We start from the raw sequence: 57,671 nt of genomic DNA on the forward strand, positions 1-57,671 counted from the left end.
ACGAAAGTAACGATCGAGTTCGGGCTAATCGCCATAGCTCACAACTTCCTCAAACAAGTGGAAAAGAACCGCTCGTTTGAGGAAGAAAATCTAAAAAATAACAAAACCCACGGAGAAAATAAATTTTCTCCGTGGGTTTTAGTTATTTAAAGGGGCTTTTGGGACAGCCCCTTTTTTTTGATGAAAAAAATGTTTCCCTTTCATTTTGCATAGGGCGGCACCACGTTATTCGCAAGAAATGTGAAAAGTACATATAAATCAATTTTGTGATATTGTTAAAAAATTCTAAAAAATCCTTCCTTTTTAATTTTTATGTTATATAATATAAACATAAAAATTAAAACTGTTATAAAACAGTTTGCGAAAGGGAGAGGCTAATATGTCGACGCAAACTTCGCGGGTTACGCTCGTTGGAGAAGTATTACCGGCGTATTTGGAGATTTTGACACCAGAAGCACTCACATTCATAAAAGAGTTGCATGAGAATTTTAACGGACGCCGAAAAGAATTACTACAGAAACGAGTAGAAAAACAAAAGAGAATTGATGCAGGAGAGTTGTTACATTTTTTAGAGGAAACTGCAAATGTTCGGGCTGATGATTGGGCGATTGCACCGCTTCCGAATGACTTACAAGATCGGCGCGTAGAAATTACAGGACCGGTTGATCGTAAGATGGTTATTAATGCTCTCAATTCAGGAGCGCATGTCTTTATGGCAGACTTTGAAGATTCCAATGCACCGACATGGCAAAATGCAATGGAAGGACAAATAAATTTACGAGATGCAGTTAAGGGAACGATTTCGTATACCAATGAAAATGGTAAGGAATATCATCTCAATGAAAAAACAGCTGTATTAATGGTACGGCCTCGTGGCTGGCATTTACAAGAAAAGCATGTGTTAGTAGATGGTGAAGAAATATCGGGCAGTTTATTAGATTTTGGATTGTTCTTTTTTCATAATGCAAAAGCGTTAATGAAAAAGGGGAGCGGTCCATACTTTTACTTACCGAAAATGGAAAGTTACTTAGAAGCAAGATTATGGAATGATGTGTTCGTATTTGCACAAAAATACATTGGCATTTCACATGGAACAATTAAAGCAACAGCACTGTTGGAGACAATCCACGCTTCATTTGAGATGGATGAAATTTTATATGAGTTACGGGACCATTCAGCAGGGTTAAATTGCGGACGTTGGGATTATATTTTTAGTTTCTTAAAAACGTTCCGCAATCATGAACAGTTTTTACTTCCGGACCGGGCACAGGTGACAATGAGCGTTCCGTTTATGCGCGCGTATTGTTTGCGCGTCATTCAAACGTGCCATCGCCGGGGTGCACCAGCAATTGGAGGAATGGCAGCGCAAATTCCAATTAAGAACGACCCAAAAGCGAATGAAGCAGCATTTGAGAAAGTGCGCGCTGATAAAGAGCGCGAGGCGTGTGAAGGACATGATGGGACTTGGGTTGCCCACCCGGGACTTGTGCCTGTAGCGATGGAAGTATTTGATCGCATCATGACAACGCCAAACCAAATATATCGAAAACGAGAAGAAATTTGTATCACTGAACAAAATTTATTAGAAGTTCCAGTGGGAACGATTACAGAAGCTGGTTTTCGTACAAATATTAGTGTTGGCATTCAATATATTGCATCTTGGTTAAGCGGCAAAGGAGCAGCACCAATTTATAATTTGATGGAAGATGCGGCAACTGCAGAAATTTCACGTGCACAAGTGTGGCAATGGATTCGTCACGAAGAAGGGAAACTCGAGGATGGACGTAAGATTACGTTTGCATTAGTAGAACAGTTTAAAGCAGAAGAGTTAGCAAAAATAGAACAAGAGATTGGTAGTGATCGCTTTGAAAAAGGCCGATTTGTCGAAGCTACGAAACTATTTACAAATCTTGTTCGAAATGATGAATTTGTATCGTTTTTAACGTTACCGGGGTATGAGATTTTATAAAGTGAAACTTCCATCAGTGGGGAGCTTTATCCCCACTAATGGTTAGATGAACCAATCGGGCTTTTATGGGCAGTTATCCCCACCTATCTTCTTTGCTTCTCTCTCAATCTTGAGGTGGGGTTTTACTGCCCGTTAATGCGGGATAAATGAGGAAAAGGGGATAGAAGAAATGAGAAATGAAAGAGTAGAACAATTACAAGAGAACTGGGAGCTTGATAAACGCTGGAAAGGAGTTACACGTCCATATTCTGCAGAAGATGTCATTCGCCTTCGCGGGTCGATTGATATTGATTATACGCTAGCACGCCGCGGTGCAGAAAAGCTTTGGAATTCTCTTCATAGCGAAGACTACATTCATGCGTTAGGGGCTTTAACTGGGAATCAAGCAATGCAACAAGTAAAGGCGGGTTTAAAGGCAATTTATTTAAGCGGCTGGCAAGTAGCGGCCGATGCAAATTTATCAGGTCATATGTATCCAGACCAAAGTTTGTATCCGGCAAATAGTGTGCCAGCGGTTGTAAAACGTATTAATCAAACGCTGCAGCGTGCGGATCAAGTTCAGCATATGGAAGGAAGTGGTGATATTGATTACTTCGTGCCAATTGTTGCTGATGCAGAGGCAGGGTTTGGCGGACAACTAAATGTATTTGAACTGATGAAAGGAATGATCGAGGCAGGAGCATCTGGTGTTCATTTTGAAGACCAACTTTCTTCTGAAAAGAAATGCGGCCATTTAGGCGGAAAGGTATTATTACCAACACAAACGGCAGTGCGAAATTTAGTATCAGCACGTCTTGCGGCAGATGTAATGGGAGTACCAACGCTCATTATTGCCAGAACAGATGCAGATGCAGCTGATTTAATTACAAGTGATATTGATCCTGTTGATCAACCGTTTATTACAGGAGAAAGAACACCAGAAGGATTCTTCCGGACGAAAGCTGGGCTTGATCAAGCAATTGCGCGTGGCTTAGCATATGCACCGTATGCAGACCTTGTATGGTGCGAAACATCTGAACCGAATTTAGAAGATGCAAAACGCTTTGCAGAAGCGATTCATGAAAAATTCCCTGGAAAACTATTAGCTTACAACTGTTCACCGTCCTTTAACTGGAAGAAAAAATTAGACGATCAAACAATTGCCAACTTCCAAAAAGAAATCGCATCTTACGGATATAAATTCCAATTCGTAACACTAGCTGGCTTCCATGCTTTAAACTACGGCATGTTTGAGCTAGCACGCGGATATAAAGAACACGGTATGGCTGCATACTCAGAGTTGCAGCAAGCGGAATTTGCAGCAGAGCAGTACGGTTACTCAGCAACGCGTCATCAACGCGAAGTTGGTACGGGATATTTTGATGAAGTAGCACAAGTTATTACAGGTGGAACTTCATCAACGACAGCGTTGAAAGGATCTACAGAAGTAGAACAGTTTACGAAATGATAAAAGAGAGGGGTAGCTTTCGGAGGCCACTCAAAAAATCCATGAAAAGAGAAAAGAAGATAACTCCTATTGTATATAGGGGATTATCTTCTTTTTGATTTCTGTATATTGATAAAGCAGGGGATTTTTCAACTAATACTACAGATCCAATCGGTAATTTTACATGTGTACTTTCACTATAGAACCAAACCAATGAAAGACTTTTGTAACATTTATGAAAGGGAAATGAAAGGTATTTAAACTAAAATGAATGTATCGGAATTGATTTGAGTTTAAATTACATGCGACTTTGCATAAAGAAGAATAAAAACGCTGTATGAGGCAAAGAGCACTGTCAAAAGCCATTGCTTTTTTATTTTCACTAAATTATAATGGCACTTATGAATACCATTCCACATTTCGATACTGGACGATAGTAAGAATATGTAGATATCATTCTAGTAATTTTAGTCGCTGCAGGAAAACGAAGAATGCTAAAGAAGAATAAAAACGCTGTATGAGGCAAAGGGCACTGTCAGAAGGCATTGCTTTTTTAATTTTATTATTATCGAAATATAAGGAGATAACGAATAATGAATAAAAATATCGTAGACATATCAAAATACAATGACAATATTAATTGGGACGTAGCTGCCCCAAATCTTGATTTAGCAATCTGTCGTGTGCAATATGGTTCAAATAAAGTAGATGTTCTATATAAACAGCATGTGGAAAATTTAGAAGCACGTGGCATTCCTCACGCTGCTTATGCATATGGTTGCTATGTATCTGTGGAAGATGCAATTGTAGAAGCAAAAGACTTTATGGCTCGCGTTAGTCCGAACGCTAAATTTCTAGTACTAGATGTTGAAGATGACACTTTAGCTAGTTGCGGTCCTACTAATCTAGCAAAAGCGTCACAAGCATTCATCGATACTTGTAAAGCTGCAGGATGGAAAGTAGGTTTCTATGTATCTCATCATATGTACAACTCATATGGATTGCAAAATGTAAAAGCTGACTTCCTTTGGATTCCTCGTTATGGAGCAAAACCTGCATATGCATGTGATTTATGGCAATATGCTGATAATGCAACAGGTGGTTATGTTGAAGGAATTGGGAATTGTGATGTAAACCGTTTAAATGGAGACAAGCCTCTAGAGTGGTTTACTGGTAAGGGAAGTAACAACGGTGCCGGAAATAATGAAGATGTTGTTTTACCTCCAGATTGGCAAACAAACAACTTGGGCGGTATCACTGTAACAGTAGATATTGCGAATGTACGAGAAAATCCATCTGCTGATGCAAAAGTTATGCGTCAAGTACAAAAGGGAAGCGGTCATGTTTACCTTGATTGGCATTACGATGGCTCTTATTTCTGGTACAAAATCGCGAATCATAACTGGCTACGTGCTGATGTTTGTAAAATCAATAAAGACGGAAAAAATAAAGGTGTCGTTTGGGTAAATGGTACTGATATTAACCTTAGAAAAGGTGCAAGTACTGGTGATGGTGTTGTTGAACAGATTCATAATGCTGGAGCATATGACGTACACTATCGCTATGAAAATTGGATTTTCGTAAATGGTGGTGGATTGAAAACTGGCGGTTGGATGTATTTTGATGAGTCTTATGTAAATTGGATTAGATAAATGAAGAAAGCCGCTCATTTTTAGTTGGGCGGCTTGTTCTTTAATTCTATTAAAATGTTATGCTTGTGGTAAAGGAAAATCAGCATGACCATAAGAAGGAGAACCACCGTGATCTCCTACTGATTTATTACTTATAATACCGCCACCGTCACCTATGTTGTAAGCTAAAGCAGGTCTTTGCGGAGAAGGTAGATCACCTTTGTTTAGTGGCATAACATTAAAAGCCATAATTCCTCCAGTTAACACTAATCCTGCAATCGTCATTTCAAGCTTTTTCATCATTTTAACGCTCCTTTTACTAATGATTTTTTTCTTGTTTTAAAGCATTAATTTGTTCCTCAATCTCTTGTTTTAAATTAGTTGCTTTTATATTTTGTTGCTGTAACATAGCGTGATACCAATCATTTAACAACTTTGTAATCTGCTCATTCCCCTTCATTGATACGTTCATAATATCTTCTTTATCCAGATAATTGCCGGTTAAATATTAACATAATTTGGATAATAAAATAGGGAGATTGATTATTTTTCAACAAAGGACAGAATATTCAGTTTTTATTTAGTTGAATAAAAAGCACGAATAGTAATATCCATGCCTTTCTAAAAAATATTGTGTACTCTTAATTAATCACTCGTCCTCAAACTCATATAAGCTATCGAGTAATTCTGTAAAAGAAGAACAAACAAATGTCCTCTTTCATCAATTCTACTTCGTTGATCCCAAAATACAACAGTTGGTGATTGAGAGTCATTTCAATAATCAAAACAGAAGAAATTTCCAACGGGTCTCTAGCGAAAGGATAGACTTTATCCCGCTATTCGTGGGCAGTAATACTCCCGCCTCAAAATTCAGCGGAAGCATTGTCCAGCTTTAGCGGCTAGAATCTCCGGCCGTTTCGCCCCCTCGGACGAGGCAAAGAGCGCCTCTCTGTCGGGTGCTCCAACGTCCTGCGATTCTGAGCGAGCCGCTTCCGCTTTTCTTAAGAAGTTAGGCGGGAGATAAACTGTCCGTAAAAGCCCGATTGGTGAGGGCTGATAATCAGTGGGGGATGAAGAAAACCCCCACTGATTAAAGTTTCACTTTATCTACCAATCTATCTCAATACTATCTTTATGAGTTAAGTCTTTAGGCTAGATGTTTTTTAATGTAGTAATTAAGTCAGCTTTCGAGCTGGCTCTCTCTTTTATTACAAATATTTCAAAATGAAAAATTTAAAATTATATATAAAATAATTTTATTTTTTATAGGAAGAGTAGGTAGTTTAATTCTGTTATTCATACAGACGTATAAAAGAAAATTTTAATTTATTACTAAGAAATTGTAAAAAAATTGAAAATATAAGTTATTTTTTGTATAAAATGCTACAATTATCCATGTAGATAATTTCATAAAATTATCCAAAAATGACAAAGGAGAGAAAAAAATGACTAGTAAAGTCGAAAAGTACACGCCGCAGTACATTGTGAATTCAAAGACGGTCGCATTGCTTCCAATTGTTTTAAATGACAAGCGAATTGTAACACGTGTGATCGAAGAAAATGATGAATTTTTTGTGTACCAAAAGCCACTTGAGATTGTGGAACAAAGTTGTCGTCAATATGGCGCTAGCTTTGGCGGGCGAAAAGATGGTACGAAAGAATACACAGGCTTTACGCATAAAGCACCGATTGCAATTAGTCCTACAGATTATATTTATTTTTTTCCTACATTTTCTTATTCTCGCAAAGAATGTGCCTGGTTGTCGCATTTTCATATTGAAAATGTAACAAAACTTCCGCATGGAAATATTCTAATTGAATTCATAAATAGTCAGACAATTAAGTTGGAAGTATCTAAAAACAGCTTTGAAAATCAGAGAAACCGAACTGCGCAGCTTCGGGCAGAATTTGAAGATAGGAAAAGAAAACAAGCGGCGACAAAATTTTTACTAGTGAATCAAAATGAGGTTTTAGAACTAAAACCAGCATATGAGAAAATGTATCTTTTTAAAAAAGAAGATTGATGATATGGAATAAGAAGAGGGACATATCCTTCTTCTTATTCCTATATAGGAAGCGTAACTATTGTATAAATCCGTTTTAATTTTTCAACATACAAGTCGTTGGCTGCTATGCAGAATACAACATAACCGCTACTTGCTTTCTCCTTTTGTTTTAAACTTTGCATGTGGCTGACCGTTTCTATGCGCGGCTAGATGCTCTCGCCAACCTAAAAAGAAAGGGATTTTTAGGTCGTTTTCCTTTATTAGCAGAACTTTTTATCTGTTTTAAACAGCAATTATGTGAGATAATTTAAATACATATAAATCCATTTTAATTTTTCGACATATAAATCGCTGCCAGACCTGTACGCACTTTTCTCCTTTGGGTAGGAAATTTTATGCGTGGCTAAGTGTCCCGCCCATCTAAAAAGAAAGAATGTTTTTATGTCATTTTTTAATTTGTATTTATATAGGTAAGTCCCCCGAGTATATCTATTATCAAATAGTGCACGTTTCTACTATTTCTCAATCCTCCCAATAAAGGTTGACTGGGGCTTTTTTAGTTATTTTTTCTACATAAATCAAATAAGGTTTTTTGAAGGTGATGAAAAATGAAAACTATTAAACTACTATGCTCTGTAACTGTAGCATCTATTGCGTTATTAACCTCGGTTAATAGTGCGTTTGCTGATAGTACACTTGTTATTCCGGATTTACCTAAGGAACCATATCGCAATGGTGTAGGTAAGTACGAAGGGGTTGTGGCGCATTCAACTGCTACTCCTGAGGTTTCGGCAGCTAACATTCAACGTTATCAGTCTCGTACATGGTCAACAGCTTTTGTTCATTATGTTGTTGATTGGGATGAAACGATTCAGACTGCGAGTACAAAATATCGTTCGTGGGGGGCAGGCCCAACTGCGAATGAGAGATTTGTTCAAGTTGAATTAAGTGAGACGAAAAATCCAGTAAAGTTTAAACGGTCTTACGAACGTTATGTAAAGTTGCTAGCGGAGATTTTACGTAGCCGCAATATTCATCCATCTAAAGGGTTGTGGACTCACAAAGACGTTACGTATAAGTTTGGTGGTACTGATCACGAAGATCCATTAGCTTATTTAGCCAGCCATGGCGTATCGGAAGCGAAATTTCGTGCGGATGTACTAAAAGCATATAATGGAAATGCGATTTCAAACGGGGCAAAAGTGCAGCAATCTAATAAGGAACACGGCGTGATCCATATTAATAAAAATAATGTTAATCTACGTTCCGGCCCGGCAACGAGTAATCGTATTATTCGTAAAGTGCAAAAAGGAGAAGTGTACAAAGTGTGGGGTGAATCAGGAAACTGGTTAAATATAGGTAAGAATCAGTGGATTTACAATGATGCATCGTACATTCGTTACACTAAAAAATAATGATTATTTAGTTCGTAACCAGTAAACCTATTTGTACTCTTTTTTCATTATATACGTTTCAAAAACAAAAGAACCGACGCTCAATACGCATCGGTTCTTTTGTTTTAAACAGATAAGCAGTGATTTATCCCGCTATTCGTGGGCAGTAAGACCCCCACCTCAAGGTTGAGAGAGAATCGAAGAAGATAGGTGGGGGATAACTGCCCGTAAAAGCCCGATTGGTTCAACTAACCATCAGTGGGGGATGGAAAAACCCCCACTGATGGAAGTTTCACTTTATATGTTTAACATGAAAATGAATTTACATAGGTTCTATCCATTTTTTTATTTTTTGTTTTCATAAATTATGTTGTACATTCTTTTTTCAATATGGTATAGTTAATGTATAGTTGAATACTCTTAAATCAAGCAATCCATATATTATCAAGTGCCGTGAAGCTAGCGAGAAAAATTATGTATGTGTTCTGTTTCGCATTTGATAATGTGTGGATTCTTTTTTTATGCTGTGAAAACTAAAAAATATGTTTATTTTTCAGGAGGAAGTTATTATGAAAACAGGTCAAGTAAAATGGTTTAACAACGAAAAAGGTTTCGGTTTCATCGAAGTTCCAGGCGAAAACGATGTATTCGTACATTTCTCTGCTATTACAACTGAAGGTTTCAAATCTTTAGAAGAAGGCGAAAAAGTTAGCTTTGAAGTAGAAGAAGGTAACCGTGGACCTCAAGCTAAAAACGTTGTAAAACTATAATCTGATAGATCATAGTGTGAAAAAGGATGGCATTTGCCATCCTTTTTTGTTATTTTAAAAGGATTTTTCTTTGGAATATGGAAAATAAATATATATTTAGTTGTCAGATGTATCATTTCCCCTTATTGCGGAGTAATGGTAAAGTAATAACAGGAAAATGAAAACTTCAGTTAAGAAATGTTCTTCTCATGGGGTTGTACGAATCAGGCTCTTAAAGTAAGGGGAATATCCTCTTCATTCAGAAAAAAGTTACAATTCGTTAGAGCAAGGTAAAGGGGTACATAGTAGAATGGATTTTCAAACAATTAAAGAATATTTCACAATAGAAAATATGGAACATTTGTTAAAGAGCTATCAGGCATTTGGTCCGTTAATTGGTATTGGACTTCCGATGATTGAAGCGTTTATTCCAGCTTTGCCACTCTTTTTATTTGTGATGGCAAATGCAGTTGCCTTTGGACTATGGCTTGGCTTTTTCTATTCATGGCTCGGTTCATGTATAGGGGCATTGCTTGTGTTTTTTATCATTCGTCGTTTTGGAAGAAGCCGTTTTTTTGCTTTTGTAAATAGACATCCGCGAGTTCGCAGTGCGATGACATGGATTGAACGAAAAGGATTTGCACCGATTTTCCTGTTATTTTGTTTTCCGTTTACACCGTCAGCGCTTATTAATGTGGTAGCAGGTTTGTCGCGTATTAGTAAGCGGCAGTTTGCTTTAGCACTTTCACTTGGTAAGCTTGTGATGATTTTCGTGTTAAGTTACGTTGGTTATGATCTCGCATCTTTTATGCATAAGCCAGTAAAAACAGCCATTGTAGTAGGTGTCATTTTTATTTTATGGTATGTTGGAAAGAAAATTGAAGTAAAGCTTGAACTAAGCAAAGACTAAACTTCGTAAGTGAGCGCACCCCTGTTATAGAAATGAGAAAGGGATGTGGCATAATGAAGCGAAAGTGGAGAAAAGAAAGCGTAGAGTGGATGAGAACGGTTTTTATAGGTGTTTTATTAGCTGTATTTTTCCGCGCTTTTTTCTTTGCAACGTATGTTGTGGAAGGAAAATCGATGATGCCTACACTTCAAGATGGTAACATGCTGATTGTGAACAAAATTGGCTATCAATTAGGTGAATTGAACCGCTTTGATGTTGTTGTCTTTCATGCAAATAAACAGGAAGATTATGTGAAAAGAATTATCGGACTTCCAGGCGACAAAATTGCGTACAAACATGATAAACTATATATTAACGGACAATTTATTGAAGAGCCGTATTTAGATGTATACAAAAAGCAAATTCATGGAAGACAGTTAACAGGAGATTTTACCCTAGAAGAGTTAACAGATGAAAAGGTTGTTCCGCAAGGGTTTATCTTTGTAATTGGAGATAATCGTTTAGGAAGCTGGGATAGTCGTCACTTCGGATTTGTAAAAATAGAACAAGTTGTTGGAAAAGTTGATTTGCGCTATTGGCCAATCAATGAAGTACAAACAAATTTCTCTAAAGGGTAATTCGAAATTTCGAATTACCTTCTTTTTCGGATAGATCTTAATTGATCGAAGTTCACTTATAGAAAGGCGGGTTTACATGTCACTTCGATTTATAATAGGACGAGCTGGAAGTGGGAAAAGTACGATGTGTTTGCAAGAAGTACAGCAAGAACTGCAGCATCGTCCAAGAGGTGAAACGATTTTATATCTTGTGCCAGAACAAATGACATTTCAAACGCAGCAAGCATTAATTAATGGGGATGTAAGCGGCTCTATTCGTGCACAAGTGTTTAGTTTTTCGCGTTTAGCGTGGAAAGTGCTTCAAGAAGTAGGCGGAGCAAGCCGCCTTCATATTGATGAATCCGGTGTGCATATGTTGCTCCGTAAAATTGTAGAGGCGCGTAAAGAAGAATTATACGTTTTTCAGAAAGCAGCAGAGCAAAACGGATTTTTTGAACAACTTGGCAGTATGATTACGGAATTTAAACGCTACAATTTAACGCCGTCAAATGTGTATGCGATGTGGCAAGAATTAGAGGCTCATAGCAATGGAAATGAACAGAAACTGTTAGCGAATAAAATGTATGATTTACAGCTTCTATATGATGATTTTGAACGAGCGTTAATTGGAAAATATTTAGATTCTGAAGATTATATGAAGCTTTTATTTGAAAAGCTTCCCTATTCAGAGTATGTGAAGGATAGCATTATTTATATTGATGGATTTCATACATTTTCACCGCAAGAGTTAGAGATTGTAAGGCAACTATTACGATGCGGAGCAAAAATGACAATTGCATTAACGCTTGATGAACAGACGTTATCACAGCCAGTGAGTGAACTGGATTTATTTTATCAAACGCTGATCACGTATGAAAAAGTCAAACAGGTAGCAAGTGAAGAGAAGATTGTTATTGAGAATACGATTGTCATGCGAGAAGGGCCACGTTTTACGTCACCAACACTTGCGCATTTAGAGGCACATTATGATTCTCGTCCATATGCAGAGTTTCAAGGTGAGTCACACATTGCACTATATGCTGCGGCTAATTTACGGGCAGAAGTAGAAGGTGTTGCGCGTGAAATTCGCAGATTAGTAGCGGAAGAAGGGTATCGTTATCGTGATATTGCGGTGCTTCTTCGCAATGGTGAAAGCTATTACGATATGATGAGGACGTTGTTTGTTGATTATAATATCCCATTCTTCATTGATGAAAAACGCCCAATGCTTCATCATCCATTAATTGAGTTCATTCGCTCTGCGTTAGAAGTCATTAGTGGGAATTGGCGTTATGATGCGGTATTTCGCTGCATAAAAACCGAACTGTTGTACCCGCTTGATGGAAATAAAGCGAGAATACGTGATGAAATGGACGAATTTGAAAATTACTGTTTAGCGTATGGCGTCCAAGGGAAACGATGGACTTCGGAAGAGCCGTGGACATATCGTCGCTACCGTTCATTAGATGGTGTACATGGCGGTCAAACAGATAGCGAACGAGAAATGGAAGAAAAGATTAATCGTCTTCGCGAGATTGTTCGTACACCTATTATTCGTTTGCAAAAGCGATTAAAACGAGCAAGGGCGACCGTGAGTATGTGTGAAGCAGTTTACTTGTTTTTAGAAGAGCTAGACGTTCCGAAAAAATTAGAAGAGTTACGCCTGCAAGCAGAGGAAGAAGGAAATTTCTTATTTGCAAATGATCATGATCAAGTATGGGAACAAGTCATCACGCTACTAGATACGTGCGTGGAAATGCTTGGAGAAGAAAAAATGTCTCTGTCTATGTTTGTAAATGTGATGACGACAGGATTAGAGTCACTCCAGTTCGCGAATATTCCGCCGTCTTTAGATCAAGTGTTAATTGCAAATATTGACCGTTCTCGTCTTTCTAATATTCGGGCGGCATTTGTAATTGGAGCAAATGAAGGGATTATTCCAACGGCACCGTCAGATGATGGTGTATTATCTGATGAAGAACGAGAAGTACTTGTGTCAGCAGGAATCGAACTTGCACCAACAGCGCGGCAAAAGTTATTAGATGAACAATTTGTCATTTATCAAGCGGTTACTAGAGCATCGGAGAAGTTATATATTTCTTGTCCGCTAGCAGATGAAGAAGGGAAAACGTTGTTAGCATCTAGCTTCATAAAGAGGATTAAAAGAATGTTTCCTTCTGCCGGCGAAATATTTTTAACGAATGATGTAAACGATCTGTCATATAGTGAGCAAATTTCATATGTGGCAACGCCAGAAGTGACACTTTCGTATTTAACGCAGCAATTGCAAAACTGGAAACGCTACGGTTTTGAAGGGAATCTTTCTTTTTGGTGGGATGTATACAACTTTTATGTTACAACGCCAGAGTGGAAACAGAAGAGTAGCCGTGTGTTATCCAGTTTGTTTTATCGAAACAGGGCGCGTAAATTAAGTAATGCTGTAAGCAAAGAGTTATATGGTGACAAAATTAGAGGCAGCGTATCACGTATGGAACTCTTTAATCGCTGCTCGTATGCTCATTTTGCGCAGCATGGATTATCTTTGAAAGAACGTGATATTTTCAAATTAGATGCGCCAGATATCGGGGAATTGTTCCATGCAGCTTTGAAAAAGATTGCTGATAAATTATTGAAAGAAAAGCGGACTTGGGCTGATTTAACAGTGAAAGAGTGTGAATATCTTTCTGTTACAGTGATTGAAGAGTTAGCACCGCTTCTGCAGCGTCAAATTTTATTAAGTTCGAATCGTCATCATTATTTAAAACATAAATTGCAGCAAATTATTTTCCGCACTTCACTTGTGTTAAGAGATCATGCAAAGTCGAGCGGATTTGTACCTGTTGATTTAGAAGTCGGATTTGGTATGAGTGGAACAAATTCATTGCCACCTATGAATTTTGAACTACCAAATGGTGTGAAAATGGAAGTAGTTGGGCGGATTGACCGCGTTGATAAAGCAGAAGATGAAACGGGAACGTTTTTACGTATTATTGATTATAAATCAAGCGCGAAAAAACTAGATTTAACGGAAGTATATTACGGTTTAGCACTGCAGATGCTGACGTATTTAGATGTTGTGACGACAAACGCAAGCAAATGGATGAAGCAAGGTGGAACTGCAAATCCTGCGGGAGTACTTTATTTCCATATTCATAACCCAATCGTTGAAATGAAAGGTGACGTGTCAGAGGCTGAAATTGAACAAGAAATTTTAAAGAAATTTAAAATGAAGGGGCTTGTTCTTGGAGACGCTGATGTCGTTCGCTTAATGGATAACACATTAACGACAGGAAGCTCGAATATTATTTCGGCTGGGCTGAAAAAAGATGGCAGTTTTAGCGCACGTTCTGATATTGCGAGTGAGCAAGAGTTTCATGTATTGCAGCAATACGTACATCGTACATTTGAAAACATCGGGACGGATATTACAGAAGGTGTAATCGATATTGCACCGTATAAAATGGGAAATAAAACGGCATGTACGTTTTGTAATTTCCGCTCTGTTTGTCAATTTGATGAGTCGTTAGAAGATAACAAATACAGGGCACTGCAAGATATGAAAGATAGTGAAGCGTTAGAGAAAATGAGAGAGGAGACCCAGTCATGACGATACAAACTTGGCCAGCGAAACCAGAAGGAAGTCAGTGGACCGATGATCAGTGGAAAGCAATCGTTGCGGATGGCCGTGATATTTTAGTAGCAGCTGCAGCTGGGTCAGGAAAAACAGCGGTACTTGTTGAACGCATTATTCGTAAAATGATTCGAGAGGATAATCCAGTTGATGTCGATCAATTGCTTGTTGTGACGTTTACAAATGCAGCGGCGCAAGAGATGAAAAATCGAATCGGAGAAGCGTTAGAAAAAGTATTAATCGATGATCCGGCTTCGCCGCACATTCGAAAACAGCTCAGTCTTCTGAACCGCGCATCGATTTCGACAATCCATTCTTTCTGTTTACAAGTGATTCGAACGTATTATTATATGCTCGATGTGGATCCGCGTTTTCGCATTGCGAATGAGACGGAGAATGAATTATTAAAAGAAGAAGTACTCGACGATATATTAGAAGCAGAGTATGGCATGGAGAATAATGAATTGTTTTTTGAACTTGTTGATCGTTATACGAGCGACCGTAGTGATGATGATTTGCAGCGGATGATTTTGGCGCTCCATACTGAGTCAAGAGCGCATCCGGACCCAAACGGTTGGCTTGATCAATTAGTTGAAGCATATAACGTAGAAGGAAAAACAATTGAAGATTTAATGTATGCTTCGTATTTATTAGAGGATGTAAAGGTGCAGCTGCAAACAGCGAAGCAATATGTAGAAAAAGCAAGCGAACTTGCGATGTTACCAGATGGTCCAGCACCGCGCGTTGAAACGCTGCAAGCGGATCTTTTGTTACTTCAGAATTTGTCCGAAGCAGCTTGTCAATCTTGGACAAGCACATATGAAGCGATGCAAACTGCTTCTTGGCAAACGTTAAAGCGCGTTAAAAAGAGTGATTATAATGAAGAGATTGTGAAACAAGTCGATTCCCTGCGGAATAAAGCGAAGGATGGAGTAAAGAAACTGCACGAAGAATTATTTAGCCGCAGTCCAGAAAGTTTTTTACGCGATTTTCAAGATATGCACCCTGTATTGCAAAAGCTTGTTAATCTTGTAAAAGTATTTACAGAACAGTTCCAAGCGATTAAGCGCGATAAAGGAATGGTTGATTTTACAGATTTAGAGCATTTTTGCTTGCAAATTTTAAGCGGGCGTACGGATGAGGGAGAAATGCGCCCATCACCAGTTGCGTGGCAATATCGCAATAAATTTACAGAAGTGCTTGTTGATGAATATCAGGACACGAACTTTGTACAAGAATCAATTATTAAGCTTGTAACGAAAGATTCGGAGCAAGACGGTAATCTATTTATGGTGGGCGATGTAAAACAATCAATATATCGCTTCCGTTTAGCAGAACCAGGGCTATTTTTAGGGAAATATAAACGTTTTACATCTGAAGGTATAGATGGCGGTATGAAAATTGATTTAGCAAAAAATTTCCGCAGTCGTCATGAAGTGCTAGCAGGGACAAACTTTATTTTTAAACAAATTATGGGTGAAGCTGTCGGAGAAATTGATTATGATGAAGACGCTGAATTGAAGCTTGGAGCGAGTTATCCAGAAGGAGCGGACCCATCAGCAGAATTGTTATTTATTCATCAATCTGATAGCACAGCATTGGACGAAGAGGAAGGTATGGAATTAGAAAAGGCGCAATTAGAAGCACGCCTCATTGCGCAAAGAATAAAATCAATGGTCGATTCTGGTTATGAAGTATATGACAGAAAAACAAACGGCATGCGCCCCGTTACGTATCGTGATTTTGTTATTTTATTGCGTTCTATGCCATGGGCGCCGCAAATTATGGAAGAGTTAAAACAACAAGGTATTCCTGTTTATGCAGAGCTTGCGACTGGTTACTTTGAAGCGACAGAAGTAAATGTAATGATGAACCTATTTCGCGTAATTGATAATCCAGCGCAAGATATTCCGTTAGCAGCTGTGCTCCGTTCGCCAATTGTTGGATTAATAGACGAAGAGCTTGCGACGCTGCGTGCTCACGGAAAAAAGGGATCCTTTTATGAAGTAATGCGCTCTTTCTTGCAAGGCGCACCGCTTCAGGGAGAGAAAGAATTGCATGAGAAAATATCATGGTTTTACGAGCATTTACAAGAGTGGCGTGAATTTGCGCGTCAGCAGTCGCTTTCGGATTTAATTTGGAAAGTGTATCGTGAAACGGGTTATTATGATTTTGTAGGTGGTCTTCCTACTGGTAAGCAGCGTCAGGCAAACCTTCGTGTATTATATGATCGTGCTCGTCAATATGAATCGACTTCATTTCGTGGTTTATTCCGCTTCTTGCGTTTTATTGAGCGGATATTAGAACGCGGTGAAGATATGGGAACAGCACGTGCGCTTGGCGAACAAGAAGATGTTGTGCGTATTATGACAATTCATAAAAGTAAGGGACTGGAGTTTCCGGTTGTATTTGTAGCAGGGCTTGGCAGACGTTTTAACACACAAGATTTAATGAAGCGTTTCTTGTTGCATAAAGATTTCGGATTTGGCTCACAGTTTATTGATCCGAAAAAACGCATTAAATATACGACATTATCGCAGCTCGCGATTAAGCGCAAAATGAAAATGGAGCTGATTGCCGAAGAAATGCGCGTCTTATATGTAGCTTTAACACGTGCGAAGGAAAAGCTCATTTTAATTGGAACCGTAAAAGATAAAGAAAAAGAAATACAGAAATGGCAAGGTGCAAGTGAGCATTCCGATTGGTTATTGCCGGACTATGTACGTGCCGGGGCAACTTGTTATTTAGATTGGATTGTACCATCATTATGCAGACATAAAGATAGTGACATGCTTTTTGAGATGGGACAAGGAAATATTCCAGCAGACATATATGAATATGATGCAAACTGGAAAGTAGAAGCAGTTGACGGAGCAGAGTTGCAAGCACCAGAGCCAATGAAAGAAGAAAAGCAAGAGTTGCTAGAGGCGCTCAGGGAGCAAAAATCAATTTCTCTATGCAGTGAGCAAAAAGATGAAGTGTATAAAAGGTTAACATGGCAGTATGGATTCGGCGATGCGGCAATGCACCGCGCAAAGCAATCTGTTACGGAAATTAAACGAAACTACCAAGCGCAAGAAGGTAGTGATACGGCGTTTATAAAACGAGTTCGTACACCAATTGAAACGCGTCCGCGTTTTATGGAGAAAAAAGGACTTACGTATGCAGAACGCGGAACGGCTGTTCATACTGTTATGCAGCATGTAAACGTAGCGAGAGCAATAACAGTTGAAGTGATTCGAGAACAAATTGCTGAAATGGTAAATAAAGAGCTCTTAACATTTGAACAAGCAGAAGAAATAGCACCGGAAAAGATTGTTGCATTTTTTGAAACCGAACTCGGAAAACGAATGTTAGCTGCAAAGCATGTAGAGCGCGAAGTGCCGTTTACGATGATGTTATCAGCAGACGAAGCATATCAGGATTGGACAGATGAACAAGACGAATCCATCCTTGTTCAAGGAGTTATTGATTGTATAATCGAAGAAGAGGATGGCATCGTTTTAATTGATTTTAAAACAGATACAATTGAGGGCCGTTTCCCAGGTGGTTTTGAACAAGCGCGACCAATATTAGAAGAACGATACAAAATACAGCTTACACTTTATCGCAGGGCGCTAGAGAAAAGTTTACATCAATCCGTAAAAGCAACATATTTATACTTTTTTGATGGTAGTCACGTATTGCAAATAGATTGATAAAGAACGAAAAAACGGAGGGATTCCCTCCGTTTTTTTTATCATCCTCCGCTGATAGAAGCTTCACTTTATGCTGTTCCGATTTGATCTTGATCGGCTACATCAGAATCAAATGTATTTGTACCACTTACACCGTTAAATGTATTAAGAACAAAGGCAACATTTGATGAACCAGATCCGTTATAAGCTTTCGTATTTTCTTTCGGAGATACATTATAGAAATCCCCTAAGTTAAAAGAACCGTTACTATTTTGAACGACTAAGTTTCCGACAACAGACGGCATATTTTCACCTACTTCAAATTCCTTTTATGCTACTATATGATTTATTTGCAAGAAGGTTCTTCTGTAACAAATTGGCGAATTTGTAACAGGCGTGAGTTTGAAAATACATAATCAACAGAGCCAATTTGAAGACAAGAAGAGTTGAGCATACTTTGAATCGTAATGCAATCTACTTCGATAAAGGGATTTTGATTCACGACAGTCATGTTTACTTCGTTTATGCGAGTTGGAATTGTAATTTCGTTGTCGACAAATATTTTATATGCTTCAAAGTCTCCTTCTTGAGAAAAAAAGTAAGGAATTTCGCGATGAACGATAATGGCTCTGTACTTTAATTCCATATGGTTCGTATCACCAACTTGAAAAACGGAACTGAGTCCTAGCGTGATGACAGTGGGCTGATGAACAACGGAAATATGTCGAAACAAAACGAGCCCTCCTTATCTAGGAGTGGTAGGTACAGCAGTTACGAGTGGTACAAATGGCCCTCCTGTAACCGATTCAAACGGTGTATCTAAAATAGAAGATGAAATAATAAGGTTTGCATCGCCGACTAAGAATAAAGCAGACGAAGATACCCCAAGTGATCTAATGTTTCCGACTTTGATTTCATGATTAATCACAGTAAAATTCATATGCAGTTACTCCTTTCGGAAGTTACGCGGTATATGCTGAATAAAGGAAAGAAATGCTTTATCAATATCTTGTTTCATTGCTTGAATAATGACATCTTTCATATACTGCGGATTAGATGTAATTTCGGGATGCGGCTGTACTTGAGATAAATAGTACGGGAGACGATGTTCCATTTGTTGCTTTATATCATCAATCATCATTTGACGGTACATATCGTCAAGAGGTGTTCGTTCTTGCTGTTCAAAGTGAAGAATACGACTATATGCTTCTTCTTCTAGATAACGATGCATTTCTTGAATGATGTCTTGATAAAAATCGGGATTTACTTGAGTTTCAGGGTTTACTTTTAATGTTTCAGTATCCACATTAAAGTCCTCAATCATTCCGCCTTTGCTCGTAAAGGGATTTAAACCAATATTTAATGTACCACTTAAAGTTTCGACTTTTAGTTGATCAAATTTATATTCGACTTTCCCAATTGAAGAGGATGGGCGCTGTTTCAGTTCTTCTACTTGCTCTGTTAGCTGCGCTAGTTTTGTTTCTAAAGCATTTATTTTTTCTTGTTGTTGCTGGATGAATTGTTGTAGCTGCTGTAAATAAGTATATAAATCTTGATTCACTGCTAGAAGCCTCCTTTTCGATCTGGAGGATATATTGGTATATGTCTATGATAGTAATCCATTAAGAAGAACTAGGAGGAGGTGGGGAAATAGAAATAATTTGTCCTTGATCTGTTAGCGGCGGAGTTGGTTGTGTAAATCCACCTGTATTAGAGAACTTTGACAATGTTTTAATACTGCCTGCACTTCCAATTTGAAAGACGGCTGAAGTTGTAAGATTCTCTATTCTTATTTTGTTAATGATAATACTTTGGTGTACAAATAGTTTCAATTTTTATTTCCCCCCTTTTAATAAGTAGCAGTTATTGGCTGATCGATTATGTCATTATCATTTACATTTGTTATGTTTTCGTAATTATATATGGATATATTTTCTCCAACATTAAAAGAACCCGCTCCTGCAAATGCACGGGAATAACTAATAGGACGAATAGCAAATACATCACCAATGTGAAATACACCGCTGGATCCGACATTAACAATATTAACGTGTCCAACCATTGCAGGCATAGAAAACACCTTTCATGTGAAAAATTTTTGTGTTTGTTCCTTTTTTAATCCGAATGTCTATGATGGGAGTTTTACTCTATTATTGTATGGGCGTTTGTGCAAATATGTGTCTGTTATTTTAAAAATAAAAGACGTACACTCAGTGGGAGCGTACGTTTGTATGTTGAGTTGGCACATTATCTATTTGTATGAGTAATATAACATTTAAGAGCTTGTCCAGCTCTTGACTACAACTAACAGTTTTTTGAGATGTTATTCCATACCGTTTGGCCAAGTATTTCATTTTTTCGCGTTTTTTTTCAATTGCTTGCTCAAACATAGAATCGGCTCCGTCTCCTTATAGATTTTAAGAGTGTCTGTAGTACATATTATACAAACTTTCCATAAAAAAGAAACATATTCGCTAAAAGAAGAAGGGATTCTACATATTTTGGCAAAAAAATGTTTTGATTATGCGAGTAATAGGTAGAATATTGTAAATTAAAAATATTTTCAGGAGGATTTTTGTTAGTAGGTGCGAATACAATTACAGTATGAATTTGAAGATGGGATGTGGAAATGTGCGGTTTGTGACGGCAAAAACAGATGAAAAAGTGTTTGTTGGTGTTGTAGATGATACATCACAAACAGTGTTGCATGTAAGAGAAGCACAGAGGAAAAAAGGCGAAAAAGTTACGATTCCCATTACAATGTTAGAGTGTATTGAACAGGGAGAACCTTTTATTACGAAAGTAATTGAGATTGTCGAATGGGCGAAAGAACATGGCGAGGATGCTTATTATCCATTATCGGAAGTTAAGTTATTGGCTCCCATTCCAAGGCCAAGAAAAAATATTCTTTGTGTTGGGAAAAATTATCGTGAGCATGCAATTGAAATGGATGGAGCAGAAGCGGTTCCGGAAAATATTATTATTTTTACAAAGTCTCCAACAACTGTAATTGGTGATGGGGATAAAATTTATAGTCATCCGCATGCGACAAGTGAACTTGATTATGAAGGAGAGCTTGCAATTGTAATCGGAAAGCGTGGAAAGGGAATTCCGAAAGAAGAAGCCTTGCATCACGTGTTTGGTTATACGATTGTAAATGATGTTACAGCCAGGGATATTCAAAAGAAGCATAAGCAATTTTTTCTTGGGAAAAGTTTTGATACATTTTGTCCAATGGGGCCATCTATCGTACACCACTCAATGATTCATAATCCGAATGCGCTTCATATTGAAACGAGGGTGAACGGGGAAGTACGTCAATCTTCTACAACGGCAAATATGATGTTTTCGATTGAAGAAATTATATCAATTGTAAGTAAAGGAATGACGTTAGAGCCAGGCGATATTATTGCGACTGGAACACCAGCTGGAGTTGGAAAAGGATTTCAACCACCTCGATTTTTACATGCTGGTGATGAGATTGTTATAACTGTAGAAAATGTTGGAACGCTCCGTAATGGTGTCAAATAATACGCTGCGCTCTCCTTATTTCTGGCTCATCCCGATTATTTTTGCTTTGCAGGGTGCAGAAGAGTATTACTTTTTTCCAGAAATAAAATATGTACAGCCCATTCAGATGGAAAAGAATATGCTGCAATTCAAGCATTTTTTCATAGCATTACTTATATTAACTGTTTTTGTGTGCGCGATTGTGATGATACACAATTTGTTTTTGAAGAAGATAACGTTATATATGGTACTGTTTACACAGGCCATGATTTTTATGAACGGGATTGTTCATCTTGTCGGGGCAATTTTGAAGAGAGGATACGTGCCTGGGCTTTGTACAGCTTTCTTTTTAGTCATTCCTTTTTCGGTGTTTTTGTTTTGGAGAGGAAGTGTATGCGGTTGGTGGAAATGGAAGCATGTGTGGACATCATGTATTATCGGTATATTACTCATGTTTCCTATTTTAGCTGGTCTGTTGTATATAGTGAGAATCATTGCATAGCAAAAAGAAGGTTGCCTTTTAACGGGCAACCTTCTTCGATATTAAGATAATACTTCTTTAAGTTTTTCGAATGCCCATTGTAAATCTTCTTCAGAAATAACAAGAGGCGGAGCAATGCGGATTACATTGTCATGTGTTTCTTTACATAGTAAACCAACTGCTTTTAATTGTTCACAGTAAGGGCGTGCAGATTCATTTAATTCGATACCGATAAACAATCCTCTTCCACGCACGTCTGTAATCATTGGATTGTCAATTTCACGTAATTGATTTACCAACTTTTCTCCTAATTGTAAAGAGCGTTCTGTTAATTTTTCTTCTAATAATACATCTAGAGAAGCAAGAGAAACTGCACAAGCTAGTGGATTACCGCCGAATGTAGAACCGTGAGAGCCAGGCTCAAATACTTCTAAAATGTCACGATTTGCAGCAACGCAAGAAATTGGGAATACACCGCCGCCTAACGCTTTTCCAAGGATGTACATATCAGGAATGACATTGTCCCAATCGCATGCGAATAATTTTCCTGTACGGCCTAAGCCTGTTTGAATTTCATCTGCGATAAATAATACATTTTCTTCTTTACATACATTGTATACTTCTGTTAAGAAACCTGCTGGTGGAATGTTAATACCAGCTTCACCTTGGATTGGCTCTAAAATAAATGCAGCTGTATTTGGTGTAATCGCTGCTTTTAACGCTTCGATGTCGCCGTAAGGAATGACAACAATACCTGGAAGCATTGGTCCAAATCCGCGTTTATATTCCTCATTAGATGACATGGATACTGCACCCATTGTTCGGCCATGGAAGTTGTCCACACATACAATAATCTCTGCTTTGTTATCTTCTACTTTTTTCACATCATATGCCCAGCGTCTAGCCGCTTTGATAGCGGTTTCAACTGCTTCCGCACCTGTATTCATTGGTAATATCATTTCTTTATTAGTTAATTTTGCAACTTTTTCATACCAAGGGCCTAATTGATCGCTATGGAATGCACGTGATGTTAATGTTACACGCCCTGCTTGGTCGATAAGCGCTTGAATAATTTTTGGATGGCGATGACCTTGGTTTACTGCAGAATATGCACTGAGCATGTCCATATAACGGTTGCCTTCTGGATCTTCTACCCAAACACCTTCAGCTTTCGCAATTACAATTGGAAGTGGATGATAGTTATTTGCTCCGTATGTTTCTGTTAATTCAATAATGTCTTTTGTTTGAATCATGCTAGTTCCCCCTTTGTTTTTACAAGAAGTTTGTAAATACTCTAAATATTATATCATTTAAGTGTGGAAAAAGCGAAATATTTCCTGAAAAGAAATGGACGTGGTATCATGTAAAGTGAAAAAGTTTGGGAAAAGAGGAGGAAGGGATTACATGACAACACATATGCATATTACTGCGTGGGCATTAGGTTTAATTTTATTCTTCGTTGCGTATTCCATGTACACAGCGGGGAAAAAAGCAACAGGTGTACATATGGTACTTCGTTTGATGTACATCATTATTATTGTAACGGGCGTTTTATTGTACATGGGTATTACAAAAACGGCTACAGCACAAGCACACATGTTGTATGGTATCAAAATGCTTGGTGGTGTATGGGTAATTGCTGCGATGGAAATGATTCTTGTGAAAATAAGTAAACGGAAAACAACAGGGGCGTTTTGGGCTCAATTTGTTATTGCGTTTTTAGTTGTGTTATATCTTGGTTTACGATTACCACTAGGATTTGCGCCATTTGCGTAATATAAAGTGAAACTTTAATCAGTGGGGTTTTCTTCATCCCCCACTGATTATCATCCCTCACCAATCGGGCTTTTACGGGCAGTTTATCTCCCGCCTAACTTCTTAAGAAAAGCGGAAACGGCCGGAGATTCTAGCCGCTAGAGCTGGACAATGCTTTTGCTGAATTTTGAGGCGGGAGTATTACTGCCCACGAATAGCGGGATAAAAAATGAGGATGCTTTCAAAAGTGGATATTCTATCCCTTTTGTAACATCCTCATTTTTATTATCATGTCAATTGTGAAAATGCAATTCATCCCCATCTACTTTTGTAATTTTAAATAGATCCTTATTGTTTGTAGAATAGCGGACATAATGGTGATGGAGGGCGCAAATCATTTCTTCATTATCAAATAAGAGAATATTAACGCCTTCGCATAAATAGTCTTTTGGCTGGAATGATAAAAAATTGTGAGCATAGATGCAGTCGTATAAAGAGTAGCCTAGTGATTGTAATGTTTCCGTGACAAGTGAAAATGATGAATCTGAAAGCTCTTCTATCCACTCATAATAGCTTGTAAGCAACTTTTTTCGAATGCGAATTGTTTCACCGTTTTGCAGCGGATGATGTTCATTTGCTACTTGCAAAATATTATGTTCATAAAAACGAGCAGGTAACCAATTATTGTTATATAAAATCTCAAATCCATCTTCAATCATCTCTTCTAGCAAAAAAGCTTCATCGCTTTCTTCGTCAAAAAATACCCATTCTTCGTTTATGTATTCAACATTTCCAATTGTATGAGCACGCGGTTGACTATACAAAATATGTTTACGCTGTTTCATTCGTGTTCGCTCCTTTATATAGAAGTTTCTGTTCTTGTTATAGACAGTTCAGTCTTTCTTTATAACAAAGAACAAAGGAACATAGAATCAAAATTGGGCATAGAATAAAAACAGACTGCGGATATGAGATGAGAAAGGGTGATTGCAATGTGTGGCATTACAGGGTGGGTTGATTATACAAAAGTGTTATTACAAGAAAAAGAAGCAGTAACGAAGATGGCAGAAACGCTCGCGAAAAGAGGTCCGGATGACACGAACGTTTGGCTTCGGAATCATGTTGCTTTTGGGCATAAACGGTTAATAGTTGTCGATCCAGGAGGCGGTAGACAACCGATGGTGCGGGAAAAAAAAGAAGAACGTTACGCCATTTGCTATAACGGCGAACTATATAATACAGAAGAGATTCGGAAAGAATTACTGCAAAGAGGTTATACGTTTAAGGGGCATTCTGATACAGAAGTGTTGCTCGCTTCTTATATGGAATGGAAAGAACAGTGTGTGAATCATTTAAATGGTATTTATGCATTTGCTGTATGGGATGAACAGGAAGAAAAAGTTTTTATTGCGCGTGATCGATTAGGAGTCAAGCCGCTATTTTATAAACATGATGCTGGGCAATTATTGTTTGGTTCAGAATTAAAAGCGATTTTAGCTCATCCTGATGTGAAGACGGAGATTACGACAGAGGGATTAGCAGAAGTATTTGGATTAGGTCCGTCTCGAACTCCAGGGCATGGCATATTTGCTGGAATCGATGAATTACGCCCAGGTCATGCACTGACATTTTCAAAAGATGGCTTAAAAGTTTGGCGCTATTGGAATGTTGTGAGTGAAGAACACACACATAATTTTGAAGAAACAGTCGAGCGAGTTCGGTTTCTACTGCAAGATGCGATTACAAGGCAGTTAGTATCGGATGTTCCGCTCTGTACATTTTTATCAGGCGGCGTCGATTCTAGCGCGATCACCGCATTTGCAGCGATGGCATATGAGCGAGAAGGGAAAGGGAAGCTTCATACGTATTCGATTGATTATGAAGATAACGAAAAGTATTTCAAATCAAATGCATTTCAGCCGAATTCAGATGCTCCGTTTATTACGTTAATGACAAATACATTTGATACGATCCATCATCGCTGTGTGATTTCTAACGAAAATTTAGCGGAACATTTAACGGAAGCCGTAATTGTTCGTGACTTACCAGGGATGGCGGATATTGATTCTTCATTACTATGGTTTTGCCGAGAAATTAAACAAGATTTTGTCGTAAGTTTATCAGGTGAATGCGCTGATGAAATTTTTGGTGGTTATCCGTGGTTTTACCGCGAGGATGATTTACAATCCAGTGCGTTTCCATGGATGCGATCAACAGAAGCGCGTGAACAATTGTTAAAAAAAGAATGGCGTAAAAAACTAAATTTACAAGAGTATGTTCAGTATCGCTATGAAGAATCAGTACGTGAAACCCCGGTGTTAGAAGGAGAAAGCATACTTGATGCAAAAAGAAGACAACTATTTTATTTAAATATGATTTGGTTTATGACAACACTTCTTGATCGAAAAGACCGGATGAGTATGGGAGCTAGCTTGGAAGTGCGTGTGCCGTTTGCTGATCATCGCCTTGTCGAATATGCGTGGAATATTCCTTGGGAAATGAAAATGTATAAAAATCGCGAAAAAGGTCTATTGCGCAAGGCGTTAGAAGGTGTCTTGCCAAATGATGTGTTGTATAGAAAGAAAAGTCCGTATCCGAAAACTCATAATCCGTATTATACGAAGGCTGTCACTTCATGGCTACAAGAGCTATTGACAGATAAACAGTCCATTCTCCATGAATTATTTGATCACGAGCAGTTGCACGGATTAATTGAAACAGGCGGCAGTGCATTTCAAACGCCATGGTTTGGGCAACTTATGACAGGGCCGCAACTGCTGGCGCATTTAGGGCAGATTCATGTTTGGTTTAAAGAGTACGGGATTGATATTAAAGAATGAAGTGGGACGTAAAGAAAAATAAGTATTTAATATTAAAATGAAAAAGCTCAGAGTTTTTTGCTCTGAGCTTTTTGGTTTCATTTTTGTTCAAACATAATCTACCTCGGTGAATTGTAACCCCCTTTGTGGTCTAACTTCCCATCAAACATATCTCCAAGTGATTCAATTTGCTCATATGCCCTTTCGCCGTGAAGGGAAAGATCGAGTCCTATTGTCTCTTCATGTTCATGTGCACGAACTGGGAGGAATAAACTGATCCCTTTAATGATTGCATATGTCACTACAGCTGTGAATGTATAGGTCGTTCCAATTGCAAGAAGTTGTTTCCAAAGAAGTGCAGCATTTCCGTAAAATAGTCCGTCTGCGCCTGTGCTGTTAACGGATGTTGTAGCGAAAAGTCCTGTTGCAATGCCGCCCCAAGTTCCGCCAATACCGTGACAACCGAACGCATCAAGCGCATCGTCGTAACCGAGCTTATGTTTTAAGAAATAGACTGCCAAAAAGCAAAGCGCACCGCCGATTGCACCGATAATAAGAGCAGATAGTGGTGTTACAAAACCACAAGCTGGTGTAATTGCGACGAGACCAGAAATAGCTCCGCAAGCGGCACCTAGTACAGTTGGTTTTGTTTGGAAGAACCATTCCGCTAACATCCATGTGAGCGCAGAAGCTGCAGCTGCAGTATTTGTATTAATAAAAGCGGCGAGGGCAACGTCATTTAACGTTAAAGTACTGCCGACGTTAAAACCGAACCAGCCAAACCATAATAACCCTGCTCCTAGAATTGTAAATGGTAAATGATGCGGTGACGAGTCGTGAACATCTTTTCGTTTTCCGAGGAAAATAGCTAATACGAGACCAGCTACGCCGGATGTAATATGAACGACATTTCCCCCAGCGAAGTCGAGTGCACCGAGTTCGCGAAGCCATCCACCGATCCCCCAAACCCAATGAGCAACAGGATCGTATACAATTGTCGTCCAAAGTAAGATGAAGATAAGAAAAGCGGAAAAACGCATTCGTTCTGCGAATGCACCGGAAATTAAGGCGGGAGTTAAAATTGCGAACATAAGTTGAAACATCATAAATAAGTTATGTGGAATTGTCGCGCTATAGGCTTCATTTGGTGTGAAAGTAACATGTTGTAGACCGAACCAATCAAAATTACCGATAAGCCCATTCCAATCAGGTCCGAATGCTAAAGAATAACCGATGAAAATCCATTGAATAGACACGATTGCCATTGCGCTATAACTGTGCATCGTTGTACTAAGTACATTTTTACTGCGAACCATTCCCCCGTAAAATAAAGCAAGCCCAGGTGTCATAATCATCACCATGACGGTGGCTAAAAAAAGAAATACTGTATCCTCCATATGCATTGTTTTCCCTCCTATAATGTAATATAAGTTAACGTTGAATGATATATTTAGTATCATATTCAACATTTAATAATAAATCAACAGATTTTTATGAAAAATTAATCATTTCATGTGAATAAATATAACATGACTGTTTTTACTTTATGCTTTTCAAGGAATATAAGAAAAATCACTTGTGAATAATGACTATTTAAGATATAGAATCTATTAGAGAACATTGTTGATAAATGAGTATAAGCGTGTAGGAGGGAATGATTTTGACTCCCACTGATGGAAGTTTCACTTTATCATATCTGGCGAGAAGATCCCTACCTCAAGCGTGTAAGAAGTGCAACGGTAGGTGGGGGTAGTTCAATAAATTTAGAGAATTGGCATGCGAGATAGAAGGATAATTGTTATACTTTTCATATAATTACAAAAAGTTGGGGGGAGCGATGTGAAGAGGGAGTTAGGGAAATATTTTTTATGTTTCATATGTTTATTGTTTGTGTTTCAATTACCCATTCCTGTGTCGGCAAGGGAAACGAGGCAGTGGCAAGATGAAATTGTGTATTCTATTATGATCGACCGTTTTAATAATGGTGATTCTAGAAATGATAATGGAATTGATACGAATCGATTAGAAGCATATCAAGGGGGAGATGTGCAAGGAATTATAAAACGGCTTGATTATATAAAAGAGATGGGCTTTACTGCTATATTGCTGTCTCCGCCCACTGCAAGTAGTAGTTATGATGGGTATCATCCAACTGATATAACAAAAATGAATGAACATTTTGGAACGATGAAGGACATGCAACAACTCGTCCAAGAAGCGCACAAGCGAGATATGAAAGTTATGTTTGAATTTGTAGTGGATAATGAAAATAAAACGAGTACGATTGAGTGTGCGAAACAATGGATTAAGGAGACGGAGATAGACGGTTATCATTTGATACATAACGAGAATATTCCGAAGGCATTTTTGAATGAAGTGATTGCAGCTGTGCAGAGTGTGAAACAAGATTTTTTTGTAATAGCGGATACGCAAATGGAAGGAGCAAAAGGAGTATTTAATCAGGCTTATCAGCAGCGCATGACAGACGTGTTTGCAAAGCCCAATCTTTCTGTAAAGCCGTTGTATGATGTGACGAAAAGCAGCGGTAATACTCTAGAGGGGACGTTTGTAGATAATAGCCAAACGGAGCGTTTTGTTAGAATTGCAAAAGAAAATAAATATTTTCCACCGGCTCGTTTGAAATTAGCGCTTGCCTATTTATATACATCACCCGGCATTCCGTTTATATACTATGGTACTGAAATCGCATTAGATGGAGGGAAGATACCTGAGAATCGCCGTTTAATGGATTTTAAAGCAGATGAGAAGTTTTTGCAGTATATAGGGAAATTAGGCGAACTTCGCAAAGCATTACCATCCCTTCGTTACGGAACACTTGAATTATTATATGATAAAGGTGGTATGAGCATAATAAAGCGCAAGTATAAAGATGAAACAACGCTTATCGCGATTAATAACAGGGCAGAAACACAAAAGGTGGAACTTGCTGCAAATGAATTTGGGAAAGACCATGAGCTGCGCGGATTGTTAGAAGATGATAGGGTGCGAGAAGAGGACGGAAAATATTACATTGTGCTGAAAAGAGAAACTGCGAATGTATATGCGCTTGCAGGAAAATCAGGGTGGAACTGGTCGTTTATTGCCGCTTTAGTAGGTGTGAATGTGTTATTTATCATCTTTCTTGTACTGATAAAGAAACGAAAAGGAACTGAATCATCTTGAAAAATAAAAGAAACTGACCAAAAAGTGAATTTTGGTCAGTTCTTTTTATCCCGCATTAACGGGCAGTAATACTCCCACCTCAAAATTCAGCGAAAGCGTTGTCCAGCTCTAGCGGCTAGAATCTCCGGTCGTTTCGCCCCCTCGGACGAGGCAGAAAGCGCCTCTCTGTCGGGTGCGTGGGCGTCCTGCGATTCTGAGCGAGCCGCTTCCGCTTTTCTTAAGAAGTAAGGTGGGAGATAAACTGCTGGCATGCGCCCGATTGGTGAGGGCTGATAATCAGTGGGGGATGAAGAAAACCCCCCACTGATTAAAGTTTCACTTTATGTATGACTATCGGTAGTTGATAAATTGTACGTCGATTGATAAATCAGCTCCGCGTACAGCTGTGATAACTGCTTGTAGGTCATCTCGGCTTTTTCCTGTTACACGAACTTGATCATCTTGTACTTGTGTTTTTACTTTTAATTTTAATTCTTTAATAATGTTATTAATTTTTTTCGCATTTTCTTTATCAATGCCCTGTTGTAATTTTGCACGTTGGCGTACTGTACCGCCAGAAGCGCTTTCGACTTTTCCGTAATCTAAGTTTTTAATCGGAACTTCACGCTTAATTAATTTTGAAATCAAAACATCTTTTACTTGGTCAAGTTTATACTCATCATCAGAAGTTAAAACGATTTCCTCTTTTTCTAATTTAATATCACTTTTGCTTCCTTTAAAGTCATAACGATTTTGAATTTCTTTTAATGCGATGTTAATAGCGTTTGTTACTTCTGGAAACTCTACTTTTGAAACGATATCAAAAGAACTATCTTTTGCCATAATAAGCACCTCCAAATTAAATTCCATTTCTACCCCGTCTTAACGGGCTGTAATATCCCGCTTAAAGTATAGCGGAAAATACATTCGTTGGAAAGGCGGGATAAACAGCCCATAAAGGCCCGATTGGTTCGACTAATAATCATTGAAGAAGACCACCTCAATGATTAAAGTCTCACTTTATTATAGAGAATTTTAGCGAGTTGGACAAATAAAGGGAAAAACGTGTATAATGAAACTTTGTTTGGAATGATAAAAAAATATAATAAAGCTGTTATCGGTGCGGATGTTTTTACATTAAGAAACAATGAAGATATCACCCGTTAGAATAAGATAAATTACATATAGAAGGGAAGTAAAAATATGAAGTTACAACCAGGAGCGATTGAAGAAGTAACGGTTTTACGTGAAACAGAAATTGGATATATGGTCGGTTACGAAGAAGATGAAGTGTTTTTACATAAAAATGAAGTCGCTGGAGAAATTGAAGAAGGTGACACGATTGATGTGTTTTTATATCATGATCATCAAGAACGTTTAGCAGCAACGATGAAAACGCCGCTTATTACAACGGAAAACTGGAATTGGGTGAAAGTTGTGGAAGTGAAGCCTCGTTTAGGGGTGTTTGTTGATATCGGTGTTTCGAAAGATATATTAATTCCAGCTGATGAGTTTCCTATTTATACACCAGTATGGCCAGAAGAAGGCGATGAGTTATATTGTACATTAAAATTAACAAATCGTGGCCGTTTGATTGGTCTTCCGGCAAGAGATGCGGATATGCAAGAAATTGTCGTAGAAGCGACGCCATCTATGCGCAATAAAAATGTAAATGGTCGTGTGTACCGTTCATTGCAAGTTGGATCGTTTGTTTTAACGGATGAACATTTTCGTGCTTTCTTGCACTGTTCTGAACGTAAAGAGCAAGTGCGTATTGGAGAACGAGTAACAGGACGTATTATCGATGTGAAAGAAGATGGAACAATTAATATTTCTCTTCTTCCTCGTAAAGAAGAAGGAATGGAAGATGATGCAGCGGTTATTTGTGAGTATATGGAAAGCCGCGGCGGTGTAATGCCATTTTGGGATAAGAGCCATCCAGAAGATATTGGGGAGCGTTTTCAGATGAGTAAAGCAGCTTTCAAGCGTGCTCTTGGTAAACTGATGAAAGAAGGAAAAGTTTATCAAGAAGAAGGTTGGACGTATTTTAAAAAGTAATATAAAAACAGCCGAACAAGTGTAATTTGTTCGGCTATTTTTGTGATTCTTGAAAACGTGTAAACGTATCTTTTAAGTCGCTGTCTTCTACTTTAATATTCTCTTTCTTTAATTCTTCTATTAATACTTTTTGACGCCACGTATTATCTTGTATACGCTCAGTCTCAAGCGTTTTGCGAATGGAATCTTTTACTTTGTCGTATGGCTTTAAATCTTTTTTGTCTGTTAATTTTATAATATGGTAGCCTTTTGTTGATTTTACAGGTTCACTTATTTCACCGACATGTAATTTATAAGCAGCATCTTCAAATTCAGGTACCATTTTTCCGGGGCCGAAGTAACCTAAATCTCCACCATTTTCTTTTGAAATAGTATCTTCGGAATATTTTTTTGCTAAATCTTCAAATGATACACCACTATTCAGTTGTCTTTTTATATCGTTAGCCGTTTGCTCATCGTTTACTAAAATTTGGCTAGCTTTAATTTCTGGTTTATATCGGGCTTTTACGTCTTTTTCAGTTATCGTTTGTTTGATCGCTTTATCGATGGCTAAGCTCGAACGAATTTGTTTTTTTAAATCGTCTTCGTTTTTCATTCGGTTACTTTCGAGGAACATTTTAAAATTATCGCCTGCTTGTTCTTTTGTTTTGTTAAATTCCTTATCAACTTCATCATCGGACACTTTAAATTTTTTAATCATAATATCTTGTGCCATCATTTCATAGAGCATATCTTTTCCGAAGCGTTCTTTTAACGCCTTATCAAATTCGCCTTTTGTTATCGTACTAGTAGTAGAGGTTGCGATTGGATCGGAACTTCCTTTTGGATCACAGGCAGCTAACATTAACGTACCGAGCGTCGCTGCTGCAATAAATAATTGTTTTCGTTTCATGTAAACACCTCATCCGAAAATTGTTATTTCTATTGTAGAAAAATGAAGTGAACATGATGTGAATTCGAGATGACTTTTGTAGAATTAAAAAAGTACATCAACGAAAATGTCGATGTACGAGGAGGGCTTGTTCGCATGAAATAGAGGATCCAAGTTATAGATTATAAGTAAGAAAATGGTTTACTATAGATGATCCGTCTTTTTGGAGTAAGCGCGTTTTCCTTGCGCGATATTTTTTTGCTGTTCTTCATTTTTTTGCGTGCGTTTTGCGTTGTTATCACGCGCTTTTTTGTCGTTGTCACTTGTATGAGGCATATGGTTCAACTCCCTTCATAACGGTTGTACGTTTATCATTTCCGTTTTCGTTAAGACTATGTATAATGTATACGATGGAATTTATATAAAGGTGGACTGGGAGATATGGACTTAAAACTGAACTATGCTGAGCTTACAAAAAAATTAGTCGTTGTTATCATTGCCGGTTTGTTAAATGCGATTGGAATGAACTTATTTTTAACACCAGCGAAAGTGTACGCTAGCGGTTTTGCTGGATTGTCGCAATTGCTTTCGCAAGTGTTAGGAGATTTTCTGTCAATACATATTTCAACGGGAGTTCTTTTTAGCTTGTTTAATATTCCGGTTGTTATTTTAGCTTGGAAAAAAGTAGGGAAGTCATTCACATTCTTTAGTTTTTTAAGCGTTGCATTTATGACATTATTTTTAGAAATAGTGCCAGTAAAAGCGGTATCTCATGATATTATTTTAAACGCCATTTTTGGAGGGTTAATTTCTGCGGTAGGAGTAGGACTTGCTTTGAAGTGGGGAGCCTCAACAGGTGGTTTAGATATCATTGCCATGATTTTATCTAGAGTGAAAGATAAGCCGGTCGGAACGTATTTCTTCTTGTTTAATGCGATTATTATTATAGCGGCTGGTTATTTATATGGCTGGGAAAAGGCGCTTTATACGTTAGTGACATTATATGTATCTTCACGTATTATTGATGCCATACATACGCGTCATGTGAAAATTACGGCATTCATTGTAACGAAAAATGGAGCAGAGGTACGAAAGGCAATTCATGAACGATTAGTTCGAGGGATTACTACAGTTCCGGCAACAGGTGCGTTTACGAATGAAAATAAAGAAATGTTAATGATCGTCATCACTCGTTACGAGTTATATGAGTTAGAAAGAATTGTAAAAAAAGTAGATCCAGGTGCGTTCACAAACGTTCTCGAAACAGTTGGGGTGTTTGGATTGTTCCGTAAAGATTAATAAAAGAGGACCGTGTTTGGTCCTCTTTTTATTTGTTTCTCTAGTCACAGTTACTCAGTTGTTGAAATGCTTTGCAGTTGTTCTTGCATTTCGTGCAATTGTACTTTTTCGGCAGTAGAAGAATTCGTATAAGCGGACAACAATGCATTTTTAGCTTGATTAACAAGTGCTTGCTGCTCGCTATCATTTGAACAAGATACAGCTTGTGAGACGGCATCTCGTGCTTGTTGGAATAGTAAATTACCCATTAGAACCCTCCGAGAGAAGAGTTTTTTCGTTCTTTTTCTGCTTCAGCTAACGTACCACGGTATGGGAATCTTGCGTCGTGTTTCATAACAGAATCTGACCCTTGTTGTACGAAACGTTTTGATTTATTCTTTTTACCCATTCGTAATGCCCCCCTTTTAGCAGAAAAGCATGGACACATTTGCTGTGTCTCCTATAGTATGTGCGCTTGGCGTCATACTATAAGCAGGGAATTTTCACCTTACAATCCAAGTGCCTCCTCTAAATAAAGAGCAATTCCATCTTCTTCATTTGATAATGTTACGTGGTTTGCTAATGATTTTAGTTCTGGAATGGCGTTTCCCATGGCGATTCCATGTCCGGCAAATTCAATCATTTCAAAATCATTATCTTCATCACCAAACGCGATGATATGTTCTTTTGGGATATTGTAGTAACTTGAAATTTTTTGTAAGCCAATTGCTTTATTTAACCCGCTTTTCACAATTTCAATAATCGGCCAAGGAGCGCCCCATTTGCGGTGATCGATTACCTCTGCATGCATATCTGTTAAATGTTGACGAATAGAATTTGATTTTGACTCATGTGCATCAATTAATAAACAGGTTGGATGATCTTGTAAAATGTTGAGTAAATCACCTGTGAAAATTTTAGGTGAGCCGAACTCGAAAATATGTTTTTTGTCTTCATCAAGTTGTTTCACGTATACATCATCAATCACTTCTGCGTAAATATTTTCTACTCCAAATTCCATACATGCACGAACGATTTCTTGTGCGGTATTAAGTTCAAGTGGAGAGTGATGCGTTCCCCACTTCGTATCAAGTGGATGATGGACGTATGCACCGTTAAAATTTACAATCGGTGTATTTAGACCAAGTTCTTTATAATATGCATGACTCGCACGAAATGGACGGCCCGTTGAGATAACAACGATATGGCCTTGTTCTTTTGCTTTTGCAATGGTCTGCTTTGTACGAGCTGAAATCATTTTTTGATCTGTAAGTAAAGTACCGTCTAAATCTAATGCAATTAAATGTTGTTTTTTCATGCGTCTCACACCTTTTATAAAAAGTTTTGTGTATATTCATCTTAATTCCTACATGATTAAATTGTCTACTATTTGTCATTAGTAATGGGAAAAGTCAAGTCTTTTTCTGGAAGTTCGAATAATGTTTCTTTCCTTTTGTACAATTTGTGAAAGGGGTTACAATATGGAGATTATCGTGTTTATAATGAGAATGTAATCTTCTCGTATAAGTTGTTTGACTCTCCTTTGATACTGGTCTTTATGGCCAGTTTTTTTTGTTTCTACATATACTGATGTATCTCCTGCTAAAATGTGTAATTTCATTATATGAGCATGGTTTCCTAAACATAACAGAAAAGGTTTTTTAAAATGGGACATACTAAAGATGTAAGAATGGAATGGAAGGAGAATGAATATGGGACAAAGTCATCGATTCCGAGCTGGTCAAAAAGCACCGAATGACGGCATCTATGTTGAAATTGGTGAAACAGGGAGTATGGTTAAGGATCCAAAAATGGTGAAGCTCTCTGCTGGTGATAAATTTCCGGGAGTTACAAACCAAAATAGACAATGGACATATAAACGAAAACCATAACAAATCCCGCAGTTGTAAACTGCGGGATTTATTGTTGTGAATAAATAAAAAAAAGATAACAACTCAGTCACTCTATGAAAAACCGACAGAAAAGCACTTTTTTTAATGGTCGAGAGGGACTGGCTATGTATAAGAGCGGTCAGGGCCTTTTCCTGCCACGCGCAAAGTTTCAAAACAAAGAAAGGCAGCGAGGTGTAGGTCCATTTTTACCCCGCTATTCGTGAGCAATAAGCCCCCCACCTCAGGATTGGGAGAGAAGCGAAGAAGATAGGGGGGTAACTGCCCGTAAAAGCCCGGTTGGTTCAACTGACCATCAGTGAGAAAAGCGTCACTGATGGAAGTTTTACTTTATCTTCATGGCAGCATTCTATATGCTGAAAAATGAAAATAACTTTCTATAGGTAATAAGGAGCGTATTTTCGCTGGAATCATACTTCTTACCAAACTTCTAAATGAAATGTATGGCTAAGTAGTTACAAAAAAATAAGGTTGTCATAAAGTCCTCTTTGTTGAATAAAATAGGTAACTTGTCGTATAATCAAATCAAAGGTCAAAAAAAGTCAAACTTTAAAGGAGCTGTAGCAGCGATGGACTTAAATCGAATGACGACAAAAACACAAGAAGCGATTATGGATGCACAATCAATTGCTACGAAGCATCATCATCAAGAAATTGATATTGTACATCTTTTAGTCTCGCTTCTTCAGCAACAAGATGGATTAGCAATTCGTATTTTCCAAAAGATGAATGTAAATATAGATCAGTTCGTGCAAGGGGCAGAACGCTTGTTAAAGCGAAAGCCATCGGTTACAGGAGGCGGCGCAGAAGCAGGAAAAGTTTATATTACAAGTGCGCTTCAGGGGCTGCTTGTAAGGGCTGAAGAAGAAGCAAGGCATTTGCGAGATGAGTATATTTCAGTGGAACATATTCTTCTTGCGTTATGTGATGAAAAGAAAACGAATGATATACGTGAATTATTTACGTCGCTTCGTATTACGAAAGAAGCGTTATTGCAAGCATTAACAGAAGTTCGGGGGAATCAAAGAGTGACGAGTCAAAATCCAGAAGTAACATACGAAGCTTTAGAGAAATATGGTCGTGATTTAGTGGCGGAAGTAAGGCAAGGAAAAATTGATCCAGTCATTGGGCGTGATAGTGAAATCAGACGTGTGATTCGCATTTTATCGCGTAAAACAAAAAATAATCCTGTGTTAATTGGTGAACCTGGTGTTGGGAAAACAGCAATCGTTGAGGGATTAGCACAGCGTATTGTTCGCAAAGATGTACCGGAAGGATTAAAAGATAAAACGATTTTTGCGCTTGATATGAGCGCGCTTGTTGCAGGGGCGAAATTTCGCGGTGAATTTGAAGAGCGTCTGCAAGCGGTCTTAAATGAAATTAAAAAAAGTGAAGGAAAGATTTTATTATTTATCGACGAGCTGCATACCATTGTTGGTGCTGGTAAAACAGAAGGAGCAATGGATGCCGGGAATATGTTAAAACCAATGTTAGCGCGCGGAGAGTTGCATTGCATTGGAGCGACAACGCTTGATGAATATCGCAAATATATTGAGAAAGACCCGGCATTAGAGCGTCGTTTCCAACAAGTATTGGCGGAAGAACCGACAGTTGAAGATACCATTTCTATATTGCGCGGTTTAAAAGAACGATTTGAAATTTATCATAGTGTGAATATTCATGATCGCGCTCTTGTTGCAGCTGCAATGTTATCAGATCGTTATATTTCTGATCGTTTTTTACCGGATAAAGCAATCGATTTAGTTGATGAAGCATGTGCAACGATTAGAACGGAAATTGATTCGCTGCCAACAGAGCTAGACGAAATAACACGTCGCATTATGCAGTTAGAAATTGAAGAGGCTGCGCTTAGTAAAGAAACAGACCGGGCAAGTAGGGAGCGGCTGCAAACATTGCAGCGTGAGTTGTCGGATTTAAAAGAAAAAGCGAGTGGAATGCGGGCGCAGTGGCAAAGAGAGAAAGAAGAAATTTATAAAGTGCGCGATTTGCGCGAAAGTCTAGAGCGTTTGCGAAGGGAGTTAGAAGAAGCAGAAGGGAATTACGATTTAAATAAAGCTGCAGAGCTTCGTCACGGGAAGATTCCAGCTGTAGAAAAAGAATTGAAAGAAGCAGAAGAAGTAAGTGCGAATAAACAGCAAGATAATCGCCTTCTTCGTGAAGAAGTAAGTGAAGAAGAAATTGCGAATATCGTATCGCGCTGGACTGGTATTCCGATTACAAAACTTGTAGAAGGAGAGCGTGAAAAGCTGCTTCGCTTAGAACAAATTTTATCAGAACGTGTCATTGGACAAGAAGAAGCGGTCGGTCTTGTGGCAGATGCAGTGTTGCGTGCTCGTGCGGGAATTAAAGATCCAAATCGTCCAATTGGTTCGTTTATTTTCTTAGGACCAACAGGTGTTGGGAAAACGGAACTTGCGAAAACGTTGGCGCAGTCTTTATTTGATAGTGAAGAACAGATGATTCGAATTGATATGTCAGAGTATATGGAAAAACATGCCGTATCTCGTTTAATTGGAGCGCCTCCAGGCTATGTTGGATATGAAGAGGGCGGACAATTAACAGAAGCTGTGCGTCGTAAACCGTATTCTGTTATTTTATTAGATGAAATTGAAAAAGCACATCCAGAAGTGTTTAATATTTTGCTGCAAATGTTAGATGATGGACGTATTACAGACTCACAAGGACGTACAGTTGATTTTAAAAATACAGTTATTATTATGACGTCCAATATCGGCTCGCAATATTTATTAGAAGGATTAGGAGAAGATGGTTCTATTCAAGAAGAAGCAAGAAACCTTGTAATGGGGCAACTTCGCGGTCACTTCCGCCCAGAGTTTTTAAATCGAGTGGACGAAATGATTCTCTTTAAACCACTTACAACAAATGAAATAAAAGGTATTGTTGATAAAATCGTGAAAGAGCTGCAACATCGTTTAATAGATCGTCATATAACAGTTGAACTAACAGATGCTGCCAAAGAGTTTATTGTAGAATCTGGATTTGATCCGATGTACGGTGCGCGTCCTCTAAAACGTTACGTACAGCGTCAAGTTGAAACGAAGTTAGCGCGTGCGCTCATTGCAGGCACGATTACAGATCATAGTCATGTATTGATTGATGTGTCAAATAACGAGTTAGTTGTTGACGTTAAATAAAAAAGAGTCCGGATATCCGGACTCTTTTTTATTAATGCTGCTGTGCAGGTTCGTTTGGAATTAATGCTCCAAGTGCGATTACAAGTACAGTAATAACTACAGAAAAGATAGACGCTTGCCCAAAATCGTATGTAACGCCTGGCGTCATCGAGCTAATTACGTAGCTCATCATTTGCACAAGCAAGAACGACCAGATAAAGGCCCAAATTACACGCATCCTTTTACACCTCTATTCGTTCAGTTTGTCTTTATTGTATCATAACTCGAAAAAGAATATAGAAAAATATTTGTCGTTTTTGCAAAGCAAATTGCTCTTCGCGTCATACATTATAAAAGAGTAAATTTGATGTTGTCATATAAGGCGGGAGAAGTATGAGTATTACGGAACGTTTTTTCTTTTTAGAACAAGAGCCATGTGTGATTCACTTGCCCGAAAAACCGAATGGATTCGGGATATTACTATTAGGCGACTACAATTACTTTATTGAGAATGGTACAAGTTTATGGCTTCAGCATACAGGACGGTTACAATTTTTAAATGCATTGCGAAAGAAAGGTTATACAGTTTTTTCCTCTAATTTATTCGGCAGACATTGGGGGAATGAACAGGCGGTTCGTCTGGCGAAGCGATTGTATCATGTTGTTATGAAAAAGGAAATTTTGAACGAAAAGATTCATATCATAGCAGAAGGGATGGGTGCGCTTGTTGCTCTGCAAATGATGGCGCAATATCCAGAGTGTGTGCGTTCGGTTCTTATGTTTAATCCGTGTCTTCATTTACCAGCACATGTTGAACTTGAAAAAGAACACAAATTTTTTTATAAGCGGTTAATTCGTGAATTGATGCAAGCATATGATGCAATCGAATCAGAATTAGAATGGAAAATTGAAAAGAAAGCATTTCCGTATTTAGTATCCTCTGTTCCAGTAAAAATATTTGTATCTACTCAAGAAAAAAAGGAACGAAAACAGTTGCTTCGGGAATATGAAAAGAAACGTTTGCAAGAGAATTGTCTGACTTCATTATCATTTCATCTACAGGATGTAAAATATAAAATGGCACAAAATGCATGTCAGTTTTTTAAATGGTATGAAGACTTATAAAGCTCCTATACATAAGGAGCTCTTTATGTATTTGAGGAGGGAGCGAAAATGAAACGAGTAATTGTTGTTGGGGCGTTAACGTTTATAGGTTATCATCTTGTACAGAAGTTTCTTAAAGAAGAGATTGAAGTATATGCGTTTGATTTTGATGATATGAACAGTGATTCCAAGATAAATGAAGAAAAATTATGTTTAATTGGTCGGAATGCATTGTTTATGTATTTTTCGTTGCGGGATAATGATGGATGGGAAGTTTTGGAGGAAGCAGATATTGATGCTGTATACTTTTGCTTATGCGAGCCGAATCAGCAAAAGAATTTTAGAAATGAACGTGCCATATTGCAATATGTAAAGCGATTTGAGAATTTTTGCAGACGAAAGGAAATAAAATTTGTTATTTCATCTTCTATAGAAGTGAGTCATGCTTGTAGTAGCAATGAAAATAGTATGATCTTTTCAAAAATTGAACGTGAAGTACAAAAAGGAGACGCAGATTACTGCATACTACGTGTTCCGGCAGTATATGGACCGTGGCAACCGTCATTTATGACGTATCACCATATCATTCTTGCTCAATTAAAACAACAAACGATTTCTCTTCCTATAGCAGAATGCACATGTGATCTTTTGTATGTTGAAGATGTTGCGAACTGTTTATATACGATTGGTCAAAGAAAGCTGGGAATGAAACTATATGCTCTTTGTAGCGAAGAGGAAAACCGATGGCAAAAAGGAATTGAGATATTACAGAAAAGAGGGGGATTCCAAATACAGAAGAAAGAGTGTCTAAAAGGTGATGAGGAAAAGATCATTGTTCCGAGTAAGTTTTCTTTAGAAAAGGGGATGTTGCGTCAAATTTCTCATATAAAACAATATAGGGAGTTATACGAGACGAGTGGCACGTGGTAAACTGGAAAAGAAAGCTTTGATGTGGAAAGGATGAGGGAATATGAACGAAAAAAATATGCAGTTTTTACAAATCGCAATGAAACATTTACCAGAAGCAAAGGCGATTTTAGATGATCACGGTGTGGCATTGGATATGGAAAAAGCACAGCCTGTACTGGAATTATTAATGAAGGTTATGGGCGAAGCGTATGAACTTGGGAAAGCGGATGCAAAAGAGTAATATAAATACGAATTGAAAAACCGACATAAAAACCGCTTTCTTTTTTGGTGGGCGAGAGCGCCTGGCCGTGCATAGAGGCGGTCAGGGCCTTTTTCTGCCACGTGCAAGGTTTAAAACAAAAGGAGCAAGCAAGTAGCTGTAATGTTATTTTCTGCATAGCAGTGACTTGGCGGTCTGAAAAATAAAATGAATATATAAAAGAGACCTTTCCGTCTTGATGGAAAGGTCTCGCTTTTTTTTATCCCGCATTAACGGGCGGTAAGATTCTCACCTCAAGATACAGAGAGAAGCGAAGAAGATAGGTGGGGAACAACTGCCCATAAAAGCCCGATTGGTGAGGGCTAACCATCAGTGGGGGAGAACACCCCGCTGATGGAAGTTTCACTTTATTCGGCTACTTTATTTTTTCGTTTGAATTTACTTACTACTTCATACACAATCGGTACGATTAATAATGTTAATAGTGTAGAGCTTGTTAATCCGCCGATTACTGTGACGCCAAGACCTTTTGAGATCAGGCCGCTTCCTTCAAAGCCTAGTGCAAGTGGAAGTAAAGCGCCAATCGTTGCGATAGCTGTCATTAAAATTGGGCGTAATCTTGTCGCACCAGCTTCTAATAATGCTTCGCGCGTTGTAAAGCCTTCGCGTTCCTTATGAATTACGCGGTCAATGAATACGATAGCGTTCGTAACAACGATACCGATTAACATAAGGGCACCAATCATTGCAGAGATGCTTAATGTTTCACCAGAAATTAGTAAGGCAACAACGGCACCAATTATCGTAAATGGAAGCGAGAATAAAATCGCAAATGGTGCCAGTGCTCCGCCGAATGTTACAACAAGAATGAAGTATACAATCGCAATGGCAGCTAACATTGCTAAGCCAAGTTGTGTAAAGGATTCTTGAATATCTTTCGATACACCGCCCATTGACACATCAATGCTAGATGGTAAGTCTAGCTTATCTACTTCTTTTTGAATGTTTCGAGAAGCTTTTGCTACATCGTCTGTTGTTGGCTTTGCGGTTACTGCTACATATACGCGGCCGTCACGTCTCGTTACCGTATTAGAAGTTTCTCCTTCTTTTACAGTCATAATGTCTTTTACGGCCACTTCTGTACCAAACGGCGTTTGTACTTTTCGATTTGTTAAATCATTAACGTTTTCGTAGTTTTGTTTGTTTACTTCAACATACACATTCATCTCTTTTTCGTCTTTTTTAACTGTTGTTAAGACAGGGCGGTCGTGAGAGTCGGAAAGTCCCATGCCAACTTGTGCGGCAGTTAGTCCGAGTTTACTTAACTTCTCTTGATCTGCTACTAATGTGTATTCATCGTATGTTTTTGCGATGCTAGAGTTGATATCTTTTAACGTTTTATCTTTTTTCATGATATTTTGAATCTCTTTTACGACAGGTTTAATTTCTTCTAAATTATCGCCGTATACGTATAACTTAATTTCATTGTTGCCTCCGCCAGATGAGAAGTCTTGATTTTTCCATTCTCCTTTGTCTGTCATCTTTTGCAGGTCTTTCACAACTTTTTCTTTTTCCTTCTCAAAGTTCTTTGTATCATTTTTGTATTGAACAAAGAATAATGCTTGGTTCGATTTACCTGGGCTCATCGGATTTTCTCCGCCAAGTGAGAACTGAATTGTTTTCACATCTTTATTTTTCTTAAAATAATCTTCTGCTTTTGTTGCAATATTTTCGACATCTTGCAATGTTTGCCCAGGGTCTGGATTGTAAGAGGCAATTACTGTTTTCTCTTCTTCAGATGGTAAGAAACTTACACCTACAATTGGCAGAAGAGCAATACTTCCTACTAATAATAAAACCGCGATGCTAGACGTAATAACTTTATGGTTTAATACCCATTCTAGAAGGCGCTTATATCCATTAGCGAGTTTACTTGGTTTCTCTTCATGATTATGTTGTTGTTTTTCTTTCGTACTTTCCTTTTTAAATAAAGAATGCGCCATCATTGGAACAACTGTAACAGCTACAAGAAGAGATGCTAATAAGGCGAAAACAATTGTCAAAGCAAACGGTAAGAATAGCTCGCCAATCATTCCTTTCACAAGGCCGAGCGGTAAAAAGACCGCGATGGTTACGATTGTCGATGACATAATGGGAACGAACATTTCTTTCGTTGCTTCGCGAATTAAGTCTTTTCCTTTTAATTTTTCACCTGGTAAAGCCATGCGCCGGTAAATATTTTCAATAACAACGATGGAATCGTCGACAACACGGCCGATAGCGACAGTCATTGCTCCGAGCGTCATCATATTTAATGTAATATTCATTTCTTTTAATAATAAAACTGCAATTAATAAAGAAAGTGGAATTGAAATAACAGAAATAAGTGTTGTTCGAATGTTACGCAAGAACAACATGATGATAATAACAGCGAAAATGGCACCAAAAATAGCTTTATTTAACATTGTGCTAACTGATTTTTCGATTGGTGCACCTTGATCGAATGTTGAAGTGATTTCGATGTTATTAAATTTCTTTTCAAAATCATTTGCTTTGTTTTTTACAGCATTTACAACGTCAACTGTATTCGCATCAGCAGCTTTTATAATTTGAAGGCTGATTGCTTCTTTTCCGTTTGTACGCGAGATGGATTCTGCTTTTCCAACTTGTTTAATATCGGCAATATCTTGTAATGAGACAGTTGGAATTGCTAATGATTGTCCCGTTGTAGCTGGATTCAGATTCGGCTGCTGTGCCGGAGCCGGTCCGTGTGCACTTCCTTGGCTTGTAGAAGGAACAAGTGGAATTTTCATTTCCTTTAAAGCATTTAATGTTGTAATGTTGCCATCTACAACAACAGATTTATCTTTATCTTTAAATGTATACAGTCCGAGCGGTATCGAAACGTTAGAACCTTTAATCATGTTCTTGACTGTTTCTTCGCTAAGACCTAATTCTTTCATTTTCTCTTTATTGAAGACAAGCTGTACTTCTTCTACTTGTTGACCCGAAATTTGAACAGAGGCAACACCGTCTAATCCTCGTAAGCCTGGAACAATATCTTTTTCTACTCGTTCTGTTAGCTGTGCAAGAGACTCATTTTTATTTGTGACACTTAATGAAATAACAGGAAAAGCATTGATGCTAAGGCGAGAAATTTTTGGTTCTTTTACGCCTTCCGGTAAAGGTAAGTTAGCGAGTGCTTCTTTTACTTCTGTTTCTGCTTTTTCCATATTTTTATCAAAGTTATATTCTACTTGAACAGAAGACGCGTTTTGATAAGAAGAGGAGCTGACAACGGTTACTCCACTTAAGTTTTGTAGTCGTTGTTCGATTGGTTTTGAAATCTTTTCTGCTACTTCAGTTGGAGTAGCACCAGGATATACAGTTGTCACTGTCACAAGTGGTGTCGTGATGTCCGGGATTGTTTCCAACTTCATGCGAAGGCCAGAATAGATCCCTGCAATCGTAATAATAATCGTTAATAGCCAGACTGCGAACTTATTGTTTAACGAAAAATTAATCATTTTATTCATTTCTACGCTCCTTTTTATTAAAACTGACTAATTGGTCATAATAAGCAAAGTATAAATGACTGACTGGTCAATAGTCAATGAAAAGGTAAAATATTGTGAACTACTTGCAATTTTTGACTGATGAGTCATAATGCGGATAAGAGTGTTTTTTTTAGGGGAGGAAAAAGATGAAGGAAAAAGAACGGTTAATTATTGAAACAGCAATCAAATTATTTGCGATGAAGGGCGTGAATGCAACGTCTATTCAAGAAATAGTAACAGAATGCGGTATTTCTAAAGGTGCCTTTTATTTGTATTTTAAATCGAAAGACACGTTAGTATTGGCAACGCTCGAGTATTACTACGATCAGATTCAAAATAAACTGATGGATATTGAAAAAGAATCACTACCTCCACGCGAGAAATTTGAAAAACAATTACATTGTCAGCTTTACGAATTACAACAAAAAAAAGAATTTATTATGATGTGTATGAGGGAAAATGCGATTCCTTTTAATGAAGAAGTAGAAGCATTTATGACGAGAATGAAATTAGAATCACATGCTTTTTATCGAAACGGTTTACTTTCTATTTACGGAGAAGAGATTTCTACGTATCTTATTGATGCAATTATTATGTTAGAAGGGATATCGCATGCATATTGGGAGTTAGTTATTTTAAATATGGCAAATGTAGATACACCATATATAGTAAGATTTATATTAAAAAGAATGGATGATATCGTAGCGGGATTACAACGTTCAAACGAAAAACCGGTTATTTTAGAACGAGAATTCAATCATTTTTTGTGTAATACGAATGTAATGAACGAAGATAAGGAAGAATTATTTATAAATGAAATTATTAAGTTAAAACGTACGCTAGTAGACCAATTAGGAAATGATGAATTAATGGTTACGTTAGATGTACTAGAATCAGAAATGAAAACGGATCATCCGCGAGTTCCAGTTATTCAAGGCATGTTGTCCAACTTAAAGTTGTATCCAGAATTGCGTGATTTTCGGGAAAGACTTGCATTGTACTATAAAATAACAAATTAATAATATATAGACAAAAGGAAATTTATCATTTAAAATTAGTACCAAGTCATAAGAATTGATATAAATCGGAGGGCTGCAATGTGAATGTGGGCATTTTAGGAATCGGGAGATATGTGCCAGAAAAAGTTGTCACAAATCACGACTTAGAGAAAATAATGGATACATCTGATGAATGGATTCGTACAAGAACAGGAATTGAAGAAAGACGAATTGCTGATGATACAATAGATACTTCACATATGGCCGCGAAAGCTGCAAAAAAAGCACTTGAAGATGCAGGAATTAGCGGAGAAGAAATTGATCTTATTTTAGTTGCAACAGTAACACCAGACCGTTCATTTCCAGCGGTTGCTTGCGTAGTTCAAGAAGAAATCGGAGCAAAGCATGCAGCAGCGATGGATTTAGGCGCAGCTTGTGCTGGTTTTATGTACGGAATGATTACAGCGCAACAATTTATTCAAACTGGAACTTATAAAAATATATTAGTAGTTGGTAGCGATAAGTTATCTAAAATTGTAGATTGGAAAGACCGAAATACAGCTGTTTTATTTGGAGATGGAGCAGGCGCTGTTGTTATGGGGGCTGTTTCAGAAGGGAAAGGCATTCTTTCGTTTGAATTAGGAGCGGATGGAAGCGGTGGTAAACACCTTTATCGTGATGAATATGTTATGATGAATGGCAGAGAAGTCTTTAAGTTTGCTGTTCGTCAACTTGGTGATTCATGTCTTCGTGTTTTAGAAAAAGCGGGTCTTACGAAAGAAGATGTGGACTTTTTGGTGCCTCATCAAGCGAATATTCGTATTATGGAATCAGCGAGAGAACGGCTAAATTTACCGCAAGAAAAAATGAGTACGACAATTGCCAAGTTTGGGAATACGTCAGCTTCTTCCATTCCGATTGCTATAGTAGAAGAATTGCAAAATGGACGTATTCAAGATGGGGATCTCATCATATTAGTTGGCTTTGGCGGCGGATTAACATGGGGAGCAGTTGCTCTTCGTTGGGGTAAATAAGGACTGAGAGAAAAGGAGTGTATGTTGTATGGAAAAAAAGCGTGTTGTAATTACAGGATTAGGAGCAGTTACTCCAGTAGGAACGGATGTAGAAACTGCTTGGGAAAATATTAAAAATGGTGTATCTGGAATCGGACGTCTTACACGCTTAGATGCAGATCAATTTCCGGTGAAAGTGGCCGCGGAAATTAATGACTTTGAGGTTGAAAAATATATTGATAAAAAAGAAGCGCGTCGTATGGATCGCTTTACACAATATGCAGTAGTAGCAGCAAAAATGGCTGTAGAAGATGCAAAGCTAGAAATTACTGAAGAAAACGGACCGCGCATTGGTGTGTGGATTGGATCCGGAATCGGTGGTATGGAAACATATGAAGAGCAGTTTAAAATCTTTAGTGAAAAAGGCGCACGCCGCGTTAGTCCATTCCTCGTACCAATGATGATTCCTGATATGGCTGCAGGCCAGGTGTCCATTGCATTAGGTGCAAAAGGGATTAATACATGTACAGTGACAGCTTGTGCATCCGGTGCACATTCTATTGGTGATGCATATAAAGTTATTGAGCGCGGAGATGCAGATGCGATGATTGCAGGTGGAGCGGAAGCGCCGTTAACAAATTTGGCGGTTGCTGGATTTTGTTCAGCTAAAGCATTAACATTTAATGAAGATCCAGCAACTGCTTGTCGTCCTTTCGATAAAAATCGAAGTGGATTCGTAATGGGAGAAGGCGCAGGAATTCTTGTATTAGAAGAATTAGAGCATGCGTTAGCGCGCGGTGCACATATTTATGCTGAAATCGTTGGATACGGAGCAACAGGTGATGCATTCCATATTACACTTCCAGCTCCTGGCGGTGAAGGCGGCGTACGTGCGATGCGTCAAGCGTTAGAAGGAGCAGGTCTACAGCCAGAAGATATCGATTATATTAACGCGCACGGTACAAGTACAGAAGCGAATGAAAAATATGAAACGATGGCAATTAAAGAAGTATTTGGCGAGCATGCATATAAAGTAGCGGTAAGCTCTACAAAATCAATGACAGGACACTTATTAGGTGCAGCTGGTGCGGTAGAAGCGATTATATCTGTGAAAACAATTACAGATGGCGTTGTTCCGCCAACAATTAACTATGAAACACCAGATCCAGAGTGTGATTTAGATTGTGTACCAAATCAAGCAAGACAACAAAAAGTACGTGCTGTATTAAGTAACTCATTAGGTTTCGGCGGCCATAACGCAGCATTAGTATTTAAAGAATATAAATAATAAAGTGAAACTTTAATCAGTGGGGGTTTTCTTCATCCCCCACTGATTATTAGTTAAACCAATCGGGCTTTTACGGGCAGTTTATCTCCCGCCTAACTTCTTAAGAAAAGCGGAAGCGGCTCGCTCAGAATCGCAGGACGTTGGAGCACCCGACAGAGAGGCGCTCTTTGCCTCGTCCGAGGGGGCGAAACGACCGGAGATTCTAGCCGCTAAAGCTGGACAATGCTTCCGCTGAATGTTGAGGCGGGAGTATTACTGCCCGTTAATGCGGGATAAATACAAATTGAAAAACCTTCTTTTTAGGTGGTCGAGAGCATCTGGCCGTGCGTAGAAGCGGTCAGGGCCTTTTTCTGCCACGTGCGAAGTTCAAACAAAGAGAGGAAACGAGTGTAGACTACTTTTTGTTTTGCGTGGCGGCGATTTGTATGTTGAAAAACAAAATGGATTTATATAATAGAAGTTCCATTGAATATATGGAATTTGAAAGGAAGATAATCGTCCGTATAGTGGATGGTTATCTTCTTTTTTTATGGGCTGTTTCAATGACTTTGATGAAAATCTGCACTTTTTTTATGCTTTCTTTCGTTTCGCTGCATATGTATGGAACAAAAGGAGAGTGGGAGAGATGGGAGTAATTCAAACGGCAGAATGGATGCGTACGTATTATCAAGAGCCGGAAAAAATTTGTGAGAAGTTTACAAAGTATATTCCGCTCCAGAAAGAAACGTTGTATCGATTTCTTGTGTCAAAAGGAATGTTTCGGCCGGTAGCAGGTGGTGAGGAAGACATAGATGTCTTGCAAAAAGAACGAGTATGGGAGCAATTGGCGGTGGAATATAAAAAACTGCAGCAATGGTTAAAAGGACCTGATATACCGGTATTAATTTTATTATCAGATCCGTATAATCGAACTGTTCAACGAGAATATAACGGAAAAGCAGGATTAGCAATGCGAAATGCTTTGTTTTTATTTGTAAGTTCACAAAATTCGATTGCTGAGCTAAAGGCACTGCTTACTCATGAATATCATCATATATGTCGGATTTATGCAAGTGAGAGGGAAGAAGAAGCGTATACCATTTTGGATACAATGGTGATGGAAGGACTGGCGGAACATGCGGTGTATGAACGGTATGGGGAAAGTCACTATGCCCCGTGGGTGTCTTATTATGAGAAAGAAGAAGCAATTATGTTTTGGCGGCGGTTTATACAAGATAAGCGGGGGATACAACGGGGGACGCGCGAGCATGATATGTTGCTGAATGGAAGAGGATTATTCTATCCGAAAATGCTTGGGTATGCTGTGGGATTTCATATTGTAAAAGATTGTGCAGAGCGTAAGAAATGGAATACAACTTCTTTATTAAGAATGGATGCTAAAGCTATTTTAGAGGAGGCATTGTCTTTTGATCCTGCATGACTCCTCGCCTTAAAATTCCGAGAGAAGCGAAGCGCAGCGCAGTTGGTTCAACTAACCATCAGTGGAGGACGAAGAAAAATTCCACTGATGGAAATTTCACTGTATAAGCATGAAAGATAGAGGGTTATGAAGAAATTAATTAAGAAGAATATATTTCCTCTCTTGGAATAAATTTTACGAAAGATGACCATAATGAGATATACAAACAGTTGTGAAGTGAGGGGTAAGCAATGTTATATCTGCATGATGTATGGGTAAATTGGTTTGAAGGTGAAGAAAACGGGTATAACGTCTGTCATTTCTATGAATGGCGTAAGGATGATACGATCGAATTGTTAGATCAAGTACCATTAGTAAAAGTAGATTCCACATTATATCATTACATCGAGAACGAATTGCTAGAGCTTCCGCAAAAGCTATTGGAAGACGTACATCATAAGGCGTATATTCGAAAAAACCATGAACGACTACAGCAAGAGTATTGTTTTGTTGTATCAGATGGAAAAGGAATAATTGCGATTGATACAATTGGATACAATATTCCAATACGTAAAAGCCGACTGATTCCAAGACAAGAGCAAATGGTATATGAAATGGTAGAAAACGTACAAGCAGAAACATATGGTTTTGAAGTGGAATCGCCGCAAAAGGAACATCATATTTTATCACCTTCCCCGCATATGATGAATGGGTTAACAAGGAAAGAACGACAATTAAAACAACTGCTCTTTATGGCACTAGATCAACTACATACAACGAAAAATCCAGCGGAGATTCGCTATTGGTTCACAGAATGGGATCCAGCAGCATATCCAGCTGTACAACATCTACCGTTTGAAGAAGTATGGAACCGCTTATATGAAGAAGCGAAGCACGGATGGTCAGACAAGCATGAACAGCTTTGTGAGCGACTTGTAAGAGGACAACCGTTCTTTGAAAAGTTGTGGGAAATGGAAAATGAGCAAAAGGTAAATTAAAAGGAATGATCCAAAAGGCACGTATGTGCCTTTTCGGATCATTCCCTTTTTATGTGTCTATAAAGATATCGGCGATATTTGAGATATATCGCCGATTCGACACAATATAAAGACCCCTCGACAAAATATGGCACGCGAGTGAGCGAGCCGCTTTCGCTTTTTTATGATGTCCAGCTCCAGCGGCTAGACTGGTCGGTGGCTTCGCGCCTTCCTGCGAGGTAAAAAGCACCTCTACGTCAGGAGCTCCATCCCCCTCTCAGTCTAAGCGAGCCGCTTTCGCTTTTTTACTTATCTTCGTTTTCTGCTTAATCCCATTGCGTTTTCGACTTTGCGAAGTTGCTTCATTGCGACGCGGTTTGCTTTTTCCGCCCCTTGATCAAGGATTTCGTCTAATTCAGGAGAGTTAATAAGTTCATTATATTTCTCTTGAATTGGACGGATTGCTTCTACAACAACATGCGCTAAGTCGCCTTTAAAGTCACCGTATCCTTTACCCTCGTATGCAGCTTCTAATTCTTCTACTGTTTTTCCTGAGAAAGAAGAGTAGATTGTTAATAAGTTTGAAACACCTGGTTTATTTTCTTTATCAAATTTTACGATGCCGTCTGAATCGGTTACAGCACTTTTAATTTTCTTTTCAATCGTTTTTGGATCGTCAAGTAAACTAATCATCGATTTTGGATTTGGATCAGATTTACTCATTTTTTTCGTTGGCTCTGTTAATGACATAACGCGAGCGCCTACTTTTGGAATGCGAACTTCCGGAATTGTGAACACTTCGCGATAACGCTTGTTAAAACGCTCTGCTAAATCGCGTGTTAATTCCATATGTTGTTTTTGGTCCTCTCCAACTGGAACAATCTCTGTATTATATAGTAAAATGTCTGCTGCCATTAATGGCGGGTATGTTAATAAAGCAGCTGGAACAGATTCTCTTCCTTTTGATTTATCTTTATATTGCGTCATACGTTCTAATTCACCGACATACGCAGTGCACTGCATAATCCATCCAAGCTGAGCGTGTGCTGGAACTTCTGATTGTACAAATAGTGTAGATTTCTCTGGATCGATGCCGCATGCTAAGTATAATGCGGCTAGACTGCGAATATTTTTACGAAGCTGTACTTGGTCTTGCGGTACAGTAATTGCATGTTGGTTTACAATGCAGAAATAGCAATCGTGTTCATTTTGCAGTTCTGTAAACTGCTTCATTGCTCCTAAATAGTTCCCAAGTGTAATTGTTCCGCTTGGCTGAATGCCTGAAAAAATAACTGACATATTATTTCCTCCTTGAAAAGGTGTATTGTTTTTAGCTTTTTCATATTTCCGTCTAAAATCCTAACGTCTTATGGTTTTGAACGAGCCGCTTCCGCTTTTCTATGATGTCCAGCTCCACCTCCTAGGCCCTCATGTCTAAGAACCTTCCACACGAGAAGGTAAAAAACACCTTCTGTGTGAAAGAACCTTAGCCAACAGGCCTAAACAGTCGGCTCCGCTTTTCTAGATGTCCAGCTCCAGCGGCTAGACTGGTCGGTGGCTTCGCGCCTTCCTACGAGGTAAAAAGCACCTCTACGTCAGGAGCTCCATCCCCCTCTCAGTCTGAACGAGCCGCCTCCGCTTTTCCAATAAAAAAAGCCCATTCATCCCTAAAAGTAGGGACGAATGGACCGCGGTACCACCCTAATTATTTTGCGGAAAGCAAAATCTCTTTATCCATTGTAACGTTGGATGTGACGCCAAAGCCTACTCCTGAAACGTTTCGGTTTGGTGCTCAAAAGCCCATTCCATACTGTACAATTACTTGTTCTCACCAACCACAAGCTCTCTGAAATTGCCTCAATATGTACTCTTCTTTCTCATTGCATATGTATAAAATTTTTGTATCATTATAACACACAATAAATAGTTTGCAAATTATTTAAGAACAGCGAAACTAATAATTGTTGATAATGCTCCTAATATGATACCAGTAATCAGAATAGGGTATGTCCATGCAAAGGAATATGTTCGATATAATATTTCTTTCGGATCGCGTTCTTCTTCTTCCTCAATTAACGATTCAATCTTTTTATTGGATCGACCTAATTTCTTAAAAGCGTATATTGTTACATTGAAAAAACCGCGTTGAAATAGAAATACAAATCCTCCGATAAGAATGAAGAGTAAAGCGATATAAAACATCATATTGACAAAATTCAACAAAAAAGAATTGGAGAATATAACAGCATATGTGCCAGAAATCGCCATTGTGATTCCTGTTAGTATACCAATACGTGAAAAAAGTGTGTTCAAATGCTTCCCCTCCACAAAAAAATTACTAGAATTATTATACTATAAAAGTTATAATATGTACTATAAAGAATTTTTAGAAAAATATATCTAATTATGCATTTTCCTTTAATTAGATAACTTCAATGTTAAGTCCGGTCTTTACAAAATATATATAAAATACTCGGTAAATTAAAAATTTTAACAAAAAAATAAAAAATTATATTCACAATTGTCTCATTATATGTATAATGAAAATTGTAGAAACTTGGAGATTATTCTTTCAATTCCATTTTTTCGCAAATGAAGGTACATAATGTGCAATTAGAGAACCTGATTTGCTAGATTCAATCTCATATGTAAATAGGTTTATTACAAATGGTAGTAATAATGTAATTTATTCCATCGTTTTCAAGGGTATATGCCTATGATGGGCGTATGCTCTTATTTTTAAAGATAATAGTAAGAATATTTTAAACTATCTTATTGCTTTTGAAAAAAATGGGGAGGTGCTATTTATGGGACGTTATACATTACAACGTTTCGCGTACATGATCATCACATTATTTTTAATCACAACTTTAACATTCTTTCTAATGAAGTTGTTGCCAGGTTCTCCACTTAAAAATCAGGAGAAATTATCACCTGCACAAAAAGAAATCATTTTAGAAAAATATGGCTTAAATGATCCGATACCAGTGCAGTATGTTCACTACATGAAAAATTTAGCTAAAGGGGACTTAGGGGTATCATTCCAATATGATAATCGTCCAGTAACAGATATGATTGTTGACCGCATAGGTCCATCTGCACAATTAGGTTTTCAAGCAGTTGTTTTAGGAACTTTTATTGGCTTATTACTCGGTATTGTTGCAGCGCTTCGTCCGAACACGTGGGCTGATTACGGGGCGACGTTCATATCGGTACTCGGAATGTCTGTACCGGGATTCGTTTTTGCGGCCCTATTACAATATTATGTAGCAGTAAAAGCGGGCTGGTTACCGGTAGCATTTTGGAAAGGATTCAGTTTCACAATCCTACCAACAATTGCATTGTCGGTAACTGTAATAGCAACAATTGCTCGCTTTGCACGTACCGAATTAATAGAAGTTATGCAAGCAGATTACATTTTAACAGCGAAAGCAAAAGGGATTAGTCAACCTGTAATTATTGTGAAACATGCACTGCGAAATGCTATGATTCCAATCATTACAATTTTAGGTCCATTGGTTGCGAACTTGTTGACAGGAACACTTGTTATTGAGCAAGTATTTGCTGTGCCAGGTTTAGGGGAACAATTCGTTAAGTCTATTCCATTAAACGACTATACAATTATTATGGGTACAACGATTTTCTATAGTGCAATTTTCATTCTTGTTATCTTTATTGTCGATATACTATACGGTGTAGTTGATCCTCGTATTCGTTTAGCGGGAGGGAAAAAATGATGAAAGATGTACAAAAATTATCGCCAGATTTATTTCAACCAGCAAATCGCAGCAATGCAGATAATGAAGTGATTGCTCGCCCGAGTGTGAAGTTTTGGGAAGATGTAAGAAGACGCTTGTTTCAACATAAAGGTGCAGTTTTTGGGATGATTATGCTCGCTTTAATTGTGCTATTAGCAATTTTCGGCCCGATGATGAGTAAATATTCTTATAAAGATCAAGATTTAAATCGTGCAAAATTACCGCCGAAAGTACCGGTTTTAGAGAAGATTCACTGGCTACCTTTTGATGGTGTAGACCAATATGGTGTAGATCAGTATGAGAAACATGATACTAAAGAATATTTCTGGTTTGGTACAGATGATCTTGGCCGTGACATTTGGACAAGAACGTGGGATGGAACACGAGTATCTTTATATATCGCATTCTTAGCAGCAGCAATTGATTTAGTGATTGGGGTTGCATATGGTGGTATCTCTGCATTCTACGGAGGCCGAGTTGATAACTACATGCAACGTTTCGTTGAAGTATTAAATGGTATTCCGTACTTAATTATCGTAATTTTAATGGTAATTGTAATGGATCCTGGTATTCTATCGATTACACTTGCGATGGCTCTTACAGGATGGATTGGAATGTCACGTGTTGTACGTGGTCAAGTATTGAAAATGAAAAATCAAGAGTATGTATTAGCATCACGTACACTTGGAGCGACAAACACACAATTGATTGTAAAACATTTAGTACCAAACTTAATGGGTTCTATCATTGTTATGACGATGTTCACAATTCCAAGCGCAGTGTTTGGAGAAGCTTTCTTAAGTTTTATCGGTCTTGGAATTCAACCACCGTTAGCATCATTAGGTTCTTTAGTAAGTGATGGATATAAATCAATTCAAACATATCCACATATGATGTTTATTCCAGCATTTGTAATTAGTATGTTGATTTTAGCATTTAACTTATTAGCAGATGGTTTACGTGATGCATTAGATCCAAAAATGCGTAAATAAAAGAAGAAAGGAGAGGGAATAATGAAAACTTTGTTAGAAGTAAAAGATTTACAAGTTTCGTTCGACACACATGCTGGTGAAGTACAAGCAGTACGCGGGGTTACTTTTGATTTGAAAAAAGGAGAAACACTAGCAATTGTAGGGGAATCTGGTTCTGGTAAGTCCGTTACATCTAAAGCGTTGATGGACTTAATTCCAAAGCCGCCAGGACGCATTAAGAATGGAGAAATTATTTTTGACGGCCGTGATTTAACGAAGTTGTCTGAAAAAGAAATGCAACAAATTCGCGGAAAAGAGATTGCGATGATTTTCCAAGATCCAATGACGTCGTTAAATCCAACGATGACAATTGGTAATCAAATTATGGAAGGTCTTATTAAACATCAAGGAATGAGTAAAGCTGATGCTCGTAAAGTTGCGTTAGAGCTAATCGACCTTGTAGGCATTCCAAATCCAGAAGCACGTCTCAAGCAATATCCGCACCAATTTTCAGGTGGGATGAGACAACGTGTTGTTATTGCGATGGCGCTTGCTTGTAATCCGAAATTGTTAATTGCCGATGAGCCGACAACTGCACTTGACGTAACAATTCAAGCGCAAATTTTAGAGTTGATGAAAGACATTCAGCAAAAAACAGAAGCGGCTATCATTTTTATCACGCATGATTTAGGTGTTGTTGCGAATGTAGCAGACCGCGTGGCTGTTATGTATGCAGGAAAAGTTGTCGAGATTGGAACAGTTGATGAAATTTTCTATAATCCGAAACATCCGTATACATGGGGATTATTAGCTTCTATGCCGAGCTTAGAAGGCGAAGAAGACGAGTTATATGCAATTCCAGGAACGCCGCCAGACTTATTAAAGCCACCAAAAGGTGATGCATTTGCAGCGCGTAATCCACAGGCGTTAAAGATTGACTTTGAAATGGAACCACCGTTATTCAAAGTAAGTGATACGCATTATGCAGCAACATGGCTGCTTCATGAACAAGCTCCAAATGTGGAGCCGCCTGAAATTGTCCAAAGACGTATTCGACAAATGAAAGCGGGTGAACAGCATGACTAATAATCGTGAAAAATTAATTGAAGTAAAAAATGTAAAACAATATTTTAACGTGAACGGCGGCGTTGTAAAAGCGATTGATGATGTTACGTTTGATATTTACCGCGGAGAAACATTTGGACTTGTAGGAGAGTCTGGTTCTGGTAAATCGACAACGGGAAGAACAATCATTCGTTTATATGATGCAACAGCAGGAGAAGTATTGTTTGACGGGGAAAATGTACACGGTAAGAAATCACGTACTGAATTAAAGAAATTTAACCGTAAAATGCAAATGATTTTCCAAGATCCATACGCATCATTAAATCCGCGTATGAGCGTTGGAGATATTATTGCAGAAGGAATTGATATTCACGGTCTTGCTAAAAACAGAGAAGATCGTATGAAGCGTGTATATGAATTGCTTGAGACGGTTGGTTTGAACCGGGAGCATGCAAGTCGTTTCCCGCATGAATTCTCTGGTGGACAACGTCAGCGTATTGGAATTGCAAGAGCGTTAGCGGTAGAGCCGGACTTTATTATTGCCGATGAGCCGATTTCAGCACTTGACGTGTCAATTCAGGCGCAAGTGGTTAACTTATTGAAAAAGCTACAAAAAGAAAAAGGTTTAACATACTTATTTATTGCCCATGATTTATCGATGGTAAAATATATTAGTGATCGCATCGGTGTTATGTATCACGGGAAAATCGTGGAACTTACAACGAGTGAAGAGTTATACGAGCATCCAATTCATCCGTATACAAAATCACTACTATCAGCAATTCCGCTTCCAGATCCAGATTATGAGCGCAATCGTAAACGTATCGTGTACGATCCGTCTCAGCACCAATATGGTAATGAAGAGCCGCAAATGCGCGAAATTCGCCCAGGACATTTCGTTCTTTGTTCAGAAGCTGAGTATAAAAAATATAAAGAAATCTATCAATAAGAGAAACCGAGCACATGAAAAATGTGCTCGGTTTTTCATTTTTTTCAAGAACAATTAAAAACAAAGAGGGAAAACAGAGTATTTCGCAAAAAAATATATCATAAAAATCTTTAGATTATATTCAGATAATTTAAATAAGTTGAAAATAACAAAAAAATTAATAAATACATTGTTTTTAAAAGAAGTAGGTGGTATAAAATGTTAACAGAAAATTTTCATAAAATAGAAAAATAAATATACAAATAATTGATTTGTATGTATAATATGAATTGTTAGAACTTAATTACTTTTTATTATTTTCAATGAAAGATCTAACATTTTGGAGGAGGGTATAATATATGAAGAAAAAGGTGCCGGTGCTACTTGCATCAACATTGACAGTAAGCATGATTCTAGGGGGATGCGGATATTCAAAAGATGATTCGCAGGCGAAAGCAAAAGGGGACACAAGTAATGCGAAGCAGGTAATCAATAT

Annotated in this window: 52 protein-coding genes, 3 pseudogenes and 1 other annotated feature (1 of these 56 running past the window's edge); of the genes and pseudogenes, 32 read left to right on the forward strand and 23 right to left on the reverse strand. The window is 38.1% G+C overall.

Translation table 11 applies throughout. The annotated features are described in order from the left end of the window. Window positions 1–379 precede the first annotated feature (379 nt). The 3 genes from aceB (at window position 380) to MR076_RS12700 (ending at window position 5,047) form a co-directional block, all read left to right on the forward strand. On the forward strand, window positions 380–1,969 hold the full coding sequence (gene aceB, locus MR076_RS12690; RefSeq protein ID WP_242221066.1) for a malate synthase A: 1,590 nt from the start codon (window positions 380–382) through the stop codon (window positions 1,967–1,969). A 169-nt stretch (window positions 1,970–2,138) separates the two neighbouring features. Then, the gene (gene aceA, locus MR076_RS12695) at window positions 2,139–3,416 is read left to right on the forward strand and encodes an isocitrate lyase (RefSeq protein WP_242221068.1); all 1,278 of its coding nucleotides are present in this window, start codon (window positions 2,139–2,141) and stop codon (window positions 3,414–3,416) included. Window positions 3,417–3,988: 572 nt separating this feature from the next. Continuing rightward, window positions 3,989–5,047, forward strand: coding sequence for a GH25 family lysozyme (locus MR076_RS12700; RefSeq protein ID WP_242221070.1), 1,059 nt, complete (start codon window positions 3,989–3,991; stop codon window positions 5,045–5,047). A gap of 57 nt (window positions 5,048–5,104) precedes the next feature. Here MR076_RS12700 and MR076_RS12705 read toward each other — a convergent pair whose 3' ends face one another. From MR076_RS12705 to MR076_RS12715, 3 genes and pseudogenes are all read right to left on the reverse strand, one after another. Then, window positions 5,105–5,326, reverse strand: a complete 222-nt coding sequence (locus MR076_RS12705; protein ID WP_242221072.1) for a hypothetical protein — start codon at window positions 5,324–5,326, stop codon at window positions 5,105–5,107. A gap of 25 nt (window positions 5,327–5,351) precedes the next feature. Beyond that, window positions 5,352–5,498 (reverse strand): annotated as a pseudogene (locus MR076_RS12710) (response regulator aspartate phosphatase); the annotation flags it as partial. 177 nt (window positions 5,499–5,675) lie between these two features. Then, window positions 5,676–5,859, reverse strand: a pseudogene (locus MR076_RS12715) (SMI1/KNR4 family protein); the annotation flags it as partial. A gap of 612 nt (window positions 5,860–6,471) precedes the next feature. Here MR076_RS12715 and MR076_RS12720 point away from each other — a divergent pair. The 7 genes and pseudogenes from MR076_RS12720 (at window position 6,472) to addA (ending at window position 18,010) form a co-directional block, all read left to right on the forward strand. Further along, window positions 6,472–7,050 carry a competence protein ComK gene (locus MR076_RS12720; RefSeq protein ID WP_242221073.1) on the forward strand — a complete coding sequence of 193 codons (579 nt, stop codon included), beginning with the start codon at window positions 6,472–6,474 and terminating at the stop codon, window positions 7,048–7,050. Window positions 7,051–7,640: 590 nt separating this feature from the next. Next, window positions 7,641–8,444, forward strand: a pseudogene (locus tag MR076_RS12725) (N-acetylmuramoyl-L-alanine amidase); the annotation flags it as partial. 551 nt (window positions 8,445–8,995) lie between these two features. Next, window positions 8,996–9,196 (forward strand): cold-shock protein, encoded by a 201-nt coding sequence (locus tag MR076_RS12730; RefSeq protein WP_035437341.1) that lies wholly within the window; start codon window positions 8,996–8,998, stop codon window positions 9,194–9,196. Between the two features lie 289 nt (window positions 9,197–9,485). Then, window positions 9,486–10,085, forward strand: a complete 600-nt coding sequence (locus MR076_RS12735) for a TVP38/TMEM64 family protein (protein WP_242221076.1) — start codon at window positions 9,486–9,488, stop codon at window positions 10,083–10,085. Window positions 10,086–10,138: 53 nt separating this feature from the next. Further along, complete coding sequence (gene lepB, locus MR076_RS12740; RefSeq protein ID WP_242221078.1) at window positions 10,139–10,702, forward strand: signal peptidase I; 564 nt, start codon at window positions 10,139–10,141, stop codon at window positions 10,700–10,702. A 76-nt stretch (window positions 10,703–10,778) separates the two neighbouring features. Then, window positions 10,779–14,288, forward strand: a complete 3,510-nt coding sequence (gene addB, locus MR076_RS12745) for a helicase-exonuclease AddAB subunit AddB (protein ID WP_242221079.1) — start codon at window positions 10,779–10,781, stop codon at window positions 14,286–14,288. Beyond that, complete coding sequence (addA, locus tag MR076_RS12750; RefSeq protein ID WP_242221080.1) at window positions 14,285–18,010, forward strand: helicase-exonuclease AddAB subunit AddA; 3,726 nt, start codon at window positions 14,285–14,287, stop codon at window positions 18,008–18,010. The genes addB and addA overlap by 4 nt, the downstream gene beginning before the upstream one ends. 68 nt (window positions 18,011–18,078) lie before the next feature. Here addA and gerPF read toward each other — a convergent pair whose 3' ends face one another. From gerPF to MR076_RS12785, 7 genes are all read right to left on the reverse strand, one after another. Then, the gene (gene gerPF / locus MR076_RS12755; protein ID WP_090915729.1) at window positions 18,079–18,294 is read right to left on the reverse strand and encodes a spore germination protein GerPF; all 216 of its coding nucleotides are present in this window, start codon (window positions 18,292–18,294) and stop codon (window positions 18,079–18,081) included. Window positions 18,295–18,335: 41 nt separating this feature from the next. Then, window positions 18,336–18,722, reverse strand: a complete 387-nt coding sequence (locus tag MR076_RS12760; RefSeq protein ID WP_242221082.1) for a spore germination protein GerPE — start codon at window positions 18,720–18,722, stop codon at window positions 18,336–18,338. Between the two features lie 12 nt (window positions 18,723–18,734). Beyond that, window positions 18,735–18,929 carry a spore gernimation protein GerPD gene (locus tag MR076_RS12765; protein ID WP_242221084.1) on the reverse strand — a complete coding sequence of 65 codons (195 nt, stop codon included), beginning with the start codon at window positions 18,927–18,929 and terminating at the stop codon, window positions 18,735–18,737. A gap of 6 nt (window positions 18,930–18,935) precedes the next feature. After that, on the reverse strand, window positions 18,936–19,550 hold the full coding sequence (gerPC, locus tag MR076_RS12770; RefSeq protein WP_242221086.1) for a spore germination protein GerPC: 615 nt from the start codon (window positions 19,548–19,550) through the stop codon (window positions 18,936–18,938). Window positions 19,551–19,611: 61 nt separating this feature from the next. Further along, window positions 19,612–19,821 (reverse strand): spore germination protein GerPB, encoded by a 210-nt coding sequence (locus tag MR076_RS12775; protein WP_242221087.1) that lies wholly within the window; start codon window positions 19,819–19,821, stop codon window positions 19,612–19,614. A 17-nt stretch (window positions 19,822–19,838) separates the two neighbouring features. Continuing rightward, entirely contained in the window at window positions 19,839–20,060 is a 222-nt protein-coding gene (locus tag MR076_RS12780) for a spore germination protein (protein WP_242221089.1), read from the reverse strand. A 139-nt stretch (window positions 20,061–20,199) separates the two neighbouring features. Further along, entirely contained in the window at window positions 20,200–20,379 is a 180-nt protein-coding gene (locus tag MR076_RS12785; RefSeq protein ID WP_242221091.1) for an aspartyl-phosphate phosphatase Spo0E family protein, read from the reverse strand. A 226-nt stretch (window positions 20,380–20,605) separates the two neighbouring features. Here MR076_RS12785 and MR076_RS12790 point away from each other — a divergent pair, with 226 nt between their 5' ends. Both MR076_RS12790 and MR076_RS12795 read left to right on the forward strand, forming a co-directional pair. Then, window positions 20,606–21,520 (forward strand): fumarylacetoacetate hydrolase family protein, encoded by a 915-nt coding sequence (locus tag MR076_RS12790; RefSeq protein WP_242221093.1) that lies wholly within the window; start codon window positions 20,606–20,608, stop codon window positions 21,518–21,520. Next, window positions 21,507–22,001, forward strand: a complete 495-nt coding sequence (locus tag MR076_RS12795) for an HXXEE domain-containing protein (protein ID WP_242221095.1) — start codon at window positions 21,507–21,509, stop codon at window positions 21,999–22,001. The genes MR076_RS12790 and MR076_RS12795 overlap by 14 nt, the downstream gene beginning before the upstream one ends. Window positions 22,002–22,042: 41 nt before the next feature. Here the strand turns inward: MR076_RS12795 and MR076_RS12800 are convergent, their stop codons facing one another. Next, the gene (locus tag MR076_RS12800; protein ID WP_242221097.1) at window positions 22,043–23,233 is read right to left on the reverse strand and encodes an ornithine--oxo-acid transaminase; all 1,191 of its coding nucleotides are present in this window, start codon (window positions 23,231–23,233) and stop codon (window positions 22,043–22,045) included. A gap of 151 nt (window positions 23,234–23,384) precedes the next feature. Here MR076_RS12800 and MR076_RS12805 point away from each other — a divergent pair, with 151 nt between their 5' ends. Then, entirely contained in the window at window positions 23,385–23,756 is a 372-nt protein-coding gene (locus MR076_RS12805) for a YisL family protein (RefSeq protein WP_242221099.1), read from the forward strand. A gap of 272 nt (window positions 23,757–24,028) precedes the next feature. Here MR076_RS12805 and MR076_RS12810 read toward each other — a convergent pair whose 3' ends face one another. Continuing rightward, on the reverse strand, window positions 24,029–24,580 hold the full coding sequence (locus MR076_RS12810) for a DUF2777 domain-containing protein (RefSeq protein WP_242221100.1): 552 nt from the start codon (window positions 24,578–24,580) through the stop codon (window positions 24,029–24,031). A gap of 147 nt (window positions 24,581–24,727) precedes the next feature. Here MR076_RS12810 and asnB point away from each other — a divergent pair, with 147 nt between their 5' ends. Next, the gene (asnB, locus tag MR076_RS12815) at window positions 24,728–26,575 is read left to right on the forward strand and encodes an asparagine synthase (glutamine-hydrolyzing) (protein ID WP_242221287.1); all 1,848 of its coding nucleotides are present in this window, start codon (window positions 24,728–24,730) and stop codon (window positions 26,573–26,575) included. 98 nt (window positions 26,576–26,673) lie between these two features. On the opposite strand, the gene MR076_RS12820 is transcribed toward asnB, so the two are convergent. Next, window positions 26,674–27,957, reverse strand: coding sequence for an ammonium transporter (locus MR076_RS12820; protein ID WP_242221102.1), 1,284 nt, complete (start codon window positions 27,955–27,957; stop codon window positions 26,674–26,676). A 436-nt stretch (window positions 27,958–28,393) separates the two neighbouring features. Here MR076_RS12820 and MR076_RS12825 point away from each other — a divergent pair, with 436 nt between their 5' ends. Next, entirely contained in the window at window positions 28,394–29,737 is a 1,344-nt protein-coding gene (locus MR076_RS12825; protein ID WP_242221104.1) for an alpha-amylase family glycosyl hydrolase, read from the forward strand. A gap of 330 nt (window positions 29,738–30,067) precedes the next feature. On the opposite strand, the gene MR076_RS12830 is transcribed toward MR076_RS12825, so the two are convergent. Further along, on the reverse strand, window positions 30,068–30,559 hold the full coding sequence (locus MR076_RS12830) for a YajQ family cyclic di-GMP-binding protein (RefSeq protein WP_242221106.1): 492 nt from the start codon (window positions 30,557–30,559) through the stop codon (window positions 30,068–30,070). Between the two features lie 360 nt (window positions 30,560–30,919). On the opposite strand from MR076_RS12830, the gene MR076_RS12835 reads away from it, so the two are divergent. Further along, on the forward strand, window positions 30,920–31,774 hold the full coding sequence (locus tag MR076_RS12835) for a CvfB family protein (protein ID WP_242221108.1): 855 nt from the start codon (window positions 30,920–30,922) through the stop codon (window positions 31,772–31,774). 34 nt (window positions 31,775–31,808) lie between these two features. Here the strand turns inward: MR076_RS12835 and prsA are convergent, their stop codons facing one another. Next, window positions 31,809–32,666, reverse strand: a complete 858-nt coding sequence (gene prsA, locus MR076_RS12840; protein ID WP_242221110.1) for a peptidylprolyl isomerase PrsA — start codon at window positions 32,664–32,666, stop codon at window positions 31,809–31,811. 183 nt (window positions 32,667–32,849) lie between these two features. Continuing rightward, entirely contained in the window at window positions 32,850–32,981 is a 132-nt protein-coding gene (locus MR076_RS12845; protein WP_098918564.1) for a DUF3941 domain-containing protein, read from the reverse strand. A gap of 105 nt (window positions 32,982–33,086) precedes the next feature. On the opposite strand from MR076_RS12845, the gene MR076_RS12850 reads away from it, so the two are divergent. Further along, complete coding sequence (locus MR076_RS12850; RefSeq protein ID WP_242221112.1) at window positions 33,087–33,944, forward strand: YitT family protein; 858 nt, start codon at window positions 33,087–33,089, stop codon at window positions 33,942–33,944. Window positions 33,945–33,994: 50 nt separating this feature from the next. Here the strand turns inward: MR076_RS12850 and MR076_RS12855 are convergent, their stop codons facing one another. The 3 genes from MR076_RS12855 to MR076_RS12865 form a co-directional block, all read right to left on the reverse strand. Beyond that, window positions 33,995–34,192, reverse strand: coding sequence for a DUF3813 domain-containing protein (locus MR076_RS12855; RefSeq protein WP_242221114.1), 198 nt, complete (start codon window positions 34,190–34,192; stop codon window positions 33,995–33,997). Beyond that, window positions 34,192–34,332, reverse strand: a complete 141-nt coding sequence (locus tag MR076_RS12860; protein WP_242221116.1) for a competence protein — start codon at window positions 34,330–34,332, stop codon at window positions 34,192–34,194. Before MR076_RS12860 ends, MR076_RS12855 begins: the two co-directional genes overlap by 1 nt. Window positions 34,333–34,431: 99 nt before the next feature. Then, window positions 34,432–35,241: a Cof-type HAD-IIB family hydrolase gene (locus MR076_RS12865; RefSeq protein WP_242221118.1), complete on the reverse strand. Its 810-nt coding sequence runs from the start codon at window positions 35,239–35,241 to the stop codon at window positions 34,432–34,434. A gap of 394 nt (window positions 35,242–35,635) precedes the next feature. Between MR076_RS12865 and MR076_RS12870 the strand changes: the two genes are divergently transcribed. Beyond that, window positions 35,636–35,815 carry a YjzC family protein gene (locus MR076_RS12870; RefSeq protein WP_242221120.1) on the forward strand — a complete coding sequence of 60 codons (180 nt, stop codon included), beginning with the start codon at window positions 35,636–35,638 and terminating at the stop codon, window positions 35,813–35,815. Window positions 35,816–36,402: 587 nt separating this feature from the next. Beyond that, window positions 36,403–39,009 (forward strand): ATP-dependent chaperone ClpB, encoded by a 2,607-nt coding sequence (clpB, locus tag MR076_RS12875; RefSeq protein ID WP_242221123.1) that lies wholly within the window; start codon window positions 36,403–36,405, stop codon window positions 39,007–39,009. Between the two features lie 31 nt (window positions 39,010–39,040). Here the strand turns inward: clpB and MR076_RS12880 are convergent, their stop codons facing one another. Continuing rightward, entirely contained in the window at window positions 39,041–39,226 is a 186-nt protein-coding gene (locus MR076_RS12880) for a YjzD family protein (protein ID WP_090915806.1), read from the reverse strand. Window positions 39,227–39,381: 155 nt separating this feature from the next. Here MR076_RS12880 and MR076_RS12885 point away from each other — a divergent pair, with 155 nt between their 5' ends. Genes MR076_RS12885 through MR076_RS12895 form a run of 3 tightly spaced genes read left to right on the forward strand, consistent with a single transcriptional unit; the run spans window position 39,382 to window position 41,242 of the window. Then, window positions 39,382–40,113, forward strand: coding sequence for an alpha/beta fold hydrolase (locus MR076_RS12885; protein WP_242221125.1), 732 nt, complete (start codon window positions 39,382–39,384; stop codon window positions 40,111–40,113). A 48-nt stretch (window positions 40,114–40,161) separates the two neighbouring features. After that, window positions 40,162–41,022 carry an NAD-dependent epimerase/dehydratase family protein gene (locus tag MR076_RS12890; RefSeq protein WP_242221127.1) on the forward strand — a complete coding sequence of 287 codons (861 nt, stop codon included), beginning with the start codon at window positions 40,162–40,164 and terminating at the stop codon, window positions 41,020–41,022. 40 nt (window positions 41,023–41,062) lie between these two features. Continuing rightward, window positions 41,063–41,242 carry a ComZ family protein gene (locus tag MR076_RS12895; protein ID WP_242221129.1) on the forward strand — a complete coding sequence of 60 codons (180 nt, stop codon included), beginning with the start codon at window positions 41,063–41,065 and terminating at the stop codon, window positions 41,240–41,242. A gap of 386 nt (window positions 41,243–41,628) precedes the next feature. On the opposite strand, the gene MR076_RS12900 is transcribed toward MR076_RS12895, so the two are convergent. Further along, the gene (locus MR076_RS12900) at window positions 41,629–44,757 is read right to left on the reverse strand and encodes an efflux RND transporter permease subunit (protein ID WP_242221130.1); all 3,129 of its coding nucleotides are present in this window, start codon (window positions 44,755–44,757) and stop codon (window positions 41,629–41,631) included. A 167-nt stretch (window positions 44,758–44,924) separates the two neighbouring features. Between MR076_RS12900 and MR076_RS12905 the strand changes: the two genes are divergently transcribed. The 5 genes from MR076_RS12905 to MR076_RS12925 all read left to right on the forward strand — a co-directional run bounded on the left by MR076_RS12905 (window position 44,925) and on the right by MR076_RS12925 (window position 50,474). Next, entirely contained in the window at window positions 44,925–45,797 is an 873-nt protein-coding gene (locus MR076_RS12905) for a TetR/AcrR family transcriptional regulator (protein WP_242221131.1), read from the forward strand. 80 nt (window positions 45,798–45,877) lie between these two features. After that, window positions 45,878–46,810 carry a beta-ketoacyl-ACP synthase III gene (locus MR076_RS12910; protein WP_242221132.1) on the forward strand — a complete coding sequence of 311 codons (933 nt, stop codon included), beginning with the start codon at window positions 45,878–45,880 and terminating at the stop codon, window positions 46,808–46,810. Window positions 46,811–46,838: 28 nt separating this feature from the next. After that, complete coding sequence (fabF, locus tag MR076_RS12915; RefSeq protein WP_242221133.1) at window positions 46,839–48,077, forward strand: beta-ketoacyl-ACP synthase II; 1,239 nt, start codon at window positions 46,839–46,841, stop codon at window positions 48,075–48,077. 625 nt (window positions 48,078–48,702) lie between these two features. After that, entirely contained in the window at window positions 48,703–49,497 is a 795-nt protein-coding gene (locus tag MR076_RS12920; RefSeq protein WP_242221134.1) for a DUF2268 domain-containing putative Zn-dependent protease, read from the forward strand. Between the two features lie 230 nt (window positions 49,498–49,727). After that, window positions 49,728–50,474 (forward strand): YjbA family protein, encoded by a 747-nt coding sequence (locus MR076_RS12925; RefSeq protein WP_242221135.1) that lies wholly within the window; start codon window positions 49,728–49,730, stop codon window positions 50,472–50,474. A 288-nt stretch (window positions 50,475–50,762) separates the two neighbouring features. On the opposite strand, the gene trpS is transcribed toward MR076_RS12925, so the two are convergent. Both trpS and MR076_RS12935 read right to left on the reverse strand, forming a co-directional pair. After that, the gene (trpS, locus tag MR076_RS12930; protein ID WP_242221136.1) at window positions 50,763–51,752 is read right to left on the reverse strand and encodes a tryptophan--tRNA ligase; all 990 of its coding nucleotides are present in this window, start codon (window positions 51,750–51,752) and stop codon (window positions 50,763–50,765) included. A gap of 373 nt (window positions 51,753–52,125) precedes the next feature. Beyond that, window positions 52,126–52,343, reverse strand: a binding site (T-box leader). Window positions 52,344–52,388: 45 nt separating this feature from the next. Then, window positions 52,389–52,721: a DUF3899 domain-containing protein gene (locus MR076_RS12935; protein WP_242221289.1), complete on the reverse strand. Its 333-nt coding sequence runs from the start codon at window positions 52,719–52,721 to the stop codon at window positions 52,389–52,391. A 539-nt stretch (window positions 52,722–53,260) separates the two neighbouring features. Between MR076_RS12935 and opp3b the strand changes: the two genes are divergently transcribed. From opp3b to MR076_RS12960, 5 genes are all read left to right on the forward strand, one after another. After that, on the forward strand, window positions 53,261–54,190 hold the full coding sequence (gene opp3b, locus MR076_RS12940) for an oligopeptide ABC transporter permease (RefSeq protein WP_242221137.1): 930 nt from the start codon (window positions 53,261–53,263) through the stop codon (window positions 54,188–54,190). Continuing rightward, window positions 54,187–55,203 (forward strand): oligopeptide ABC transporter permease, encoded by a 1,017-nt coding sequence (gene opp3C, locus MR076_RS12945; protein ID WP_242221139.1) that lies wholly within the window; start codon window positions 54,187–54,189, stop codon window positions 55,201–55,203. Before opp3b ends, opp3C begins: the two co-directional genes overlap by 4 nt. Window positions 55,204–55,224: 21 nt before the next feature. Beyond that, entirely contained in the window at window positions 55,225–56,268 is a 1,044-nt protein-coding gene (locus MR076_RS12950; RefSeq protein ID WP_242221141.1) for an ABC transporter ATP-binding protein, read from the forward strand. Next, window positions 56,261–57,196 (forward strand): ABC transporter ATP-binding protein, encoded by a 936-nt coding sequence (locus MR076_RS12955; RefSeq protein ID WP_242221142.1) that lies wholly within the window; start codon window positions 56,261–56,263, stop codon window positions 57,194–57,196. Before MR076_RS12950 ends, MR076_RS12955 begins: the two co-directional genes overlap by 8 nt. Before the next feature lie 338 nt (window positions 57,197–57,534). Beyond that, window positions 57,535–57,671, forward strand: the beginning of a protein-coding gene (locus tag MR076_RS12960) for a peptide ABC transporter substrate-binding protein (protein ID WP_242221145.1). It continues 1,504 nt past the right edge of the window; the window shows 137 of its 1,641 coding nt (coding positions 1–137); it begins with the start codon at window positions 57,535–57,537; its stop codon lies off the right edge, out of view.

Source organism: Bacillus cereus group sp. BfR-BA-01380, assembly GCF_022663535.1.
Lineage (GTDB): Bacteria > Bacillota > Bacilli > Bacillales > Bacillaceae_G > Bacillus_A > Bacillus_A cereus_BB.

What these genes read in the sequence shown, in the direction of transcription:
- addB (WP_242221079.1), top strand. Translation starts at nt 10,779, where the DNA reads ATGTCACTTCGATTTATAATAGGACGAGCTGGAAGTGGGAAAAGTACG.
- prsA (WP_242221110.1), bottom strand. Translation starts at nt 32,666, where the DNA reads ATGAAACGAAAACAATTATTTATTGCAGCAGCGACGCTCGGTACGTTA.
- MR076_RS12735 (WP_242221076.1), top strand. Translation starts at nt 9,486, where the DNA reads ATGGATTTTCAAACAATTAAAGAATATTTCACAATAGAAAATATGGAA.
- MR076_RS12700 (WP_242221070.1), top strand. Translation starts at nt 3,989, where the DNA reads ATGAATAAAAATATCGTAGACATATCAAAATACAATGACAATATTAAT.
- MR076_RS12860 (WP_242221116.1), bottom strand. Translation starts at nt 34,332, where the DNA reads ATGGGTAAAAAGAATAAATCAAAACGTTTCGTACAACAAGGGTCAGAT.
- MR076_RS12900 (WP_242221130.1), bottom strand. Translation starts at nt 44,757, where the DNA reads ATGAATAAAATGATTAATTTTTCGTTAAACAATAAGTTCGCAGTCTGG.
- MR076_RS12785 (WP_242221091.1), bottom strand. Translation starts at nt 20,379, where the DNA reads ATGTTTGAGCAAGCAATTGAAAAAAAACGCGAAAAAATGAAATACTTG.
- MR076_RS12795 (WP_242221095.1), top strand. Translation starts at nt 21,507, where the DNA reads ATGGTGTCAAATAATACGCTGCGCTCTCCTTATTTCTGGCTCATCCCG.
- MR076_RS12765 (WP_242221084.1), bottom strand. Translation starts at nt 18,929, where the DNA reads ATGAATTTTACTGTGATTAATCATGAAATCAAAGTCGGAAACATTAGA.
- MR076_RS12935 (WP_242221289.1), bottom strand. Translation starts at nt 52,721, where the DNA reads ATGGCGATTTCTGGCACATATGCTGTTATATTCTCCAATTCTTTTTTG.
- opp3b (WP_242221137.1), top strand. Translation starts at nt 53,261, where the DNA reads ATGGGACGTTATACATTACAACGTTTCGCGTACATGATCATCACATTA.
- MR076_RS12730 (WP_035437341.1), top strand. Translation starts at nt 8,996, where the DNA reads ATGAAAACAGGTCAAGTAAAATGGTTTAACAACGAAAAAGGTTTCGGT.
- MR076_RS12890 (WP_242221127.1), top strand. Translation starts at nt 40,162, where the DNA reads ATGAAACGAGTAATTGTTGTTGGGGCGTTAACGTTTATAGGTTATCAT.
- MR076_RS12820 (WP_242221102.1), bottom strand. Translation starts at nt 27,957, where the DNA reads ATGCATATGGAGGATACAGTATTTCTTTTTTTAGCCACCGTCATGGTG.
- MR076_RS12925 (WP_242221135.1), top strand. Translation starts at nt 49,728, where the DNA reads ATGTTATATCTGCATGATGTATGGGTAAATTGGTTTGAAGGTGAAGAA.
- MR076_RS12780 (WP_242221089.1), bottom strand. Translation starts at nt 20,060, where the DNA reads ATGCCTGCAATGGTTGGACACGTTAATATTGTTAATGTCGGATCCAGC.
- lepB (WP_242221078.1), top strand. Translation starts at nt 10,139, where the DNA reads ATGAAGCGAAAGTGGAGAAAAGAAAGCGTAGAGTGGATGAGAACGGTT.
- MR076_RS12850 (WP_242221112.1), top strand. Translation starts at nt 33,087, where the DNA reads ATGGACTTAAAACTGAACTATGCTGAGCTTACAAAAAAATTAGTCGTT.
- MR076_RS12790 (WP_242221093.1), top strand. Translation starts at nt 20,606, where the DNA reads ATGGGATGTGGAAATGTGCGGTTTGTGACGGCAAAAACAGATGAAAAA.
- MR076_RS12950 (WP_242221141.1), top strand. Translation starts at nt 55,225, where the DNA reads ATGAAAACTTTGTTAGAAGTAAAAGATTTACAAGTTTCGTTCGACACA.
- MR076_RS12895 (WP_242221129.1), top strand. Translation starts at nt 41,063, where the DNA reads ATGAACGAAAAAAATATGCAGTTTTTACAAATCGCAATGAAACATTTA.
- clpB (WP_242221123.1), top strand. Translation starts at nt 36,403, where the DNA reads ATGGACTTAAATCGAATGACGACAAAAACACAAGAAGCGATTATGGAT.
- aceB (WP_242221066.1), top strand. Translation starts at nt 380, where the DNA reads ATGTCGACGCAAACTTCGCGGGTTACGCTCGTTGGAGAAGTATTACCG.
- gerPF (WP_090915729.1), bottom strand. Translation starts at nt 18,294, where the DNA reads ATGCCGTCTGTTGTCGGAAACTTAGTCGTTCAAAATAGTAACGGTTCT.
- MR076_RS12880 (WP_090915806.1), bottom strand. Translation starts at nt 39,226, where the DNA reads ATGCGTGTAATTTGGGCCTTTATCTGGTCGTTCTTGCTTGTGCAAATG.
- MR076_RS12705 (WP_242221072.1), bottom strand. Translation starts at nt 5,326, where the DNA reads ATGAAAAAGCTTGAAATGACGATTGCAGGATTAGTGTTAACTGGAGGA.
- asnB (WP_242221287.1), top strand. Translation starts at nt 24,728, where the DNA reads ATGTGTGGCATTACAGGGTGGGTTGATTATACAAAAGTGTTATTACAA.
- MR076_RS12805 (WP_242221099.1), top strand. Translation starts at nt 23,385, where the DNA reads ATGACAACACATATGCATATTACTGCGTGGGCATTAGGTTTAATTTTA.
- aceA (WP_242221068.1), top strand. Translation starts at nt 2,139, where the DNA reads ATGAGAAATGAAAGAGTAGAACAATTACAAGAGAACTGGGAGCTTGAT.
- MR076_RS12920 (WP_242221134.1), top strand. Translation starts at nt 48,703, where the DNA reads ATGGGAGTAATTCAAACGGCAGAATGGATGCGTACGTATTATCAAGAG.
- MR076_RS12905 (WP_242221131.1), top strand. Translation starts at nt 44,925, where the DNA reads ATGAAGGAAAAAGAACGGTTAATTATTGAAACAGCAATCAAATTATTT.
- trpS (WP_242221136.1), bottom strand. Translation starts at nt 51,752, where the DNA reads ATGTCAGTTATTTTTTCAGGCATTCAGCCAAGCGGAACAATTACACTT.
- MR076_RS12885 (WP_242221125.1), top strand. Translation starts at nt 39,382, where the DNA reads ATGAGTATTACGGAACGTTTTTTCTTTTTAGAACAAGAGCCATGTGTG.
- MR076_RS12830 (WP_242221106.1), bottom strand. Translation starts at nt 30,559, where the DNA reads ATGGCAAAAGATAGTTCTTTTGATATCGTTTCAAAAGTAGAGTTTCCA.
- MR076_RS12800 (WP_242221097.1), bottom strand. Translation starts at nt 23,233, where the DNA reads ATGATTCAAACAAAAGACATTATTGAATTAACAGAAACATACGGAGCA.
- MR076_RS12855 (WP_242221114.1), bottom strand. Translation starts at nt 34,192, where the DNA reads ATGGGTAATTTACTATTCCAACAAGCACGAGATGCCGTCTCACAAGCT.
- MR076_RS12835 (WP_242221108.1), top strand. Translation starts at nt 30,920, where the DNA reads ATGAAGTTACAACCAGGAGCGATTGAAGAAGTAACGGTTTTACGTGAA.
- addA (WP_242221080.1), top strand. Translation starts at nt 14,285, where the DNA reads ATGACGATACAAACTTGGCCAGCGAAACCAGAAGGAAGTCAGTGGACC.
- MR076_RS12845 (WP_098918564.1), bottom strand. Translation starts at nt 32,981, where the DNA reads ATGCCTCATACAAGTGACAACGACAAAAAAGCGCGTGATAACAACGCA.
- MR076_RS12865 (WP_242221118.1), bottom strand. Translation starts at nt 35,241, where the DNA reads ATGAAAAAACAACATTTAATTGCATTAGATTTAGACGGTACTTTACTT.
- opp3C (WP_242221139.1), top strand. Translation starts at nt 54,187, where the DNA reads ATGATGAAAGATGTACAAAAATTATCGCCAGATTTATTTCAACCAGCA.
- MR076_RS12720 (WP_242221073.1), top strand. Translation starts at nt 6,472, where the DNA reads ATGACTAGTAAAGTCGAAAAGTACACGCCGCAGTACATTGTGAATTCA.
- MR076_RS12870 (WP_242221120.1), top strand. Translation starts at nt 35,636, where the DNA reads ATGGGACAAAGTCATCGATTCCGAGCTGGTCAAAAAGCACCGAATGAC.
- MR076_RS12810 (WP_242221100.1), bottom strand. Translation starts at nt 24,580, where the DNA reads ATGAAACAGCGTAAACATATTTTGTATAGTCAACCGCGTGCTCATACA.
- MR076_RS12955 (WP_242221142.1), top strand. Translation starts at nt 56,261, where the DNA reads ATGACTAATAATCGTGAAAAATTAATTGAAGTAAAAAATGTAAAACAA.
- fabF (WP_242221133.1), top strand. Translation starts at nt 46,839, where the DNA reads ATGGAAAAAAAGCGTGTTGTAATTACAGGATTAGGAGCAGTTACTCCA.